The organism is Streptomyces sp. NBC_01260, assembly GCF_036226405.1.
Taxonomy (GTDB): domain Bacteria; phylum Actinomycetota; class Actinomycetes; order Streptomycetales; family Streptomycetaceae; genus Streptomyces; species Streptomyces laculatispora.
Genome location: NZ_CP108464.1, coordinates 4,685,833 through 4,741,110 on the forward strand (window position 1 = coordinate 4,685,833; position 55,278 = coordinate 4,741,110).

A 55,278-nucleotide genomic window follows, 5' to 3' on the forward strand; every position below is an offset into this window, starting at 1 on the left:
GGGATGGAGGCGGCCGGGGTCCAGGTGGCGTGGTTCCGTAAACCCCTGCACCTCTCACCGCTGAAGCAGAACCACCGGTGCCACCGCAAGGTCCTCGTGGTCGACGAGGAGACAGCGTTCACCGGGGGCGTCGGGATAGCCGAGGAGTGGTGCGGGGACGCCCGCAACGAGAACGAGTGGCGCGACACCCACGTACAGGTGCGCGGACCCGCTGTGGACGGACTGGCGGCGGCGTTCGCGCAGAACTGGGCCGAGTGCCACGAGGAACTGTTCGACGCCCGCGACCGGTTCCTGCGGACGCAGCCGCGCGGGGAGGCGGTCGTCCAGGTCGTGCGCGGTTCGGCCAGTGTCGGCTGGCAGGACATGCAGACGTTGCTCCGCGTCGTACTGGAGTCCGCCGAGGAGCGCGTACGGCTCACCACGGCCTACTTCGCGCCCGACACGTACTTCGTGGAACTGCTCTGTGCCGCCGCGCGGCGCGGGGTCGATGTGGAGATCCTGCTGCCGGGACCGCACACCGACAAGCGGGTCTGCCAACTGGCCGGACAACTGCACTACGAGGACCTCACCGCCTGCGGCGTGAAGATCTTCCAGTACCAGCCGACGATGATGCACACCAAGGCCATCACGGTCGACCGCGTCGCGTCGCTGATCGGCTCGACCAACTTCAACCGGCGCTCGCTGGACCACGACGAGGAAGTGATGCTCGCGGTGATGGACCGTACGTTCACCGCGACGCTGGACGGCCATTTCGATCAGGACATGAAGGCGAGTGTCCTGATCGAGGGCGGGCGCTGGAAGCGGCGGTCGGTCGTGCAGCGCATCCGGGAGGCGTCGGTCGTGCCGTTCCGCCGCTTTCTGTGACGGCGGTCGCTGAACTCATCGGCCGGTGAACCGTTCAGCGCGCCAGTGTGGCGAGAATGGTCTTTCCCCGGCTGCCGTGACGGTGGATGGTGACGTGGCTGGCCAGCCGGAGGACCATCGGCCAGCCGAAGCCGCCCGTCCGGCCGGTCAGGTCCGGGACGCGGCACTGCGGATGGGTGGGGCTGGGGTCGACGACCCGCACGTGCAGCGCACCCTGATCGGCCCCGAACGACAGGGCGGTGACTCCTCCGGCGTACCGGATCGCATTCGTCACCAGCTCCGAGGAGAGCAGCACCAGATTCTGGACCGCGCGGGTGGACGGTGCCGGACTCAGTTTCGCGACGAAGACGGCGGCGGCCTCGCGGGCATCCGAGGCCCGGAGCGGCGGGGGTGCGGCCTCCGAGGACATTTCCACGGTGGAGAAGTCGGGTGCGGCGCATTGGTCGTTCATGTGGATTCACCCCAGAGGAAAAGGCTCGGTGGCCGGTCTTGGCTGCGTGTACCCGAGCCATTGCCGTGTATCCGAAATTCGTCCGTACGGGTGGCCGTTCCATTCGAGGCGTGCGGTGGCCCCTTCGGGGCAGGTGAGCGGCACCAGACAATGCGGTTCGCCCGGATACGGTTCCGGGACGACCGCCGCGGCGAAGGGAACATCCCATGAACGAGTCCGTCGACCGCTCACCGGACTCGACCGCGGTGATCACCGAGGCGGTGCCCGATCTCCAGCTCCAGCTGCTGATCCAGCTCCTCGACCGGGAGATGCGCTCCGGTCTGCCGCTCACGCTGGCCATCCCGGCCGGTGTGCTGCACGGTGACGTGATCGGGCACGAGGCCTGGAAGGCGGACTGGTCCAGGAGTCTGCGACAGGTCGAGGGCGAGGGCGCCAACCTCATCGCCGAGTTCCCCGAGACGGTGGATCAGGGCATCAAGGAGCTCCGCGCCGACGAGGACGCGCAGCAGCTCCCCCGCTGGATTCATCTGCGCGACGCCACGCTCGTGTTCGGCGGTGCGGCTCCGCTGCGGCTGCCGCTGTGGCGTGGGCGGCTGTCCGACGTCTCCGGGTGGGCGCTGGGACGGCCCGAGTAGTTCCCGCAGCCAAGCCCCGTGGCTCCCGTCCGGGAGCCGGGAGTGTCAACTACGCATCGCGTTCGTCGAATAACTGTCCGTGATCGATTTTCGGCTAACCCTCCGCCACTCATTTCGTGCATCGCGCGCTTCGGCGTCTGCCCGTCCGGCCGTCCCCACCGGCGCCGGTCGATGGCAGACGCTCGTTTCATCCCACCTGGGGCGGTATGACGCTTTCGGCCAGTTGGTCCGGGCGGTCTAGTGGATCAGTCCGGGGTGGATCAGGCTGAATCGGACCGATCACTTCGGTCCGACCCTCAGAGGAGACGAACGTGCGTAGTCACCACCGCGTCGCAGCTGTCGCCGCATCCCTCGCACTGGCCGGCGGGGGGCTGCTGGGAGTGGCCTCGCCGGCCGCGGCATCCGCGTCAGGGCTTTCCTGCGGAAACCCCAAACCTCTGGTCGGGAGCGCAGGACATCACGGCGCCTCCATCAGCTGTACGGGCGGAGCGTTCACCGAGTTCATCGACTGCTTCAAGCCCGGATACGGCACCTACCGGCACTTCGGTAACCGCGCGGTGTCCGGTGGCACTTCCACCACCTGGTGCGACATCGGCGCGGACGTCACAACCGTGGGCGTCACAGCCTCCTGAGAGCCATCCACCGCGCGCAGTCGTGCCCGGCCGGACGCGTGAAGGGCCGCTGACAGCACTCCGGGTAGGCCAGGAGAGTGTCAGCGGCCCCTCGCGTCAGGAACGCACGGCGTGTCGGGAACGCGTGGCGGTCAGAGCCGTTCGGGCGTCCGGATGCCGAGCAGCGCCATGCCCTGGTGGAGCGTGCGGGCGGTGACGTCGCAGAAGAACAGCCGGTTCTCGACGACCTCGGGCGAGTTGTCGTCGCTGAGGACGTGGCACTGGTCGTAGAACGTCGTGTAGTGCGAAGCCAGCTGGTAGAGGTACGCGGCCAGCTTGTGCGGCTCGTAGCCCGCCGCCACCTCGGACAGCACCTCGGCGAACCGGTCCAGGTGCAGACCCAGCGCCCGCTCGGCCGGGGCCAGCTCCAGCTCCGGGTGCGCGACCGGCTTCGCGTCGCCGGCCTTGCGCAGGATCGACCGGATACGCGCGTACGCGTACTGGAGGTAGACGGACGTGTCGCCGTGCAGCGACACCATCTGGTCCAGGTCGAACTTGTAGTCCCGCACGGCGGAGGTCGACAGGTCCGCGTACTTCACGGCGCCGATGCCGACGTACCGGCCGTTCTCGACGATCTCCTCCTCGGTCAGACCGACCTTCTCGGCCTTCTCCCGGACCACGGCCGTCGCCCGCTCGACCGCCTCGTCGAGCAGGTCCTCCAGCTTGACCGTGACGCCCTCACGGGTCTTGAACGGCTTGCCGTCCTTGCCGAGGACGGTGCCGAACGCCAGCTGGTGCGCCTTGACGTCCTCGGTCAGCCAGCCGGCCCGCCGGGCCGTCTCGAAGACCATCTTGAAGTGCAGGGACTGCCGCACGTCCACCACGTACAGCAGGGTGTCCGCCTTGAGGTTCCGCACCCGGTCGCGGATCGCGGAGAGGTCGGTCGCCGCGTAGCCGTAACCGCCGTTCGTCTTCTTGACGATGAGCGGGACCTTGTTGCCGTCCGGGCCCAGCACATCGTCGAAGAAGACGCAGAGCGCACCCTCGGAGCGGACGGCGACGCCCGTCTCCTCCAGGATGCGGCAGGTCTCCTCCAGCATGTCGTTGTAGCCGGACTCGCCGACGATGTCGGGGTCGCTGATCTCCATGTCGAGCTTGTCGAAGACCGAGTAGAAGTAGATCTTCGACTCGTCGACGAACCGCTGCCACATGGCGAGCGTCTCCGCCTCACCGGCCTGGAGGGCCACCACCCGGTCCCGCGAGCGGGCCTTGAACTCCTCGTCGGAGTCGAAGAGCACCCGCGAGGCCTTGTAGAGCCGGTTGAGCGAGGACATGGCGGCTTCGCCGTCGGCCTTGCCGCCCTCGTGGTCCAGCTCGTCGGGGTGCTCGACCAGGTACTGGATGAGCATGCCGAACTGGGTGCCCCAGTCGCCGATGTGGTGGCGCCGGACCACGGACTCGCCGGTGAACTCCAGGATCTGCACCATCGCGTCACCGATCACGGCGGACCGCAGGTGACCGACGTGCATCTCCTTGGCCACGTTCGGCTGGGCGTAGTCGATGACGGTGGTGCCCACGGCGCTGCTGTACGGGACGCCGAGCCGGCCCTCGCCGTCCGCGGCGCGGGCGGCGAGCGTCTCGATGATCGACCTGTCGGAGAGCGTGATGTTCAGGAAGCCGGGGCCGGAGACCTCGATGTCCTTGATCAGATCGCTCGCCGGGAGGGCGGCCGTGACCTGGGCGGCCAGCTCGCGCGGGTTGCCCTTGAGCTTCTTGGCGAGGGCCAGGATTCCGTTGGCCTGGAAGTCGGCCCGGTCACTTCGGCGCAGCAGCGGGTCCGCGGTACCGGCATCCGGCAGAGCTGCCGTCAGGGCGTCCGCCAGCTGCTGCTGGAGCGTGGAAGCGAGGGAATTGACCGAGGCCATCAGCTGGCTGCCGTTTCCGTAGGAGTACAAGGGATGGACCCAAGTATTCCACGGTGTGTAAAGCCGTTTTCGCGCTGTGGGCCGTACCTGGGAGAATGGCGAGCGCCCCTATGAGTCCTACAAGAGAGAAGGACGTGCCGACCGTGGCTCAGAGTCAGAGCAGCACCGAGACCGACTGGGTCTCCCGCTTCGCGGACGATGTCATCGCCGAATCGGAGCGTCGTGCGCCTGGCAAACCGGTCGTCGTCGCCTCCGGTCTCTCCCCGTCAGGCCCGATCCACCTGGGCAACCTGCGCGAGGTCATGACCCCGCACCTGGTCGCCGACGAGATCCGCCGCCGCGGCCACACCGTCCGGCACCTGATCTCCTGGGACGACTACGACCGCTACCGCAAGGTGCCCAGCGGCGTCCCGGGTGTCGACGAGTCGTGGGCCGAGCACATCGGCAAGCCGCTGACCTCGGTGCCCGCCCCGGCCGGCTCCGCGTACCCGAACTGGTCCGAGCACTTCAAGGCCGCGATGACGGACGCGCTGGACGAGATGGGTGTCGAGTACGACGGAATCAGCCAGACGGAGCAGTACCTGGCGGGCACGTACCGCGAGCAGGTCCTGCACGCGATGCGGCACCGCGCCGACATCGACGCCGTCCTGGACCGCTACCGGACCAAGAAGGACCCGGCGGCGGGCGGTGCGCCGGGCAAGGGCAGGAAGCCGCAGCAGAAGAAGGCCGACGAGGCCGAGCTGGAGGCCGAGGCCGGCTCCGGCGCGGCGAGCGAGGACGACGGCAGCGGCGGTTCGGCCGGCTACTTCCCGTACAAGCCCTACTGCGGCAACTGCGAGAAGGACCTGACCACGGTCACGTCGTACGACGACGAGAGCACCGAGCTGAACTACACCTGCGCGGCCTGCGGCTTCGCCGAAACGGTTCGGCTGAAGGAGTTCAACCGCGGCAAGCTGGTCTGGAAGGTCGACTGGCCGATGCGCTGGGCGTTCGAGGGCGTGATCTTCGAGCCGAGCGGGGTGGACCACTCCTCGCCCGGTTCCTCGTTCGTCGTCGGCGGCCAGATCGTCCGCGAGATCTTCGACGGCGTGCAGCCGATCGGGCCGATGTACGCCTTCGTCGGCATCTCCGGCATGGCGAAGATGTCCTCCTCCAAGGGCGGTGTGCCGACCCCGGCCGACGCGCTGAAGATCATGGAGGCCCCGCTGCTGCGCTGGCTGTACGCGCGCCGCAGGCCCAACCAGTCCTTCAAGATCGCCTTCGACCAGGAGATCCAGCGGCTCTACGACGAGTGGGACTCGCTGGAGCGCAAGGTCGCCGACGGCTCCGTGCTGCCGGCCGACGCCGCCGCGTACGCCCGCGCGATCGGGACGGCCGCCGGTGAGCTGCCGCGTACCCCGCGCCCGCTGCCGTACCGCACCCTCGCCTCGGTCGCCGACATCACCGCAGGGGCCGAGGACCAGACGCTGCGCATCCTCAGCGAGCTGGACCCTTCGAGCCCGCTGACCTCGCTGGACGAGGTCAGGCCGCGGCTGGACCGGGCCGAGAGCTGGATCACCACCCAGGTCCCGGCCGAGGCCCGCACCATCGTGCGCGACGAGCCGGACAAGGAGCTCCTCGGCTCGCTCGACGACGAGGGCCGCGCATCGCTGCGGCTGCTGCTGGAGGGCCTCGACTCGCACTGGTCGCTGGACGGGCTGACCACGCTCGTCTACGGCGTGCCGAAGACGCTGGCCGGGCTTGAGGCGGACGCCAAGCCGACGCCCGAGCTGAAGTCCGCGCAGCGGTCGTTCTTCGCGCTGCTGTACCGGCTGCTCGTCAGCCGGGACACCGGGCCGCGACTGCCCACGCTGCTGCTCGCGGTCGGGGCGGACCGGGTGCGCAGGCTGCTCGGCGCGTAACGACGACCGGCGAAGGGCCGCCACCCCGTTTCGCGGGTGGCGGCCCTTCGGCGTTGCCGCTGTTCTCGACGGTGTTGTTCGCCAGGTGCCTTCGCTCCGTGCGGCCTACGCGATGTGGTCCGCTTCGAGTTCGGCGTGGTAGCGGTTCTTGAAGCCCTGGATCAGCTGGCGGAGCAGGGCCGCGCTGCGCGGGTGCCGCACGTTGTGACCGTCCGACAGGTGTATGTCCAGGACCTCGATGCTGGGGTACGTGCTGTGCTGGGTCACGAACGCGGCGAAGACCTCATAGGCGATCTCGCTGAACTCCGCGTCCTCCTGCGCCCATTCCTCGGCCCATTCCTCGGCCGCCTCGGCGACGGGCTTCGGCTCCTGAGGGACCTCGTCGGCCGCGAGGGCCTCGGGCGCCTCGTGCTCCGGCAGCGGCTGCTGCTCGCCGCGGGGGGCCGGCATGGCGCCGATCGTGCCCACGTTGCCCAGCGGGCGGGTGCGGCCGGGGCCGGTCGGGATCATGACCGGGCCGGGTTCATGGACGTCGACGTACGTCGGGTTGTACGAGCCCTCGTACGCGCCGTCCGGCGCCTGTGCCGCGAACCACGGGCTCTCGTGCGAGGCGGGGACGGGGGCCTGGGCCTGCGTCCGGGCCTGCGTCTGCTCCTGGGCCTGGGAGTGCGGCTGGAAGGCGCTCTGCGGCTGGGGCTGCTGGTTCCGGGGCTCCGGCTCGGCGTACTGCTCCTGCTGCGGGGCGCCGACGAGTTCGGGCTGCTGGGGCTGGGCCGTCTCGACGGCGGCGACAGCTGCCGCGGGGGCGGGGGCGGGGGCGGGGGCCGGGGGCAGCAGGGCCGGTTCGATGCCCGCGGCGGCGAGTCCGGCCGGGCCGGTATCGGCCAGCGGGACGCCGTACTTCGCGAGGCGGAGCGGCATCAGGGACTCGACGGGCGCCTTGCGGCGCCAGTTGCGGCCGAAGCGGGCCTGGAGGCGGGCCTGGTAGATCAGCCGGTCCTGTTCGAGCTTGATGACCTGCTCGTAGGACCGCAGCTCCCACAGCTTCATCCGCCGCCACAGCCGGAACGTCGGGATGGGGGAGAGCAGCCAGCGGGTGAGGCGGACACCCTCCATGTGCTTGTCGGCCGTGATGTCGGCGATCCGGCCCACGGCGTGCCGGGCGGCCTCGACGGCGACCACGAACAGCACCGGGATCACGGCGTGCATGCCGACGCCGAGCGGGTCCGGCCACGCGGCCGCGCCGTTGAACGCGATTGTCGCGGCGGTCAGCATCCAGGCCGTCTGGCGCAGCAGCGGGAACGGGATGCGCAGCCAGGTCAGCAGCAGGTCCAGCGAGAGCAGGACGCAGATGCCTGCGTCGATGCCGATCGGGAAGACCAGCGAGAAGTTCCCGAAGCCCTTCTCCAGGGCGAGTTCGCGCACGGCGGCGTACGAGCCCGCGAAGCCGATCGCTGCGATGAGCACCGCACCGGCGACCACGAGCCCGATGAGTATGCGGTGCGTGCGTGTGAGCTGCATCGCGGCCACCCGCGATCCCCTTCCCGTTTCTTCGTCCCCGGCCTCCGGTCCGGAGGCGCGCTTTCGAGTTCTGGCGGGCACAGCCTGGCACACGCGGGTGCGATGCGTTGCGCGGGGAGGGGCGAAGCCCGGTTCTCGGAGAGGACCGGGCTTCGTGAATCCGCTTCTGCGCTGGGGTGTTGGGGCCTCGGGGCCGGAGAGCTACTGCGTCGTCCTGTGGATCGCCTTGCCCGAGGACTTGCTCGACGCCGCCTTGTCCGAGGACTTGTGGGTCACCTTGTGGGTCGCCTTGTCGGTTGCCTTGCCCGAGGACTCGGGGGAGTCCGGCGAGGCGCTCGCCTGCGGGCTCCCGTTGGCGTCGGCGACGGCGGCGACCGCCTCCTTGGCGGCCTTCTCGGCGCCCTTCAGGATGTCGTCGGCGGACGGGGTCTTCGCGCCCGCGTAGCCCGCGCCGTTGTAGGTCAGGGTGACGACGACGTTCCCCGTACGGGCGACGACCGTCGCGTACTTGAAGTCCTCGCCCGTCTTGTCGAGGTCGTACGTGACCCTGGTCGCCTGGTCGCCGATGCCGCTGACGGGAGTCGTGACGAGCTTCTTCGCGCCCTCGGCCGCCTTGGCCTTGGTGAGCTGCTTCGTGAGGTCGTCCCCGGCCCGGTCCGCGCCGCTGCCCAGGGCCTGGTCGGAGGCGAAGCGGGTGAAGCCGACGTCGAGCCAGCGGTACTGGGAGCCCTTGACGCCGTTGTCGTCCAGACCGTTCCAGGAGCAGCTGCCGCGGGCGGCGGTATCGCTGGACCTGCCCGGTGTGCCCTTCTTGTCCTTGGCCGCGGGGACCAGGGACTTGACCGTCTTCGCGGTGATCGACTTGCACGGGTCGGGCAGCTCGGCGAACTTCGCGGCGGCGACCGTGGGTTCCGACTTCGTCGCATCCGGCGCGGGGGACGAGGCCGAGGCCTTGTCCTTGTCGCTGTCGGAGTCCGACGAGCAGCCGGCGACGACGAGCATCACCGGAACGGCGGCGCAGGCGAGTATGCGGGTGAGTCGCGGGGCTGATCGGTGCATGGTTCCTTCACTCGGGTGGCGCGGCGTTCGGGCGGCCGGACGGTCGGTGGGCGTGGGCGCCGGCATGGTGCGGGCGGTCGGCGGGCGGTGGTTCCGGAGGGCCACGGTACGACGGACGGCAGCCGGATGCCGCCTCGGCCGGATGGGTCGCGGGGCGGCCGGCGGTGGGGCCGGACCGGCCGGGGACGGGGTTACTCGCTGAACCTTTCGACCAGTTTCCGGCCCAGTGCCTGGGCCTTCTCCTGCAGTTCCCTGCTGTCGGGGACCTCGGTGGAGAGGGCCGGCTGCGCGGTGTACTGGATGGTCACGATGACGTTCGATGTGCGGAATACCACGCTCACCGTGCGGTGCTGTGCGGTGGAACCTGCCCGGGTGAGCAGATCGTCCAGAAATGCGCCGTCACCGAGTGAATCGAGGACGCGGGGCTGGAGGCTCTCGACGGTGCTGCCGTCCGTGCTGCCGTCCGTGGTGTCCCCGCCGGTCTTCCCGTCCGCGGCGGTGCTCTTGCCCGCGTCCTTGCCGGGCTTTCCGCTCGCGGTCCCGGACGGGGAGTCCGGGGTGCTGTTTCCCGTTCCGCCGGGCAGGGTGGAGGCCGAGGGCAGGTCGGCGGCCTCCTCCTTCTTCGCGTACACCGCGCGGGCGCGGTCGTCGTCGCTCACGGCCGGGTCGTACGAGACGACGCGCTCGAAGTCGACGAAGAGGCTGCGGGCGCCGTCGGGTGCCTCGGTCTTCCAGCGGCAGCCGGCCCGGCGGTCGGTGTCGTAGGTGACGGCGGGCGAACCGTCGAACACCTTCTCCTGCTGGGCCTCGGGCAGTTCGGCGGCGCCGGGCAGCAGGTCCTTCAGGGTGGCGGGTGCGATGGAGCGGCAGGCCTCCGGAAGGGTGCGGTACCTGCCCGGGGGTGCGGTGGAAGAGGCCACGGCGCCGGGCTTGCTGTCGGTGGCGGAATCATCGATTCCGGTGCCGCTGCTGCAGCCGGCCGCGAGCGCTGCGATGAGCACGGCGCCGGAGGCGTACGCCATTCGTCGCACGGTCCTGGGCTCCCTTCGTGCGAAAAACGGTTGCCGCTCGTCGGCGGCGGGTGGACACAATGTGTATCGCACGCGCCGCTGTGGATGCCGGTCGACCGATACTTTTGCCGACCTTGGCCCCGGTTTTGCGCTTTCAGGCTTATCGGGGGAATCGAGGAACTATGTCGTACGTAGAGGTGCCGGGCGCGAAGGTCCCCATCCGCATGTGGACCGACCCGGCCAAGGTCGAGGACGTCGCGATGCAGCAGCTGCGCAACGTCGCCACGCTGCCCTGGATCAAGGGCCTGGCCGTCATGCCGGACGTCCACTTCGGCAAGGGCGCCACGGTCGGCTCGGTCATCGCGATGCACGGTGCGGTCTGCCCGGCCGCGGTGGGCGTGGACATCGGCTGCGGCATGTCCGCGGTGAAGACCTCGCTGACCGCCAACGACCTTCCCGGGGACCTGACCAGGCTTCGGTCGAAGATCGAGCAGGCCATTCCGGTGGGCCGCGGGATGCACGACGAGCCGGTGGACCCGGGCCGGCTGCACGGGCTCGCTCCGACCGACTGGGACGACTTCTGGCAGCGGTTCGACGGGGTGGCCGATGCGGTCAAATTCCGTCAGGAACGTGCTACGAAGCAGATGGGAACGCTTGGGGCGGGAAACCACTTCGTCGAATTCTGTCTCGACGAGGCGGGCTCGGTCTGGCTGATGCTGCACTCCGGCTCCCGGAACATCGGCAACGAACTGGCCGCCTTCCACATCGGCGAGGCGCAGAAGCTGCCGCACAACCAGGACCTGATCGACCGCGACCTCGCGGTCTTCGTCACGGACACCCCGCAGATGGCGGCCTACCGCAACGACCTGTTCTGGGCGCAGGAGTACGCGAAGCACAACCGCGCGATCATGATGGCGCTCTTCCAGGACGTGGTCCGCAAGGAGTTCAAGAAGGCCGGGGTGACCTTCGAGCCGGTCATCTCCTGCCACCACAACTACGTGGCGGAGGAGCGGTACGACGGCATGGACCTGCTGGTCACCCGCAAGGGTGCCATCCGGGCCGGCTCGGGTGACTTCGGGATCATTCCGGGCTCGATGGGTACCGGCTCGTACATCGTGAAGGGCCTCGGCAACGAGAAGTCCTTCAACTCCGCCTCGCATGGCGCGGGCCGCAAGATGAGCCGGAACGCCGCCAGGCAGCGCTTCTCCACCAAGGATCTGGAGGAGCAGACGCGGGGTGTGGAGTGCCGCAAGGACTCCGGTGTCGTGGACGAGATCCCGGGTGCGTACAAGCCGATCGAGAAGGTCATCGATCAGCAGCGGGACCTGGTGGAGGTCGTGGCGAAGCTGAAGCAGGTCATCTGCGTGAAGGGCTGAGCGCGCCGGACGGGGCGAGGGCCGGGCGGGGGTGGGCCGGGGTGAGGTCCACGGGGGTGGTCTCACTCCGGCCTTCCTGCCGGGCGGGGCCGGTCAGGCGGTGCGGTGGACCTTGGAGTTGGAGGCCTGGGCGCGGGGGCGGACCACCAGGAGGTCGATGTTGACGTGGCTGGGGCGGGTGACGGCCCAGGTGATCGTGTCGGCCACGTCGTCGGCGCTGAGGGGGGCGTCGACGCCCGCGTAGACCTTGGCGGCCTTCTCGGTGTCGCCGCGGAAGCGGGTGGTGGCGAACTCCTCCGTCTTGACCATGCCGGGGGCGACCTCGATGACGCGGACCGGGGTGCCGACGATCTCCAGGCGGAGGGTCTCGGCCAGGACGTGCTCGCCGTGCTTGGCGGCCACGTAGCCGCCGCCGCCCTCATAGGCGGAGAGGCCCGCGGTCGAGGAGAGGATGACCACCGTGCCGTCGCCGCTCGCGGTGAGGGCGGGGAGCAGGGCCTGGGTGACGTTGAGGGTGCCGATGACGTTGGTCTCGTACATCTGGCGCCAGTCGGCCGGGTCGCCGGTGGCGACCGGGTCCGCCCCGAGCGCGCCGCCGGCGTTGTTGACCAGCACGGCGAGGCCGCGGAACGCGGTCGCGAACTCGTCGACCGCGGCGCGGTCGGTGACGTCCAGGGCGTAGGCCGTGGCCTCGTGGCCCGCCGCGGTGATCTCGGCGGCGAGCGCCTCGATGCGGTCCTTGCGGCGTGCGGTGACCACGACGCGGTAACCGGCGGCCGCCAGCTGCCGGGCGGTCGCGGCACCGATGCCGCTGCTCGCTCCGGTGATGACGGCGATGGGGGATGCGGCCATGGCGGGCTCCTCGGAACAGCTGATCGATACGGGGCCAGGATAGGCAGGGGCGCGGTCAGTGGTTGCGGGGGGCGTACATGATGACGGCCATGCCGGCCAGGCAGACCAGTGCGCCGGTCACGTCCCAGCGGTCGGGCCGGTAGCCGTCGGCGACCATGCCCCAGACGATCGACCCCGCGACGAAGACCCCGCCGTACGCGGCGAGCACCCGCCCGAACTCGCCGTCCGGCTGGAGCGTGGCGACGAAGCCGTACGTGGCCAGCGCGACGACGCCCGCACCGATCCAGGCCCAGCCGCGGTGTTCCCGGACGCCTTGCCAGACGAGCCAGGCGCCACCGATCTCGAAGAGCGCGGCGACGACGAAAAGGGCGATGGAGCGGACCACGGACATGCGATCAGCGTGTCATGCGCGGCGAGGCGGGAGGCGCCGGGAGGCATGCGGAACCCGGAGACGCGCCGAACCAGTCGGGATATGTGGTTAATTCGTGCAGATCTGTATCTTCAGGACATGGTAGTGACGCGTAAGGCTCTGCTGAGGGTGTCCGCTGCGGCGGCAATGTCGTCGGCGCTGGCGCTGGGTGCGGGCGGGACGGCCGCGGCCGTCGGTGCGCCGGTGGTTTCGCCGATGGTGCGGGGCATCGCACCGGAGGCCGATGTGTCGCACCACGGTCATGTCTCGCTGTGGGGCACCGGGCTCGGTATCTGGCTGGTCAGCCAGAACAGCGGACCCTCGGACCTCGCGGGGGCGACCGTCCGGCTACGGGTGTCCGTACCCCTCTCCGGCCGGCAGGAGCTGCCCGGGCAATGCCTGCAGGCCGACCGGCAGACCGTGTTGTGCCGGACGGGCCCGCTGCGCGCCGACGGCTCGCAGCGGCAGCTCGCGCTCGAACTGCAGCTTCTGGGGCGCCCGGCGGAGGTGGTCGTCCGGATCGACACCGTGTGGAACGGCGATGCGACGGACCGGAATTCGAAGAACAGCGAACACGAGGTGCTGGCGCCGGCCACCGGGGACGAGTACGTCTTCTGACGTGCCGTCCAGGCCTCGCGGTCCTGGCTCGGACACCAGGGAGCGAGTGATCGCCACTCAGTGGGTGGCGATCTGCTGGTCGTGCTCGACGCGGGTGAGGAAGAAGTCCCTGACGTCCTGGGCGAGCAGCTCCGGCACCTCCATCGCGGCGAAGTGGCCGCCGCGCTCGAACTCCGACCAGTGCCTGATGTCGTACAGCCGCTCGGCCAGCGGTCGCACCGACTGGGTGATGTCGTGTGCGAACACCGCCACACCCAGTGGCACCGGGCACGGCTCGATCCGCCGCGGCGCATCGCGGTGCAGCCGCCCCGAGGAAGCCGCGGTGGCGGTCAGCCAGTACAGCGAGATGTCGGTGAGCATCCGCTCGTCGCTGATCGTCGAGCGCGGGTCGGTCCACTGCGCGAAGCGCTCGGCGATCCAGGCCAGCTGGCCGACCGGCGAGTCGGTCAGCGCGTAGCCGATGGTCTGCGGGGTGGTGGCCTGCAGGGCCTGGTACGGCGGGCGGTTCGCCATCAGCTGCCGGACCTTGTCCAGCCGTGCTTCATCCGTTTCGGACAGTTCGATGCCGGCATCCGGGTCCGGCCGGGTCGGCAGGTAGTTGACGTGGACCCCGGCGACCTGCCCGGGTGCCACCGCGCCGAGCGCCATGGAGATGCCCGAGCCGAAGTCGCCGCCCTGCGCGCCGTAGCGCTCGTATCCGAGACGGCGCATCAGCTCGGCCCAGGCCCTCGCGACGTGGACGATGTCCCAGCCGCGCTGGTGGGTCGGCCCCGAGAAGCCGTAACCCGGGATGGACGGAATCACCAGGTGGAAGTCGCGCGACAGCGGCTCGATCACATCGAGGAACTCCAGGAACGAACCGGGCCAGCCGTGGGTGAGGATCAGCGCGAGTGCGTCCGGCTTCGAGGACCGGACGTGGACGAAGTGGATGTTCTGGCCGTCGATCTCGGTGGTGAAGTGCGGAAGTTCGTTGAGCTCGGCCTCATGCGCACGCCAGTCGTAGCCGCTGCGCCAGTACTCGGCGAGCTCCTTGAGTCGCGCCAGCGGGAAGCCGTAGTCCCATCCGGCGCCGGCGACCTCGTTGGGCCAGCGGGTGCGGGAGAGGCGGTCGGTCAGGTCGTCCAGGTCGGCCTGGGGGATGTCGATGCGGAACGGCTTGATCACGGTCTTCACTCCCAGAGGATTCGTTCAGGACGTAAACGTTAGTGCCACTAACGAAGGTAGACTGTTAGTGGCACTAACACAAGAGGCGGAGGACCCCCATGAGCCCGACCCCGACCCCCGAACCCACCCCGGCCCGGCTGCGCACCATCCCCAGTCGCCTGCTCGCCGGGGCCGCGGCCGTCGCCGACCGGCTCGTCAGCGAGCGCCTGGCCGCCGAAGGCGCGCACAAGTGGCACTTCGCCGTGCTGATCGCGCTCGACGAGGCCGGTGCCGCCAGCCAGGCCGGACTCAGCCGCCGCACCGGCATCTACCGCAGCGACATGGTCGCCGTCCTCAACGAGCTCGCCGACGCCCAATGCGTCCGCCGCGAACCGGACCCCGCCGACCGCCGCCGCAACGTCATCACCCTCACTCCCGCAGGCCGCCGCCGCCTGGAGCGCCTCGACACGCTCATCGCCGACGCCCAGCGCGAACTCCTGGCCCCCCTCACCCCCGGCGGGCAGGACGAACTCATCCGCCTGCTGGCCGTCCTGACCGAGCATCACCAGCCCCCGCACCCCCGCCCGCATGACACGCGGTAGCCCATCCGCGAGCGCTTGGGGGAGCGGCGAGTGATCTCTGCTCCGTACACTTTCTGCATGCCGCAGAAGTCCTCCGCCCCCCGCCGCCGCGCCGCGATGCTCGCCGAGCTCTCCGCCGTGTCGCGCCGCTACATGGCCGCGTACGCCCTGTTCAACCAGGCCGTCGCCGACCGGCTGCGGCTCCACCCCACCGATCTCCAGTGCCTCAACCTGCTCAGCCTGGAGGCGGCTCCCGTCACCACGGGGCGGATCGCGGAGCTGACCGGGCTCACCACGGGGTCGGCGACCCGGCTGGTGGACCGGCTGGAGCGGGCCGGCTACGTCACGCGCGCACGGGACACGGTGGACCGGCGGCGGGTGCTCGTCGCGACGGTGCCCGGACGGATGGCGGAGTTCGGGGCGGTCTGGGAGCAGCTGAGCGGCGGCTGGGCGGCCATGTTCGAGGCCTACGACGACGATGAGGTCGCGCTGCTCATCGCCCATATGCGGCGGACGGTCGAGCTGAGCGCGGTGCAGATCGCGGGGCTGCGGGAGAGTGGCGGCGGGCCGGAGTGAGGCCGGGCTCCCGGGCGGGAGTGCCGCGTCGGGCTCAGACGCCGGACGGGTCCGGGGGGCCGGCGGGGGAGGTGCCGAAGTCGCGCACCGCCTCGGTGACGATCGCCTCCAGCCGGGCGTGGTGGGCGCCGCGCCAGTACACCCGGTCGCACTCCGTGCACTGCGCGAAGACGTCGTACGAGCGCTGCGTGCCGTCCTCCAGCCGTCCGCCCACGGTGTCCTTGTCGGCCGCCGCCAGCTGTCCGTTGCAGGCCGTGCAGCGGCTCCACGGGGCGAGCGCGGGCGCGAACCGCTCCAGCACGTCGCGCAGCTGCGCCTCGGGGCGGTCGCTGTACACGTACGCCCCCGCCCAGATCTCCCGCCGGTGGAGCAGCCCCCGGTCCCGGGAGAGCAGGACGCGCTGTTCCTTCGCCGAACGCGTGGCCAGGGCGGGGTCGCCGATGTCCTCGTACTCGTAGGCGGCGTCGACGCCGAGCAGCCGCAGCCGCCGCGCGAGGGTGCCGAGGTGGACGTCGAGGAGGAAGCGCAGGGGCGCGCCCGGCACGTGCTGCGGGCGCCGCACGGCGTGTACGTCGACCACTTCGCCCGCGGCGGGGATGTGCGAGAACGGGACGGGGCGGCCGTCGACGAGGAGCTGTCCGGCCTCGGTGAGCGGGACTCCGAGCGATTCGACGACATGGCCGAGGGTGGACGAGCCGTCGGTGGTCACGGCCGTCCGCCCCCTGCGGCGGTCGTGCGCGACGAAGAGCCTCAGTTCAGGGGCGACTTCGAGGTGGATCTCCGGTCCGTTCACCTGATCAGGATGCCACTGGGCCGGGTGCGCGGGCCACGGATTTCGGGCGGGGCGGGCCGGGGTGCCGGTGTGCGGCGTGCGGGATCAGGCGCGGAAGGCGGCGGCGTGCTCGGCGGCCCAGGCGGCGAAGGTGCGGGCCGGTCGGCCGGTGAGCTTCTCGGTGTCGTCGGTGACCTCGGCCGGTGAGCCGTCGGTGGCGGCCCAGTAACCGAGCAGCGCCTCGGCGATCTCCGCCGGCATGAAGGGGGAGACGGACTCCTTCCAGGCGTCCCGGCTCACGGTGTTGACGGTCACGGGGGTGCCGGAGGAGGCGGCCAGCAGCTCGACCTGCTCGGTGGCGGTGAGCGATTCGGGGCCGGTCAGGTGATACGCCGCGCCCTGGAGCCGGGCGTCGCTGAGGACGGCCAGGGCCGCTTCGGCGATGTCGGTCTCGTCGATCGGGCTCGTCTGGCTGCGGGGGTAGGGCAGGTCCACCGGGTGCCCGCTCCGGAAGGCGCCCGACCACTGGTACGCGTTGCCCGCGAAGGCGCCGGGCCGCAGGAGCGTCGCGGTCAGCGGCGAGGCGGTCAGGGCCTGTTCCACCGCGTGGTGGGAGGCGGCGATCGGATTGGAGGCGGCGTCCGGGGCGAGCACCGAACTGGAGGAGAGCAGCACGATGTGCCCGACCCCGGCGGCCCGTGCTGCGGCGAGGAAGTCGTCGATGTGGGAGGGCTCGGCGTACAGGAAGACGGAGTCGACGCCTTCCAGCGCGGCCGCGAAGGTCGTGGGGTCGCCGAGATCGCAGGCCACGGCCGGGATGCCGGCCGGGAGCGAGAGCTCGGCGGGGTTGCGGGAGGCGGCGCGGACGGCGTGGCCGCCCCGGTGCAGGAGCGAGGCGAGCGTGGAGCCGACGCGGCCGCGGCATCCGGTGACGAGCGTGAGCATGGCGGTGAGTCTCCTGGGGGTGTCCGTGTCCGGCAGGGTCGGTCAATTGCTTGTTGCGCACATAAACTGCGTTGCGCAGCTAAATGTCCAGGAGGCGGGCTCGGTCGTCAAACGCTTAACGCGTGGGGGCGCGAGCGCAGCCCCGGGGGCGGCGGTCCGGGTGGTGAACGGGTCGGTGATCCGGCCAGTGCCCCGGCCGGTCCCGGTCATTGATCCGGGTGGAGGTCCAGTCGCCAGTCGTTCGTCAGCAGCGGATGGCCCGGCGGGTACTCGACCTCGCACTCGCCGAGCAGCGTGAACCCCGCCTTGCGGCACACCCCGTTCGACGCGCCGTTGGCCACGGACGGGTAGGCGTGCAGATAGCGGTGCCGGTGCTCGGCGCGCGCCTGCCCGGCCACGGCCACGGTCGCGGCCGACGCGATGCCCCGCCCCTGGAACCCCGCGAGAACGGCCCACCCCGTCTCGTACACCTCCTGGCCCTGCCAGGTGCGCTCCCAGAAGCCGATGGTGCCCACGGCCTCGTCCTCGCCGGTCAGCGCGATGCGGAACATCCTGCCCCGGCCCGTCCGGTCCGCACTCAGTGCCACGTAGCGGCCGTGCCGCCCTATGAGCTGCTCCTCCGACTCGGGGCCGCCCAGATGGCCCATCAGCTCCGGTGCGTTGGCCCGGCGGAGCAGCTCCAGGTCGTCGTCCGACCAGGGCTCGATCCGTACGGATGATGCTGCGGTGCGCTCCATGCCAGAACTGTAGGACGGGGCACTGACAGTCAGGGGGCGGTCAGGGGGAGGTCAGCGGGCGGTCAGCGCGGTCGGCGGCACGCCCACCGTCGCCGTGAAGTCCCTGACCAGGTGCGCCTGGTCGCTGTAGCCGAGATCCGCGGCGAGCTGCGCCCAGTCCACGGCCGGCTCCGATTCGGCTCGTTCCAGCGCCTCGTGGATGCGGTAGCGGAGGATGACCCACTTGGGGCCGACGCCGACGTACGTGGCGAAGAGCCGCTGGAGCGAGCGCACCGACACCCCCTCGGCGCGGGCGAGTCCGCCGACACGGCGGACCGTGCGGTCGGTGCGCACCAGCTCGGCCAGGGCCATCGCCCGGTCGGCCTGCGGGTCCGGTTCGGGGCCGAGCGCCAGCAGGTACGCGTCGAGCGCCGCGATCCGCTCGTCCTCCCGGGCGGGGTCCAGGACGGCCGACGGCGCGGCGGGCGGCGCGAACACCTCGGCCGCCGGGACCCGGCGTCCCGTCCACTCCGACACCGGCCGCTCCGGTGCGAACGGGTGGAAGCCGCCGGGCCGGAACTGCACCCCGCAGACCCGCCCCCGCCCCTCCAGCTTCTGAGTGAACAGCTCCAGGCCGATGCCCGAGACCTCCGCGAATCCGGCCTCGTCGTCGCCGCAGCCCGCGTACCGCTCGAAGACCAGGTTGACGCTGGGGTGGGGGACCAGGTGGGAGGTGTACGGCTCGGGCAGATCCCAGTCGATCAGCCAGTAGTGCTCCAGGTACGGGCGCAGTTCGGGGGCGGGTTCGCGACGCCGGAACCGTACGTGCGTGAACAGTTCGGGGGCGTCGACGATGCCGCGGGTGTCACGCCGGGGACCTCGGGGGCCAGCCATGACGGCCGATCCTAGTGCCGCGGCCGATCCGGTGTCCCGCCCGTCGCGTTTCTTCAAGACCCGCGCCGCCGTGGCGTGCATGGTCGAACCATGAAGAAGATCAGTGAATTGCTGGATGCGGCGGCCGATGGCGCGCTGCCCGTGGTCTGCGGGATCGACGACAGCCGGCTGAGCGACCCCACACCCTGTGCGGAGTACGACGTCCGCGCCCTGGTCAGCCACCTCACCCAGGTGGTCGACAACTTCACGGCCCTGGCGGCCCGGCAGGAGGTGGAGTTCGGCGAGACCCCGGACGCCGTCACCGGGGACTGGCGCAAGCGCTTCGGCGAGCAGACGGCCGCGCTGGTCGACGCGTGGGCCCGGCCCGGCGCGGAGGACGGGACCGCGGGTTCCCTGGGGTTCCCGGCCCGGACCGTCGGCCACATGGCGCTCAGCGATCTGACCGTCCATGGGTGGGACCTGGCCCGCGCCACCGGTCAGGAGTTCGTGCCGGACGCGGACGTGGTGAGCGAGCTCGCCACGGCCATGGTCGCGATGGCGCCGAAGGCCCGGGAGGCGAAGGTGTTCGGCGAGCCGTTCCCCGTACCGGAGGGGGCTAGCCCCTTCGCGCGGGTGCTGGCACTGACCGGTCGCGACCCTGGCTGGCAGCGGCCCCGGGGGTGACGCCCGTGGCCGGAAATCGTGTGCCCGGCGCACGCGGTCCGTCGAAGAGCGCGCCGACGGCCTCGTACGCGCCGTCCACGATCCTCTCGGCGTCCACCAGCGTCGCGCGCTCGGCGAGCCGGGCCGCCTGATGGGTGTACGGGGAGGGCGGCGCCGGGTGCCGGCGCCGCCACCAGCTCTCACCTGCGGCGTAGATGCCGCCGGCGAAGACCAGCACGGGGATGGACCGGACCGGCGATGACGCTGTGGCCTCGGGCCCGCCGCCGTCCTCAACGTGGACAAAGCCGTGGCCTCGCCGCGCCCGCGCTCCGAGCGGGTGATGGCCGGGTCATGCCGCCAGGAGGACTTCACAGGAGCAGTGGCGGAATTCCAGGCCGAGTTCGTGGTCCACGGCCGCGCTCGAACGCGTGGCGGCTTCGACGACCTGCTCCCGGGAGCCGTACTTCACGTAGAGCTGGTCCGCGTCGGACCGAGCGGATTCCCGGACGCGCACGCGCCGGGCGATCGACGATGCCTTCGGTGAAGCCGGGGCCGAAGTCGAGACCGACAGCGATGGTCGTGCGCCCGACGCGCCGGGCACATCAGTGCCTCCGTCGAAACCGGAGCGCCGTCGATGCGCCCTGGCCCCTTGACCGGCTCTCCGGCACTGGCATGGAGGAGGTCCGAAAACCCCGCCCGTCTCCCGAGGAATCCCAGCTCAGGGCCAGACCAGGCAGTACGCCTGATGCCCCGCATCGTGCAGGCGATGGCTGAAGTCCTGCCACTCGTGGAGCAGTTGGTAGACGTTGTACGCATCGCGAGGACCGCCGCGGTCCGGGACGGTGGACCAGATGAAGGCAGCGGCACCCACCGACTCCTCGCCGACGCCGCGCAGCGGGTCCACGACCGTCATCGGGAGCCTGACCACAGCGTAGTCGGGGTGCAGGACGACCAGTTCCAGCGGCGGGACCTTGTGCAGGGGTATGCCCTGTATGCCGGTGAGGACCATCGCGGCCACGGTCTCCGGCTTGATCTTGCTGAACATGCCGCCCATGCCCAGCTCGTCGCCGCCGAGCTCCTCCGGGCGCATGGAAATGGGCACGCGTGCGGCAGTGGCCCCGTCGGGGGCCCCGAAGTACTTGTAGGTCACCCCCACCCGGCCACCACTCCTGCTTCCGGCTCCGCCGCCCACCTGCGCACCACCGGCCTGTATGCCCTGTCTGCGCTCAGCCTCGCGCCGGTGCCGACCCCGCCGGGCAGGCTCGGGCCCCAGGTCGTCGGTCCCTTCGCCCACTCCGCCACCGCGATGCATATCTCATCCACCCGACTACTAACTGGGAGACACAGCCCCCGCCGCGCAACCCGATCATCGTGTCAGTGACCTCCCCCGCGAACGTCCGGTGAAACACCTGTCCGCAAGACCGTCCGTGGCTCTGACACCATGGCATGTGTGAGCTTTCCCTATGACGCCCCAGTTTCGCAGACGCTTTTCGACCGCGCGTCCCTCGTGACGCCCGGCGGCGTGAACTCTCCCGTACGTGCCTTCCGGGCCGTGGGCGGTACGCCCCGCTTCATGGTGTCCGGTACCGGTCCGTACCTCACCGATGCCGACGGCCGTGAGTACGTCGACCTCGTGTGCTCGTGGGGGCCGATGATTCTCGGCCATTCCCACCCCGAGGTCATCGCCGCAGTTCAGGAGGCTGTCGCCCGCGGCACCTCGTTCGGTACGCCCGGTGAGGGCGAGGTCGCGCTCGCCGAGGAGATCGTCGCCCGGGTCGAGCCGGTGGAGCAGGTACGGCTCGTGTCGTCCGGCACCGAGGCGACCATGTCCGCGATCCGCCTCGCCCGCGGTTTCACCGGCCGGGCGAAGATCGTGAAGTTCGCCGGTTGCTACCACGGCCACGTCGACGCGCTGCTCGCCGCCGCCGGGTCCGGGGTGGCGACCTTCGGGCTGCCGGACACGCCGGGGGTCACCGGCGCTCAGGCCGGCGACACGATCGTGGTGCCGTACAACGACCTGGCGGCCGTGCGGGCCGCGTTCGCCGCACAGCCCGGCGAGATCGCCTGTGTGATCACCGAGGCGTCGCCGGGCAACATGGGCGTCGTGCCGCCACTGGACGGTTTCAACGCAGGGCTCAAGGAGATCTGCGCCGCCAACGGCGCGCTGTACATCTCCGACGAGGTCATGACCGGGTTCCGTACGTCGAAGGCCGGCTGGTTCGGCATCGACGGGGTGCGGCCCGACCTGATGACCTTCGGCAAGGTGATGGGCGGCGGCTTCCCGGCCGCGGCCTTCGGCGGGCGCGCCGACGTGATGGCGCACCTGGCCCCGGCCGGCCCGGTCTACCAGGCCGGCACGCTCTCCGGTAACCCGGTGGCGACCGCCGCCGGTCTCGCCCAGTTGCGCCTGCTGGACGACGCCGCGTACGCGAAGGTCGACGCGGTGTCCGCGGAGATCCGGGGGCTGGTGAGCGAGGCCCTGTCCAAGGAGGGCGTCGCGCACACCGTGCAGGCGGCGAGCAACATGTTCTCGGTCTTCTTCACGGACCGGCCGGTCCGGAACTACGAGGACGCCAAGCAGCAGGAAGCCTTCCGCTTCACCCCGTTCTTCCACTCGATGCTGGCGCAGGGCGTCTATCTGCCGCCGTCGGCGTTCGAGTCGTGGTTCGTCTCCACCGCCCACGACACCCGGGCCGTCGAGCGGATCGCCGCCGCGCTGCCCGCCGCAGCCCGCGCCGCATCGGAGGCCACCGCATGAGCGAGAACAGCGACAGCAGCACCAGTGAGAACAGCGGCGGTACGGGCCGCAAGGACATCACCGTCGTCCACCTGATGCGCCACGGAGAGGTGCACAACCCGGACGGAGTGCTGTACGGGCGCCGCCCCGGCTACCACCTCTCCGAGCTCGGCCGGCAGATGGCCGACCGGGTCGCCGAGCACCTGGAGAAGCGCGACATCACGCATGTCGTCGCCTCCCCGCTGGAGCGCGCCCAGGAGACGGCGACGCCGATCGCCAAGGCGCACGGCCTGGACCTCGCCACCGACGGGCGGCTCATCGAGGCCGCCAACGTCTTCGAGGGCAAGACCTTCGGCGTCGGTGACGGGGCGCTGCGCAAGCCGGACAACTGGAAGCACCTGACGAACCCGTTCCGGCCGTCGTGGGGTGAGCCGTACGTCGAGCAGGTCGTACGGATGATGGGTGCCCTGGACGCGGCGCGTGACGCGGCCCGCGGGCACGAGGCGGTGTGCGTCAGCCACCAGCTGCCGATCTGGATCGTGCGGAGCTTCGTGGAGCGGCGGCGGCTGTGGCACGACCCGCGCAAGCGGCAGTGCACGCTCGCCTCGCTGACCAGCTTCACCTACCAGGGCGACAAGATCGTGTCGGTCGGGTACGCGGAGCCGGCGCGGGATCTGGTGCCGGCGCACCTGCTGGCGGGGGCGAAGCCGGTGAAGGGCGCGTCCAAGGGGTTCGGCGCGTAGCCGGCCCTCCGGCCGGGGGTCTTCGGTCCGGGTCCGCTCCGGTTTACGGCCGGTGGGCGGGCCCGGATTTTTCGTGATGGGTGTTTCGTCCTCAATCGCCGGACGGGCTTGATGTGCGCGGATGACGGGCTGGATGTGTGCGCGGACCGGGCGGATGTACCCGGGCAGGCTTGACTCGGCAGAAGAGACTCGCTCTTGCGTTCGGTCAAGGCTGGGGGCTGGTTACGTAAAGAATCGTGTGGTATTCGGGGAACCCTCGTGTTGCTTCGCCCATCTAAGCCTTTGGCAGTTTGTATGGACTTGAGGCAAAACGACCGCAGATGGGAACCGCATGCGTGACATCAGCCGAAGGGGTCTGCTCGGAGCCGGACTTGGGGCCGCGGCCGCCATCGGGATGGCGGGCTGCAGTTCGTCCGACTCCTCCGGCACAGGCCGGGCGGGTCCGGGCAAGGGCGAGAAGGGCGGCGGCGGGACCGCCAAGGGGACCGGGCCCGCGAAGAAGGACGTCAGGTCCATCGGGGACGGTTCCACCGCCGATACCGGAAAGCAGCCGCGCCAGCCGGTCGCGCCGGTCCCGCTCGAACCGGGCCAGACGCCCCCGCAGTTCGTGATCTTTTCCTGGGACGGAGCCGGCGAGGTCGGCAACGGGCTCTTCCCGCGTTTTCTGGAACTCGCCAAGGAACACAACGCGGCGATGACCTTCTTCCTCTCCGGGCTCTATCTGCTGCCCGAATCGAAGAAGTCGCTCTACCGCCCGCCCAACAACCCCGTCGGCGCCTCCGACATCGGCTATCTCACCGACGATCACATCAAGGCGACGCTGAAGAACGTACGCCAGGCCTGGTACGACGGCCACGAGATCGGCACCCACTTCAACGGGCATTTCTGCGGCGGCTCCGGATCGGTCGAGAACTGGTCCGCCTCCCAGTGGCAGAGCGAAATCGATCAGTCGGTCTCCTTCGTCACCGAATGGCGTACCAACACCGGCTGGAGGGACCTCGATCCGCTGCCCTTCGACTACCGCAAGGAACTCGTCGGCGGCCGCACCCCCTGTCTGCTCGGACAGGACAATCTGCTGCCCACGGCGAAGAAGCTCGGCTGGCGCTACGACGCCAGCTCGCCCGGCGGCACCCAGGTGTGGCCCTCGAAGCGCATGGACGTCTGGGACCTGCCGCTCCAGGGCATCCCGTTCCCCGGCCACAGCTTCGAGGTCCTCTCGATGGACTACAACATCCTGGCCAACCAGTCGCAGAATTCGACCAAGGGAATGCCCTCCCGGTATCCGGGCTGGCGCGAACAGGCCACCCAGGCGTACATCAGCGGCTTCAAGCGCGCGTACGAGACGAACCGCGCCCCGTTCTACATCGGAAACCACTTCGAGGAATGGAACGGCGGCATCTACATGGACGCGGTCGAGGCCGCGCTCAAGCACATCGCGGGGAAGCCGGATGTGCGCCTCGTCTCATTCCGGCAGTTCGTCGACTGGCTGGACGTCCAGGACCCGGCGGTGCTCGCGAAGCTCCGTACGCTTGGCGTCGGACAGGCGCCCGAGGGCGGCTGGAACGCCTTCTTTAAACAAGCCTGACAACGGGCTTTACGGGCACCGAGGGGGGTGCCCAAGATCCCCGAAACCGCCATGCGAAACTTTTCACATGAGCTATGGCCGCGCATCCCGACGCCGCTTCACCCTGCTCGCCGCCCCCGCGGCGGCCGCCGCGCTCGCACTGACGCTGAGCGCGTGCGGCACGGACAACAAGACCGGCGGCGGCGGCGATACGCACTTCGTCACCGGCACCGGCGGGATCTCCACGGTGGCCAGGGGCGACCGCGCCACCGCTCCGAAGCTCGACGGCGAGAGCCTGGACGGCAAGCAGCTCGACCTCGCCGACTACAAGGGCAAGGTCGTCGTCCTGAACGCGTGGGGCTCCTGGTGCGGCCCCTGCCGCCTGGAGGCGAAGTACTTCACCAAGGTGGCCAAGGCCACCGGCCAGGACGTCCAGTTCCTCGGGATCAACACCCGTGACCCGCAGCGCGGCCCGGCGATCAGCTTCGAGAAGGACTTCGGGGTCCCCTACCCGAGCTTCTACGACCCGACCGGGAAGCTCCTGCTCCGCTTCCCCAAGGGCATGCTGAACCTGCAGACCATTCCGTCGACCGTCGTCGTCGACCGGGACGGGAAGATCGCCGCCCGCTCCCTGGCGGCGCTGGACGACACCAAGCTGCACGAGATGATCGACCCGTTGATCGCGGAGAAGTGATCAGGTGATCACCCTCGCCGCCACCCAGAACGAGACGGTCCTGAGCGGGGCCCTGCTGGTCGCCCTGCCGATCGCCCTGCTCGGCGGGCTCGTCTCCTTCTTTTCGCCGTGCGTCCTGCCGCTCGTCCCCGGCTACCTCAGTTACGTCACCGGGGTCAGCGGCACGGATCTGGGCGATGCCCGACGGGGCAGGACCGTCGCGGGGGCCTCACTCTTCGTGGCCGGCTTCACCGCCGTGTTCGTCTCCGGCGGTGCGCTCTTCGGCTACTTCGGCCAGACGCTCCAGGAGTACAGCGGGACCCTCTCCAAGGTTCTCGGCGTGCTGATGATCCTGATGGGGATCTTCTTCATGGGCCTGATGCCCTGGATGACGCAGCGCGAGTTCCGTATCCACAAGAAGCCGGTGACCGGCCTGGTGGGAGCCCCGCTGCTCGGCGCGCTCTTCGGGATCGGCTGGACGCCCTGCCTCGGTCCGACGCTCGCCTCCGTCAACGCGCTGGCGTTCACCGAGGCGACCGCCGGGCGCGGTGCCATACTCTCCGTCGCCTACTGCCTCGGGCTCGGCGTGCCCTTCGTGCTCGCCGCCGTCGCCTTCCGCAAGGCGCTCGGCGCCTTCAGCTGGGTCAAGCGCCACTACGTCTGGGTCATGCGCATCGGCGGCGGCATGATGATCGTGACCGGGCTGCTCCTGCTGACCGGCGCGTGGGGCAGCATGATGCAGGAATTGCAGGGCTGGTCCAACGGCTTCACTGTGGGGATCTGAGTTCCAATGAGCAACACCAAGTCCAACCCGCCCCAGGAGCGCGAGCGCCCCGACGAGCGGGAGGTGCGCGCAGAGCAGGACCGGGAGACCGCCCGTGAACTCGGCGCGGCCGGTTCCCAGCTCTCCACCGCCCCGCGCGAGGAGTCCCTGGCCACCCTGCCGGCCATGGGAGTCATCGGCTGGGCCCGCTGGTTCTGGCGCCAGCTCACCTCCATGCGGATCGCGCTGATCCTGCTGTTCCTGCTGTCGCTCGGTGCCATCCCCGGCTCACTGATCCCGCAGAACAGCGTCGACGAGCTCAAGGTGCAGACCTTCAAGGGGCTCCACACCACCGTCACGCCGATCTACGAGAAGCTCCAGTTCTTCGACGTCTACAGCTCGGTGTGGTTCTCCGCGATCTACATCCTGCTGTTCATCTCGCTCATCGGCTGCATCGTGCCGCGCACCGGCACCTTCATCGGCCAGCTGCGCAGCCGCCCGCCGCTTGCGCCCAAGCGGCTGACCAGGCTGCCCGCGTACACCACCTGGCGCACCGAGGCCGAGCCCGAGCAGGTCCGCGAGGCCGCGCTCGGCCTGATGCGCAAGCGCCGCTACCGCGCCCATGTCGACGGGGACGCGGTCGCCGCCGAGAAGGGCTATCTGCGCGAGGCCGGGAACCTGATGTTCCACATCGCGCTCATCGTGATGCTGGTGGCCTTCGCCGTGGGGCAGCTCTTCAAGTCCGAGGGCGGCAAGCTGATCGTCGAGGGCGACGGCTTCTCCAACACGATCACCCAGTACGACGACTTCAAGTCCGGTTCGCTCTTCGACAACGACTCGCTCGTCCCCTTCAGCTTCACCCTCGACAAGTTCGTCGGCACGTACGAGCGCAGCGGCCCGCAGATCGGCACGCCGCGCACCTACGAGGCCCATGTGACGTACTCCAAGGGCGCCTACGGCAAGCCCGAGAAGTCCGTCATCAAGGTCAACGAACCCCTCGTCGTCGACGGCACCAAGGTCTATCTCAACGCCCACGGCTACGCGCCCGTCGTCTCCGTCAAGGACGGCAGGGGCAAGGAGGTCTACAAGGCCGCCGTGCCGTTGCTGCCCCTCGACAACAACGTCACGTCGAGCGGCGCGATCAAGGTCCTGGACGGCTACCGGGACAAGAACGGCAAGCGGGACCAGCTCGGTTTCCAGGCGTTCTTCGTGCCGACCTTCGCGGGCAAGGGCAAGGGCACGATGTACTCGCAGTTCCCGGCCGCCGACATGCCGGTGCTGGCCCTCAACGGCTTCCACGGCTCCCTCGGGCCGGACTCCGGGCTGGCGCAGAACGTGTACCAGCTGGACAAGACCAAGATGAAGGAGTTCAAGGACTCCAAGGGCGAGCAGGTCAAGAAGCGGCTGCTCGTCGGCGAGACGATGAAGCTGCCCGACGGGGCCGGCTCCATCACGTTCGAGGGCCTCCAGGAGTGGGCCAGCTTCCAGATCTCGGAGCAGCCCGCCAGCGGCTGGGCGCTCACCGGGGCCATCGGCGCGATCGCCGGTCTCGCCGGTTCCCTCTTCATCCAGCGGCGCCGGGTCTGGGTCCGGGCCGTACGCGGCAGCGACGGTGTCACCGTCGTCGAAATGGCGGGGCTCGGCCGCAGCGAGTCCGCGAAGCTTCCCGAGGAGCTGGCCGATCTCGCGGTCACGCTCAACGCCGTGGCGCCCACAGCGCCCGGTCCTGACACCGACCCTGATCCCGATCCGGACCCCGACGCCGTCGACGCGTCCTCCGCAGAACCTTCCGAAGGGGCTGAGAAGTGAATCTCGCCGCCGCAACCAACGAGAATCTGGCACACACCAGCAATGTGCTGATCTATTCGTCGATGGCCGTCTACACGCTGGCCTTCTTCGCGCACATCGCGGAGTGGGTGTTCGGCAGCCGCAGCAAGGTCGGGCGCACCGCCGCCGCGCTGACCACCGGGGAAGCCGCCGCGCCGACGGTGAAGGTCGAGGTCGCGCAGAAGGCCGGGGGCACCGCCGTACTGGACCGGCCGAAGATCATCACCCGTTCCGCGGCCGGTTCCCGTGACGTCCCGGACGGGCCCGGCGCGGCCGGCGGCACGTTCAAGGGCGACCTGTACGGGCGGATCGCGGTCTCCATGACCGTGCTCGCCTTCCTGGTCCAGGCGGGCGGCGTCATCGCCCGCGCCCTGTCCGTGCAGCGTGCCCCCTGGGGCAACATGTACGAGTTCTCCATCACCTTCTCCGTGGTGGCGGTCGGCGCGTACCTGACCCTGCTGACGCTGAAGAAGAACGTCCGCTGGATGGGGCTGCTCCTGGTCACCACCGTCCTGCTGGACCTCGGCATCGCGACCACGGTGCTGTACACCTCCAGCGACCAGCTGGTGCCCGCACTGCACTCGTACTGGCTGTGGATCCACGTCTCCACCGCGATCATCTGCGGCGCCGTGTTCTTCCTCGGCGGGGTCGGCACCCTGATGTACCTGTTCCGCGACAGTTACGAGAACAAGCTCGCCAACGGGGGCCGGCCGGGCGCGTTCGCCGAGTCCGTGCTCTCCCGGCTGCCCGCCGCGTCGAGCCTCGACAAGTTCTCGTACCGGATCAACGCCGCCGTCTTCCCGCTGTGGACGTTCACGATCATCGCGGGCGCGATCTGGGCGGGCGACGCCTGGGGCCGCTACTGGGGCTGGGACCCCAAGGAGGTCTGGTCCTTCATCACCTGGGTCGCGTACGCCTGCTACCTGCACGCCCGCGCCACCGCCGGCTGGAAGGGCCGCAAGGCCGCCTACCTGGCGCTGATCGCCTTCGGCTGCTGGATCTTCAACTACTACGGCGTGAACATCTTCGTCACCGGCAAGCACTCCTACGCCGGCGTCTGAGACCTCACACCACGGGTGCGGAACGGCACCCCCGGCCGCGGGTTCCGCGGCCCGCCCTCCGGCTGCCCCACCCCGTCCCGCGGGTGTGGGGCAGCCGTTGCCGGTTTTGGGCGGCTGCCGGACCGTGTCCGGGATCAGTCCTCGCCGATGTCCTCGCTCCACAGCGCGGGATTCCCGCGCACGAAGCCGCGCATCAGATCGAGGCAGTCGGCGTCGTCGAGCAGCACGATCTCCACCCCGTGCCGGGCCAGCCAGTCGTGCCCGCCGCGGAACGTCCCGGCCTCACCGATCACCACCCGCGAGATCCCGAACTGGCGCACCAGACCCGAGCAGTACCAGCAGGGGGACAGCGTCGTCACCATCGTGGTGCCCCGGTACGAGCGCTGCCGCCCGGCGGCCCGGAACGCGGCCGTCTCCGCGTGCATGGACGGATCGCCGTCCTGCACCCGGCGGTTGCGGCCCCGGCCGAGCAGCGCACCGTCCGCCCCGTACAGGGCGGCGCCGATCGGGATGCCGCCCTCGGCGAGACCGGCACGGGCCTCGTCGAGGGCGGTCGCCAGCCACGCCGCGTCCCGGCCGGGGGCGCCGGTGGTGCTCATGAGGCGAGAGGGGTGTCCAGGACCGCCTTGCGGTGGCTGAACGTCTCCAGCGAGTAGCGGCCGTGGTAGCTGCCCATACCGCTCTCGCCGACCCCGCCGAACGGCAGGTCCGACACGGTCAGATGGGCCAGCGGCAGCCCGATCCCGACGGCGCCCGACGACGTCTCGGCGACCAGCCGTTCGCGTACGGTGTCCGACTCGGTGAACGCGTACAGCGCGAGCGGCTTGTCCCGGTCGTTGATGAACGCGATGGCCTCGTCGAGGCCGTCCACCGAGATGATCGGCAGCACCGGGCCGAAGATCTCCTCCCGCATCACGGGCGCGTCCGGTGCCACGTCGGCCAGCACGGTCGGGGCGAGGTACTTGGCGTCGCGGTCGTACGTCCCGCCGGTCACCGTGCGGCCCGAGCCGAGCAGGCCCGTCAGCCGGTCGAAGTGGCGCCGGTTCACGATCCGTCCGTACTCCGGGTGCGTCGAGGCGTCCGCCCCGTACAGCTCCTCGACGGCGGTGGCGAGCGCGTCCGCGAGGGCGGCGCCGGTCCCCGGGTCGGTCAGTACGTAGTCGGGGGCGACGCAGGTCTGGCCGGCGTTCAGGAACTTGCCGGCCGCCAGCCGGCCCGCGACCGCCTTCAGGTCGGTGTCCCGGTCGACGAAGACCGGTGACTTGCCGCCCAGTTCGAGCGTCACCGGAGTGAGGTGCTTCGCCGCGGCGGCCATCACGATCCGGCCCACCGCACCGTTGCCGGTGTAGAAGATGTGGTCGAAGCGCTCGGCGAGCAGCGCGGTGGTCTCGGGGACCGCCCCCTCCACGACGGCGACCGCGTCCTCGTCCAGACAGCGCGGCAGCAGCCGGGCGACGGCGGCGGAGGTCGCGGGCGCCAGCTCGCTCGGCTTGGCCACCACGGCGTTGCCGGCGGCCAGCGCGCCGACGACCGGGGCGAGCAGCAGCTGCAGCGGGTAGTTCCAGGGCGCGATGACCAGGACGACACCGAGCGGGTCCTGCACGGTGTGGGCCTTCGCCCCGCCCAGCCGGGCCGGTACGGGGGCGGGCTCGGGCCGCAGCCAGTCGGCCAGGTGCTCCAGCGTGTGGTCGATCTCGCGGACGGTGAAGTCGATCTCGGTGCGGTACGCCTCCTTGCGGCTCTTGCCGAGGTCGGCGTGGAGCGCGTCGGCGAGTTCGTCACCGTGCTCGGTGAGCAGCGCGCGCAGCCGCCGGAGCTGGTCGGTGCGCCAGTCGAGGCTCTTGGTGCGGCCGGTGCGGAAGGTGGTGCGGAGACGGTCGACGGTCTCGGCCGGGGACTCGACGGGGGCGAGCGCGGCGACCATCTCACGGGCGAGCTGCTCGGAGGAGGCCGGGTTCTGGCCGGTGTGCAGGGTGCGGTCGGTGACGGTGTGCGGGGCGAAGGGGGCGGCGGCGGTGTAGTCGGCGCCCAGCGCGACGAGCCGGTCCTCCAGCAGCCAGGGCGCCTTGTCGGCGAGTCCGCCGATGGATTCCTCGGCGTTGCTGAACCCGGTCATGCGGTAGCCGGCGAACGGCCAGCCGCCGTCCTCGCGCCGGGCGGCGAGCAGTGCGGCCGGCGCGTGGCAGAGCACGCCGAGCCGGACGCCGGAGTCGAGCGCGCCGGTCAGCAGCCGCCCGGACAGGGCGCTGACGGCCAGGTCCTCCATGGGCCCGTGACCGCCGGGGTAGAAGAGGGCGTCGTACCGGTCCGGGTGGATGTCCTCCAGCCGGGCCGGGGCGCGGAGCTCGGGGCCGATCGCGTCGAGGTACGCGGCGACGGCGTCGGCCTGCTCCGGTCCGCCGTTGGCGGCGGCCGCCAGGCTGCCCGCGTCGACGGTGGGGGTGACGCCGCCGGGGGTGGCGAGCGTGACGGCGTATCCGGCCTCGGTGAAGACCCGGTGCGGCGCGGCCAGCTCCTCGGCCCAGAACCCGGTGGGGTGGGTGGTGCCGTCGTTGAGGGTCCAGTGGTCGGCGCCGGTGAGAACGAACAGTACGGAGGGCATGGGGGGTACTCCCTGCGGGCGGGCGAAGTGCGGGTTCACATGCGGGTTCAGCTGGGAAGCGGGACCCGCTCAGAACTTGATATGCTCAAGCAATCGATTTCATGTAACTGCCAAATATTGAGCATGTCAAATAAATGTCGGCGGATGCCGATCGAAGAATGGCCGACCATGACCACCGAACCGACGCCCCGCGCCGTCACTGCTCCGGACGATCGAGCCGCCCCCACCCCGGAAGACCTCCTGGAGCCGCTGGCCGTCGTCGTCCGCGGCCATCACGACGACCTCACCGCCGTCGCCGCCCGCCACGGCCTGTCGACCTCGCAGGCCCGTGCGCTGATCGCGCTCAACGAACCCATGCCGATGAGCGCGCTCGCGGCCCACCTCGTCTGCGACGCGTCCAACGCCACCGGCCTCATCAGCCGCATGGAGACCCGCGGACTGGTCGGCCGCGCCCCCGCCCCGGGCGACCGCCGCTCCAAGGTCGCGAGCCGCACCCCCGAGGGCACCCGGCTCGCCCGCACGATCCGCGCCGAGATGCACGCCGTGCACGGTGCGCTCGAAGCGCTCACACCGCAGGAGCGCACAGCACTGCTGCCCCTGCTCAACCGGCTGGGGCAACTGCTGTACGTCTGATCCCGCGTGCGTTACGAAGCGGGCGGCGCCGACTCCTCCGGACCCGCCCCGCTGTCGCGCCGCTTGAGCTCGTTCTCCCGGCGGCGCAGGTCCGCCTCCCAGTCCTTGAGGAGCGACTCGTCCTTCTTGTGCTCGTCCTTCAGGGAGTTGAGGAAGTCGGGATTGTCGTCCGGCGCCACCCACCGGGTGCGCCGGCCGCGGTGCCACTCGGAGGGCGTACGGCCGTCGGCGGGCACCTCCCGCACCTTGCCCGCGGCCAGCCACACGATCGGGCCGACGATCCAGAACAGCAGGATGATGAAGACCCAGGCGATCTTCGGCAGGTGCTTGGCCTCGTCCTCCGGGGTGTTCAGGCAGTCGATGAACGCGTAGATCGTCAGCGCCAGCGGCAGGAGGTAGATCAGGGCCCGGAGCATGGTGGAAGAGTCCCCCAGGGGAGAGTTGGCGGGGCAGAGCCCCGCCCCGGTGACGGGCCCAGGGTAGCCGGTGTCAGTTGCGCCCCACGGCGAGCAGATGGGAACTGGCGGCGAGCAGATCGGGGTAGGGCTCGGCCATGCGGGCCGCCGCGAGGGCGGAGGCGAACATGCGCGACTGGGTGAGGGATTCGCGGGTGTGCCGCTCGGTCGCCTTCAGCAGTGCCCAGGTGGGACCTTCGATCCCGTACACCCGGGTTCCGGTGAAACCGGCTTCGCTCATCTCCGCCTCCAGTTCCGCGCCCGTATGGAAGTGCGCCTCGGTGAAGCCCTTCTTCCCGTCGTGCGAACCGGTCGCGAGGATCTTGGCGATGCCTTGCTGGAGCGAGGCGCTGTCGAGGTGCGCGAGGGCGGTGTGCTCGAACAGCGAGGCGTAGCGGCTGATGCCGGCCGCGGCGACGAGCCCGCCGGGCCGGACCACACGACGGGCTTCGGCGAGGGCGGTCATACGGTCGGCGGCTTCGACGAGGTGGTAGAGCGGGCCGAGCAGCAGAACCACGTCGTACGAGTCGTCCGGCGCGCTCAGTTCCCGTGCGTCGCCCAGCTCGACGGTGCAGCCGCAGTCCCCGGCCTCGGTGAGATGGCGCTGCACCGGGTCCACGAGGTGGACGCGGTATCCGTCGTCCGAGAGCCATCGCGCATGAGTCCCCGGGCCGCCGCCGACATCGAGCACGGATGCCGGGGCGGGCGGGAGGTGGCGACGCAGCAGCTCCTGTGTCCGGACCATTTCCAGTACACCGTCGGCCGGGACGTTGAGCCGGTCCGCCTCGTTGATGGTGGAGGTGTAGAACTCGATGATTCCCGTGGGGACTTGGTGAGCCGTCATAAGTCCGTCCTGTTCCCGGCCGGGGGTTCCTGGCCGGAGCCGCAGCGGGTGAATCCCTGCGCTAACCTAGCCGGTTGACCTGTCCAGTCACCAGGAGGACGCTGTGCCGCTACTCAAGTACGAGCAGATCGCCGAGTCCCTGCGCATCAGGATTTCGGAGGGCGAGTTCGGGCCGGGTGATCTTCTTCCCTCCGGGCGCGACCTGTGCGAGCAGTGGGCGGTGTCGCGCGCCACCGTCATCAAGGCGATGGACGTCCTGCGTGGCGACGGGCTTGTCGCGGCCCGGCAGGGCACGGGGTTCACGGTCGTGGAGACCCCGGTGGCCCGCCCGGTGGGCCGGCGATTCGCCGGATCGTCCCGGGTGTCCGGCGGGAGCCCCTTCCGGCGTCTGGGGGCGCCGGGGAAGGAGGAGCCGCCCAGGCGGGTGGCCGAGGCGATGGGGCTCGGCACCGGGGCCCTCGCTCTTCGCCGTGACCGGCTGATGCTGCTCGACGACGGCTCGCCGTTGTCGCTGGTCACGGCCTGGTTCCCGGAGAGCGTGTCGGACCGCTGCCCGAGGCTCGCCCAGAAGGGGCCGATCGCGGAGGGCACCACGCACTACGTGGCGCGGACGCTCGGCAGGTCTCCGGTCCAGGGGGCCGATGTGACCTCGGTCCGGCTGGCCTCCGCCTCCGAGGCCGAGTCCCTGGGGCTCAGCGGACCGGTCGCCGTGGCGGTCGTCCTTCACACGGCGAGTGACGACGCGGGCGAGGTGCTGGTGTGCGAGGAGGGTGTGACGCCCGGGCACCTCTGGGAGCAGATCGAGAGCTACCCGATGGGCGGAAGAAGCGGCGAATAGCTTGACCGGACCGGTCCACCGATCCAGTCTCATGACCATGAGCGCCCCAGAGCAACTCGACGCCTCGCGTGCCCGGTTACTGCCATGGCCCCGGCCGGACGGTGGACCGTGCTACCTGCGTACGGACGGCCATGGATACGTGTCGCGGGTGGCGGACCAGATGGAGGCCGTACAACTGGGCATGGGCGCCGAGGTCCTCGGCTGCGCCCGGCCGATCATCGCCGCCCCCGGTGCGTCGGCGACGGAGCTCCGCTTTGCCGCAGCCCGCCTGGCCGAGTGCCTGGCCGATGCGCTGCGGATCGCCGAGAGCAGGGGCGGGCGGCCCCCGTACGGCAGTGGCGACGGGGGCCGCACGGAGCCGGGTGACGTACGCGGGACGTGAACACCGGGCGAGGGCGGCAGCCCAGCAGCTCTGCCCGGCCGCGTCCGCCCTGGCCGAGGCGTTGTCTCCGCCTGCGCCGCCGGGGGACCCGGACCCGGTGACGGGCCCGGGGCGACCGGTGGCCGATACTGGTCAGCATGGCTTACGACGATCTTCGATCCCTTCTCCGGGCTCTGGAGCGCGAGGGCGAGCTCAAGCGCATCAAGGCCGAGGTCGACCCCTACCTGGAGGTCGGTGAGATCGTCGACCGGGTGAACAAGGCCGGCGGGCCCGCGCTGCTCTTCGAGAACGTCAAGGGCTCCTCGATGCCCCTGGCCATGAACGTGTTCGGCACCGACAAGCGGCTCCTCAAGGCGCTCGGGCTGAAGTCCTACTCCGAGATCAGCGACAAGATCGGCGGGCTGCTCAAGCCCGAGCTTCCGCACGGCTTCGTCGGGGTCCGGGAGGCCTTCGGCAAGCTCGGGACGATGGTCCACGTACCGCCCAAGAAGGTGAAGGCCGAGAACGCCCCGGTGCAGGAGGTCGTCCTCACCGGCGACGACGTGGACCTGGACCGGCTGCCCGCGCTGTTCACCTGGCCCAAGGACGGCGGCTCGTTCTTCAACCTGGGTCTCACGCACACCAAGCACCCCGAGACCGGCGTACGGAACCTGGGGCTCTACCGGCTCCAGCGCCACGACCGGCGCACCATCGGGATGCACTGGCAGATCCACAAGGACAGCCGCAACCACTACCAGGTCGCCGCCAGGCGCGGTGAGCGGCTGCCGGTCGCCATCGCCTTCGGGGCGCCGCCCGCGGTGACGTACGCCTCCACCGCGCCGCTGCCCGGGGACATCGACGAGTACCTGTTCGCCGGGTTCATCCAGGGCAAGCGCATCGAGATGGTCGACTGCAAGACCGTCCCGCTCCAGGTCCCGGCCAACGCCGAGGTCGTCATCGAGGGCTGGCTGGAGCCCGGGAAGACGCTGCCCGAGGGGCCGTTCGGCGACCACACCGGCTTCTACACGCCGCAGGAGCCGTTCCCCGCGCTGACCATCGACTGCGTGACGATGCGCAGGCGTCCGCTGATCCAGTCGATCGTGGTGGGCCGGCCGCCGACCGAGGACGGGCCGCTGGGGCGGGCCACCGAGCGGTTCTTCCTGCCGCTGCTCAAGATCATCGTGCCGGACATCGTGGACTACCACCTGCCCGAGTCCGGCGGTTTCCACAACTGCGCCATCGTCTCGATCGACAAGAAGTACCCGAAGCACGCCCAGAAGGTGATGAGCGCCATCTGGGGCGCGCACATGATGTCGCTGACCAAGCTGATCGTCGTGGTGGACTCCGACTGCGACGTCCACGATCTGCACGAGGTGTCCTGGCGGGCGCTCGGCAATACGGACTACGCGCGGGACCTGACCGTCGCCGAGGGGCCCGTCGACCATCTCGACCACGCCTCCTACCAGCAGTTCTGGGGCGGCAAGGCCGGTATCGACGCGACGAAGAAGTGGCCCGAGGAGGGCTACACCCGGGACGGGGGCTGGCCGGACATGGTCGAGTCCGACCCGGACACGGCGGCGAAGGTCGACCGCCGGTGGAAGGAATACGGACTGTGAGCGCCGCCGAAGCGACTCTGGGCTCCGAGCCCGCGCAACCGAACAGCAAGGTCAAGGCGTTCCTGCGGCTCGTGATGATCGAGCACTCGGTCTTCGCGCTGCCCTTCGCGTTCATCGCCGCGCTGACCGCGATGTTCCAGGACGACGAGTCGATCCACTGGGCGACCCTGCTGCTCGTCACCATCGCCATGGTCGGGCTGCGCACCTTCGCGATGGCCGCGAACCGGATCATCGACCGGGAGATCGACGCCCGCAACCCCCGTACCGCCGGCCGTGAACTGGTGACGGGCGCGGTGTCGGTGCGCTCCGCGTGGACGGGGGCGCTCGTCGCCGTCGTCGTCTTCCTCGGTGCGGCGGCGCTGCTGAACCCGCTCTGTCTGGCGCTCGCGCCGCTCGCGGTGATCCCGATGGTGGTCTATCCGTACGGGAAGCGGTTCACGAACTACCCGCACGCGATCCTGGGGATCGCCCAGGCCATGGGGCCGGTCGGTGCCTGGCTGGCGGTGACCGGGAGCTGGTCGTGGGACGCGGTGATCCTGGGGCTGGCCGTCGGCATCTGGATCGGCGGCTTCGACCTGATCTTCGCCTGCCAGGACGTGCAGGCCGACCGGGCCCACGGGGTGCTCTCGGTCCCGGCGCGGTTCGGCATTCCGGGCGCGCTCTGGGGCGCGCGGGTCTGCCACGCGGTGACGACCGGCCTGCTGGTCTGGTTCGGACTGGCCACCGAGGCGGGGCTCTTCTACTGGATCGGCATGGTGATCGTCGCCGTGGCCTTCGTGTACGAGCACCGGGTGGTGCGGCCGCACGATCTGTCGCGGCTGAACCGGGCGTTCTTCTCGGTCAACGGGTTCATCGGAATGGCCCTGTTCGCGTGTGCCCTGCTGGATCTGCTGGTGCGGGGCCTGACGGTCTGAGCGGCCGGGCGCCGCGGCGCAGGACGAACGCGGCCACCGCTCCGCCGATCAGGCCGAAGAGGTGGCCCTGCCAGCTGACACCCGGATCGGTCGGCAGGACGCCCTGGAGCAGCGAGCCGTACACCGCGGCGATGATCACGCCGACGACCACGTCCAGCGGGCGGCGGTCCACGAAGCCGCGGACCAGCAGATAGCCGAAGAGGCCGAAAACCACGCCCGACGCGCCGAGCGTGACGGTGTTCGCCGGAGCGGTGAGCCAGACGCCGAGGCCGCCGATCACGATCACGGTGAGCACCACGCCGGCGAAGCGGCGCAGGCCGCCCAGGGCGGCGATGAAGCCCAGGACCAGCAGCGGGACGCTGTTCGACGCGACGTGCGCCCAGCCGCTGTGCAGAAAGGCGGCGGGCACGATGTCGAGCAGCTCGCCCGGATCGCGCGGGCTGATGCCGTGGCTGTCCAGGCTGTGGCCGGTCGCGAGGTCGATGCCCTCCAGCACCCAGAGCAGCCCGACCCAGCCCAGCATGACCGCGCCCGCCACGAGGGCACGGGCTCCGGTCGTCGTGTGCGTGGCGTTCATGGAACGCACCCCCCTTCATCCGTCGGAACGTACGGAGCCCCTGGCTCGGTTCCGGGTCGCGCGTGCCGGATAGGCTCGGTCCTGTGGATTCCGGGATTTCAGTGAGTCAGCAGCAGCGACAGCCTTGGATTGTCGGGGTTTCAGGCGCTTCGGGCACACCATTCGCCGCTGCGGTGCTGCGCGGTCTGCTGGCCGCGGGGGAGAGCGTCGATCTGGTGGTGAGCCGGGCGTCGCGGCTGACCCTGCTGGACGAGACCGGGATCGCGTTCCGTGACGCGCACTGGCAGGAGGACCTGCGCGGCTGGCTGGCGCGGGGTGCGGACGGCAAGCCGCGCACCTTCGAGGTGGAGTTGTCCGGTGTACGGCACTGGGCCGCCGGTGATCTGGCCGCCGGGCCGTCCTCGGGGTCGTACCCGGCGAAGGGGATGCTGATCGTCCCGGCCTCGACGGCGTGTGTGGCCGGGGTGGCGCTCGGGCTCTCGAAGGACCTGTTGCAGCGGGCCGCGAGCGTGACGCTCAAGGAGCGGCGGAAGCTGGTCGTCGCGGTGCGCGAGACCCCGCTCAACGGGCAGACGCTGAAGCATCTGGTGGCCCTGGACGAGGCGGGCGCGGTCGTGCTGCCCGCCTCTCCGGCGTTCTACGCGGGTGCGACGCACATCCAGGACCTGGTGGATTTCGTCGCGGGGCGGGTGCTGGACGCGGCAGGGGTGCCGCACCAGCTGTACCGCCGCTGGGAGGGAGAGCTCGGTGGCGGCTCCCGTGGCTGATCCGGGTGGGGTCAGCGCTTCTTGGCTGCGCGCGGGTTGCGGGTCCGGTCGACCCGGTGGGCAGCGGCGGGCTGGTGGGCACGCGAGCGGTTGGCCAGGTCCTGCAGCTCGCGCATCCGGGCGTAGGCCATCTCGATCGTGTACACGGTGTTTTCACTCCTGAAGATTCGAAAGCATTTTTTGGATGCTCGGGAAGATTTGCAGGCTCTGACGCCTGCATGCCTTAGATTCTACACGTAGATTCGCGAAACTGCTGAATAATGGAAGGTTCCAGTCACATGGACGCGGTGGACAGGCAGCTCATCCAGGCCCTCAGGGAGAACGGCAGGGCCTCGTACGCCGAGCTGGGGCGGCTCGTGGGGCTCTCCGGGCCCAGCGTCACCGACCGCATCAACCGGCTGGAGACCGCCGGAGTCATCACCGGCTACCGCGCCACCGTCGACGCGGCCTCCCTCGGACTCGGGGTGACGGCCCTGATCGGCATCTCGCTCTCCGACGCCGCGGACCACGAGGACGTCGCGCACCGGCTGAAGGACCTCGCCGAGATCGAGGACGCCTGGTTCATCGCGGGCGACGACTCCTACATGCTCAAGGTGCGGGTCGGTGACGTGGACGGCCTGGAGAAGACCATCCGCCGGCTCAGCGGCACCAGGGGCGTCTCGCGGACCCGTACCACGATCGTGCTGTCCACCAAGTGGGAGAACCGGGTCGGCGACCTGCCCGAGGAGGACTGACGGGGAGAGCCGAGGGGGTCACCGGGCCGCGCCGGACGGGGGAGTACGGTGAGCGAAGTCTGTTACGCAGAGAAATGGGAGGCGCCCTAGTGGACGCGGGACTCAAGCGCGAGCTGGAGCAGAAGGTCCGGGCCGGCGAGCGGCTGACCCGCGAGGACGGGATCGCGCTCTACGAGTCCGACGACCTGGCGTGGCTGGGCGGTCTGGCCCATGAGGTGCGTACGCGCAAGAACGGCGACGTCGTCCACTTCAACGTCAACCGTCACCTCAACATGACGAACGTGTGCACCGCGTCGTGCGCGTACTGCTCTTTCCAGCGCAAGCCGGGCGAGAAGGACGCGTACACGATGCGCATCGAGGAGGCCGTCCGCCTCGCGAAGGCGATGGAGGGCGAGAGCCTCACCGAGCTGCACATCGTCAACGGGCTGCACCCCACCCTGCCGTGGCGCTACTACCCGCGTTCGCTGAGCGCGCTGAAGGAAGCGCTGCCCGAGGTCTCCCTCAAGGCGTTCACCGCCACCGAGATCCACCACTTCGAGACCATCTCCGGGCTCTCCGCCTCCGAGATCCTCGACGAGCTGATCGAGGCCGGTCTGGAGTCGCTGACCGGTGGTGGCGCGGAGATCTTCGACTGGGAGGTCCGTCAGCACATCGTCGACCACGCCACCCACTGGGAGGACTGGTCGCGGATCCACCGGCTCGCGCACGAGAAGGGTCTCAAGACCCCCGCGACGATGCTGTACGGGCACATCGAGGAGCCCCGTCACCGCGTCGACCACGTGCTGCGGCTGCGTGAGCTCCAGGACGAGACCGGCGGCTTCCAGGTCTTCATCCCGCTGCGCTACCAGCACGACTTCGTGGACATGAAGGACGGCAAGATCCGCAACAAGCTCCAGGCGCGGACGACGATGGCGACCGGCGCGGAGGCGCTCAAGACCTTCGCGGTCTCCCGGCTGCTCTTCGACAACGTCCCGCACGTCAAGGTCTTCTGGGTGATGCACGGTGTGCAGACCGCCCAGCTCGCGCTCCAGCACGGCGCGGACGACATGGACGGCTCGGTCGTCGAGTACAAGATCACGCACGACGCGGACAACTACGGCACGCCGAACAAGCTCGGCCGTGACGATCTGCTGGACCTGATCCGCGACGCGGGCTTCCGGCCCGTCGAGCGCAACACCCGGTACGAGATCATCCGCGAGTACCCCGGCCCGGACGCGGAGCGGCGCGAGTCGCCGCAGCCCATGCGGGTCTGAACCGGCGCGCGCCCTCGGTGCGCGCAGCGCTGTACGAAAGCTCCGGCCGCCGTCCCGGCCGGAGCTTTCTCGCGTTCCGGACGGGGTTTGAGGGCAGGGCTCGTAATGGTTAATCTGCCTTTATGGCACTTACTTTTGAGCTGGACCCCACCTTCGACAAGTCCCTGCGGGACGGTATCGCCGCGCTCTGGACCGATGTGTCCAACGCAGGCGGCGCGGTGGGTTTCGTACCGCCCGTCACGGTCGAGGACGTCCGGCCCGATCTGGTCAAGCACCTCACCGCCATGGCCGAGGAGCGCGCCCGGCTCCTCGTCGGCTACGACGAGGAGGGCGCCGTCGCGGCCACGGCCTTCCTCACCCGCAACACGCACCGGCTGATGGCCCACTGGGTCTGGCTCTACACGGTGATGGTCCACCCCCGCCACCAGGGCCGCGGATACGGGCGCGCCCTGCTGGCCGCGGCCGCCGACGCCGCGCGCACCATCGGGGGCGTCGAGGCCATCCGGCTCACCTGCCGGGGCGGTACGGGGGCCGACCGGTTCTACGCCTCCTGCGGCTACAAGGAGGTCGGGCGGGTGCCGGGGGCGATCCGGGTGGCCGAGGGGGACGACCGCGACGACATCAGCATGCTGCTGCCGCTCGGCTGAGAACGGCCGGCCGGGCCCTTCGGCGAGGAGCCCGGGGGTGCTTCACGGAGCCCTCCGAACCGGGCGATCGCGGGGCATGCTTCACTGGACGGGCAGGACTGTCACTGAGAGAGAAGGCGAGCTGTGTCCGCTGCCAAGCCGAGCGCAATGATCCGGTACACCGCGATGCGTCTCAGTATCTTCGTCGGCTGCTTCGCGCTCGCCGCCGTGGCCGTCAACTTCGGGCTGCTCCCCTCCGGGGCGGGAGGCTCGAACGTCATCTGGGTCATCCTGCTCGCCCTCGTGCTCTCCGCGCCGCTCAGCTACGTGCTGCTGCGCAAGCAGCGCGACGAGATGTCCGAGCAGATCGTCTCCAGGGTCGACCGGACCAAGGCGCGCCTTGAGGCGAACCGGACCCGCGAGGACAGCGTCACCCAGTGAGTGCCGGGTAAGGGAAATGTAAGCTCCCTCACACCCACCCCCTTTCTCTTCGAAACCCCAGCGCCGGAGCGACCGCTCCTGTACTGGGGTTTTCGCGTTCCTCCGCCCTTCGTGGGGTGGTCGCCCGCGGTCGCATCCCAAAGAAGACCTTTGAGGTTCTCAAAGTTTAAGTGTTAACGTGTTCGACATGAAGACAGCTGTGCGCCTCCGACCTGCCCCGAGCATCCCGCTCGTGGCGCGCCTGCATGTCGATCTCTGCCGCTGTATGTCCGCGGTCTGTTGCCGCAACGTCTGAACGGCATCATGCAGCGGCGCCGCCCCTGACGCGGGCGCCGCACCCCCCGTCCCCCCGCACATCGTCCCCGTGCGTCCCGATGCGTCACATCTGGAGTGTGTCCGTGTCCGCGAACCCCGCGTCCGCCACCACCGATGAGCCCTCCGGCTCCGGTTTCCGCATACCCAGGATCCCGTTCTGGGCGCAGATCGTCGCCGGTCTCGTCCTCGGCGTCCTGCTCGGCTGGCTCGCCCGCAGCCAGGACATCGACTGGCTCTACACCACGCTCGACAAGGTCGGCCACATCTTCATCCAGCTGCTGAAGCTGGCTGTCGCGCCCCTCGTCTTCTTCGCGATCCTGGTGTCGATCACCAACCTGCGCAAGGTCAACAACGCCGCCCGGCTGGCCGGCCGCACCGTCCTCTGGTTCATGATCACCTCGCTGATCGCGGTCGCGATCGGCCTCGCGATCGGCCTGATCACCAACCCGGGCTCGGGCACCGGCCTCACCCCGAAGGACGGCAAGCTGCCGGAGCACGCCGGCTCCTGGCTCGACTTCCTGACCGGCATCATCCCGGACAACGTCATCACGCCGTTCACCGAGCTGAACGTCCTTCAGATCGTCTTCATGGCCGCCGTCGCGGGCATCGCCGCGCTTCAGCTCGGCGAGAAGGCCAAGCCGATCCTCACCCTCAGCGAGTCGGTCCTGGAGCTCCTCCAGAAGGCGCTGTGGTGGGTCATCCGGCTCGCCCCCATCGGCACCATCGGCCTCATCGGCTACGCGATCGCCGACTACGGCTGGGACCTGATCGGCAAGTACGCGACGTTCACCGCCGACGTCTACATCGGCTGCGCCCTGGTGATGTTCGGCGTCTACCCGCTGCTGCTCGCCACCGTCGCCAAGGTCAGCCCGCTCCAGTTCTTCAAGGGCGCCTGGCCCGCGATCCAGCTGGCCTTCGTCTCGCGCTCCTCGGTCGGCACCATGCCGGTCACCCAGCAGGTCACCGAGCGCCTCGGCGTCCCGAAGGAGTACGCCTCCTTCGCGGTCCCGTTCGGTGCGACGACCAAGATGGACGGCTGCGCCGCGATCTACCCGGCGCTGGCCGCGATCTTCATCGCGCAGATCTTCGACGTCCAGCTGGGTGTCGGTGACTACATCCTGATCGCGTTCGTCTCGGTGATCGGCTCGGCGGCCACCGCCGGTCTCACCGGCGCCACGGTCATGCTGACCCTGACGCTGTCGACGCTGGGCCTCCCGCTGGAGGGCGTCGGCCTGCTGATGGCCATCGACCCGATCCTGGACATGATGCGGACGGCGACCAACGTCGCAGGCCAGGCGCTGGTCCCGGTGCTCGTCTCGGCCCGCGAGAAGATCCTCGACCACGACGCGTACAACTCGGCCTCGGCCTCCCCGGTCGACGACGCCGAGGTGCGGGACAGCGAGCCGGCGAAGGTGCCCGTCCCCGCCTGACCCCGCTGAACCCTTCTGACGCCTGCGACTGTGCCCCGTACCCTCACACCTGGGTACGGGGCACAGTCGTCGTTGCTCCTGCGTAGTTCACCGGCCACCGGGGGCGTCGCGGGACGCGGCCCGCACCACGGGGCCGAGCCCTGCGCCGTACTCTTACCGGGGAGTAGTGCAGCGGGGGCGGGAGGGAGCCGACGTGGGTGCTGTGAAGGGCAAACGGATGCCGCGCGCCGTGCGCGAGCAGCAGATGATGGACGCCGCGGTGCGGACCTTCGGGCAGCGCGGCTACCGGGCCGCCTCGATGGACGAGATCGCCGAGTTGGCCGGGGTGTCCAAGCCGCTGGTGTATTTGTACCTGAATTCCAAGGACGAGCTGTTCACCGCGTGCATCCGGCGCGAGGCGCAGGCGCTGCTCGCGGCGGTGCAGGCGGGGGCGGAGCCGGGACTGCCCGCCGATCGCCAGCTGTGGTCCGGGCTGCAAGCGTTCTTCACGCACACCGCGGAGAACCCGGACGGCTGGGCGGTGCTGTACCGGCAGGCGCGTACGCACGGGGAGCCGTTCGCCACCGAGGTGGGCGTGATGCGCGACGAGATCGTTGCGTTCGTGACGGGTCTGATCGGAGCCGCGGCGCGCGAGGCGCACCACGATCCGGCGCTTCCCGACCGCGATGTGGCCGGTCTCGCGCAGGCGTTGGTGGGTGCCGCGGAGTCGCTCGCCGGCTGGGCGAACGAGACTCCGGGCGTCTCGGCCAAGGAGGCCGCGGCCACCTTGATGAACTTCTCCTGGGCCGGTCTGGAGAACCTCATGCACGGCCGTTCCTGGCAGCCGCGGGGGCAGGCCGCGGGGCGCGCCCGGTGAACTGACCCGGTGTTCTGGTCCGGTCGAGCGGACCGCGGGCGGACGCGCCTCCACGTCCGTACGCACCTCTGGCCTGACCCTGCCATGCCCCCGGCGGGCGCCCCATTCGTTCGCTGAACCCCGCGGTCACGGGACGGCCCTCAGCCGCCGGTCCGGGGCGCCGCCGTTCCGGTGAGGTGGATGCGCTCGTTGTCGCCGCTGCCGTCGCGGAGCTGGAATCCGGTGCCGTCGGAGGCGTAGGTGACGGTGCCGGGCAGCAGGACGGGCGCCTTGAAGTCGGCCCGCACGGTATGGATCAGGTGCGGCCGCGGGGCCTCGGCGAGGCAGCGGGCCACGGTCCACATGCCGTGCGCGATGGCGCGCGGGAAGCCGAACAGCCGTGCCGTCAGCGGGTAGAGGTGGATGGGGTTGCGGTCGCCCGACGCGGCTCCGTAGCGTCGTCCCAGGTCGGCGGGGAGCCGCCACTCGGCGATGGCGGGCAGCGCCACTGCTGCGGCGGGCGGGGGCGCGGCGGTGGTTTCCGGCGTCGTCCCAGTGGCTTTTGCTGTCGTCCCGGTGCGCGTCGCGTGCCGGGACAGATAGCCGCTGCGGGACTCCCACACCAGCTCGCCCGACAGCCGCGCCTCGGTGACCACGGTGACCTCGGTGCCGCGTCGGTGCGGCGTCAACCCAGCTGCGTACACGGTCAGTTCGAGTTCGTCCGTGGGATGCAGCACCCGGTGTGCGGTGATCTCGATCCAGGTGTGGACGAGTCCGGTGACCGGCAGCGGGAAGCGCCGTCGGGTCATCAGGCGCATGGCGAGCGGGAAGGCCAGGACGTGGGGGTAGGTGACCGGCAGGGCGCCCGGATCGGCGAAGCCGCAGATCCTGCGGTACGCGGCCAGCGGCCTTGCGGCGACGGGTGCGGCCGGGCGGGTCGCCCGGTCGGCCGGCAGCGCGGCGTTTGGCCGGCCGGCCCGTTTGAAGGGGGAGGTGGCGGCTCCGCGCGCCAGCGACAGGATCAGGCTCGCCACCGGGTCACGCCCCCAGCAGGCTCTGGCCGCAGACCCGGACGATCTGGCCGTTGACGGCGCTCGACGCGGGCTGGGCGAACCAGGCGGTCGTCTCGGCGACATCGACCGGGAGGCCGCCCTGCGAGAGGGAGTTCATCCGGCGGCCCGCCTCGCGGATGAAGAGCGGGACGGCGGCGGTCATCTTCGTCTCGATGAAGCCGGGGGCGACCGCGTTGACCGTGACGCCGTGGTCGGCGGCGGCGCGCGGGGCGAGCGAGCGGACCAGGCCGATGATGCCGGCCTTGCTGGCCGCGTAGTTGGTCTGGCCGTTGTTGCCGGCGATGCCCGCGATGGAGGCGGTGGCGACGATCCGGCCGCCGCGGTTGACGGTGCCGGTCTTCAGCAGCGCGTCCGTGGTGCGCAGGACGCTGTCGAGGTTGACGTCGATGACGGAAGCCCAGCGGTCGGCGGCCATGTTGGCGAGCCGCCGGTCACGGGTGATGCCGGCGTTGTGGACGAGGATGTCGAGGCCGTCCGGGGCGGCGGCGGAGATCCGGGGGGCCGCGTCGTCCGCGGTGATGTCCAGCGCCAGGGCGGTGGCGCCGAGCCGGTCGGCGGTGCGCACCAGGTCCTCCCGGGCCTGCGGAACGTCCAGGCAGATGACGTGGGCGCCGTCCCGGGCCAGCACCGAGGCGACCGAGGCGCCGATGCCGCGGGCCGCGCCGGTGACCAGCGCGGTACGTCCGGCGAGCGGGGCGGCCCAGTCGGCGACCGGGCCGGGGGTGGCCGAGGACACCTCGATGACCTGGCCGCTGATGTAGGCGGACCGGGGCGACAGCAGGAAGCGCAGGGTGGATTCGGCGCCCTCGACCGCGCCGGGCGTGAGGCGCACCAGCTGCACGGTCGCGCCCTTGCCGATCTCCTTGCCGAGCGAGCGCACAAAGCCTTCGAGGGCCTGCTGGGCGGCGGCCTGGTGGTGGTCGTCCGGGGACGGGCGCACTCCGACGACGACGATGCGGCCGCCCGGTGCGAGCGAGCGGACGACGGGGTGCAGCGCGGCGTGCACGTCCCCGAGCCCGGCGGCGGTGTCGACGGCCGTGGCGTCCAGGACGACCGCGGCCGGCCGGTCGGCGCTCGCCCTCACCTCCAGGCCGGTCGCGGCGAGGATCGCGCCCAGCTCATCGGTGGCGGTGGAGTCCCCGGCGGTGAGGTGGAGGACCGGGCCGGTCAGCGACTGGGTCTCCAGCGACCAGCGGCGCAGTGGTGCGGGCTGCGGCAGGCCGATTCTCCGGGTCAGAAATCGGCCGGTTGCCGTGCCGGTGAAGTGCAGATAGCGGTCGGCCATTGTCCAGACTCCCTGCTCGGTCGTAGATTTACTCCAGAGTAAGGTTACTCAAGAGTCAGGAGCTGGTCGAGATGAGTTGGTCGAGTTGATCCCCCTCGCACTCCCGCAACCCCGCCGGGTCGCGGTCATCGGTGGCAGCCGTATCCCCTTCGCGCGCTCGGACGGGCCGTACGCTCAGGCCTCCAACCAGCAGATGCTCACCGCCGCGCTGGACGGTCTGGTCGAGCGGTTCGGGCTCCAGGGGCAGCAGCTCGGCGAGTTCGCCGCGGGCGCGGTCCTCAAGCACAGCCGGGACTTCAACCTGGCCCGGGAGACCGTGCTCGGCTCGCGGCTCGACCCGCGCACCCCCGCGTACGACGTCCAGCAGGCCTGCGGCACCGGCCTCCAGGCCGTCATCGCCGCCGCCAACAAGATCATGCTCGGTGCGATCGACTCCGCGGTCGCGGGCGGCGCGGACACCACGAGCGACGCGCCCCTCGGCGTCAACGACGAACTGCGCAGGCTGCTGCTGTCGGCCCGGCGGGCGAAGTCGGCGGGCGGCCGGGTCAAGGCGTTCGCGGGCGTACGTCCCCGGCATCTCGTCCCGGACATCCCGCGCAACGCCGAACCGCGCACCGGTCTCTCGATGGGCGACCACGCGGCGGTCACCGCACGCCAGTGGGACATCGGCCGCGCGGAGCAGGACCTGCTCGCCGCCACCAGCCACCGGCGCCTGGCCGCCGCGTACGACCGGGGGTTCCTGGACGACCTCGTCGTCCCGTACCTCGGCCTGGACCGCGACCAGAACCTGCGCCCGGGCTCCACGGTGGAGAAACTCGCCACGCTGAAGCCGGTGTTCGGCGCGGACCACCCGGACGCGACGATGACCGCGGGCAACTCCACCCCGCTCACCGACGGTGCCGCGACGGTGCTGCTGGCGAGCGAGGAGTGGGCCGAGCGGCACGGGCTGGAACCGCTGGCCTACCTCTCGCTGTACGAGACCGCGGCGGTCGACTACGTGGGCGGGGAGGACGGTCTGCTGATGGCGCCCGCGTACGCCGTGCCCCGGCTGCTGGAGCGCGCCGGGCTGACGGTCGAGGACTTCGACCTCTTCGAGGTCCACGAGGCCTTCGCCTCCCAGGTGCTCGCCACGCTGGCCGCCTGGGAGAAGGCGGGGCTCGCCCCGGTTGACCGGGAAAAGCTCAACGTGGCGGGTTCCTCACTCGCCACCGGGCACCCGTTCGCCGCGACGGGCGCGAGGATCGTCGCCACCCTCGCCAAGCTCCTCGCGGAGCGGGACACCCCGGGCCGCGGGCTGATCTCGATCTGCGCGGCGGGCGGCCAGGGCGTCACGGCGATCCTGGAACGCGCCTGACACGTCCAGGGCCTGTCCCGCCGGAACCGAACCCGCCCGACCCCGATTTCGAGGAGCCGCACGTGTCCACGCCACCCGCCACATCCACCGCGCCCGTCCTGGTCGAGCCGACCAAGGTCAGGGCGGCCGACGGAAGCGTCCAGCAGGTCTCCGTACCGGCGTTCGCCCCGCCCGTCCGCCGCGGCTCGCTCGCCGAGATCCCCTTCGACAACGCCCGCGAGGCCCCGGCCGACGCCGTCCTCAGCCGCAAGCAGCCGGACGGCAGCTGGCAGGACGTGACGGCGGCGGACTTCGCGGGCGAGGTGCTCGCCGTCGCCAAGGGCCTGATCGCGGAGGGGCTGCGGGGCGGCGACCGCATCGCGATCATGGCCCGTACGACGTACGAGTGGACGCTGCTCGACTTCGCGGCCTGGGCCGCCGGTCTGGTCACCGTCCCCATCTACCCGACCTCCTCCGCCTTCCAGGCCCGCTGGATACTCCAGGACTCGGGCGCCGTCGCCTGCGCCGTCGAGACGGCCGAACAGAGCCGCGTCATCAGCCAGGAGCGCAAGCAGCTCGGCGACCTCACCCACCTCTGGCAGTTCGACACGGGCGCGCTGGGCCGGCTGAAGAAGACCGGCAGGGACGTCCCCGACGACGCCGTCGCGGCCCGGCGCGCCACGCTGGAACCGGGGACCCCCGCCACCCTCATCTACACCTCGGGCACCACCGGCCGTCCCAAGGGCTGCGTGCTGACCCACGGCAACTTCTTCGCCGAGGTCGACAACGCCATCGAGCTGCTGCACCCGGTCTTCACATCGGTCAGCAAGTACCCCGCGTCCACCCTGCTGTTCCTGCCGCTGTCGCACGTCTTCGGGCGGATGGTCGCGATCGGCTGCCTGCGCGCCCGGGTCCGCCTCGGCCACGCCCCGTCCATCAAGACCGAGGACCTGCTCGCCGACCTGGCCGGGTTCAGACCGTCGTTCCTGCTGGCCATTCCGTACGTACTGGAGAAGGTCTACAACACCGGCCGGGCCACCGCCGAGAAGATGGGCCGCGCCTCGTCCTTCGACCGGGCCGCGCGGATCGCCCAGCGGTACGGCCAGGCCGTCGAGGCCGCCGAACACGGCACCGGCCCCGGCCCCGGCCTGGGGCTGCGGGCGGCCCGCGCGCTGTACGACCCGCTGGTCTACCGCCGCATCCGGGCCGCGCTCGGCGGCCAGGTCCGGTACGCGATCTGCGGCGGCTCCCCGCTGGGCAGCAGGCTCGCCGCCTTCTACGCGGGCGCCGGCATCGAGATCTTCGAGGGCTACGGCCTGACGGAGACCACCGCGGCCGCCACCGTGACCCCACCCCTCAGACCACGTCTGGGCACGGTCGGCTGGCCGATGCCCGGCACCGCCGTCCGCATCGCGCAGGACGGCGAGGTGCTGCTCAGCGGCGGCCAGGTGTTCCAGGGCTACTGGGACGCCGAACGCGGCGAGGCCGTTCCCGCGCTGGACGGCGGCTGGTTCGCCACCGGGGACCTGGGCGCGCTCGACGAGGACGGCTACCTCACGATCACCGGCCGCAAGAAGGACATCATCATCACCTCGGGCGGCAAGAACGTCACCCCGGCCCCGCTGGAGGACTGGCTGCGCGCCCACCCGCTGGTCAGCCAGTGCATGGTGGTCGGCGACAACCGCTCGTTCATCACCGCCCTGATCACCCTGGAGCCGGACGGGCTGTCCCACTGGCGCCGGATGATGAAGAAGGAGGACGTCCCGCTGCGCGAACTCGTCCACGACGAGGAGCTCCACATCGCGCTGCAACGCGCGGTCGACGAGGCCAACCGGCTCGTCTCGCGCGCCGAGTCGATCCGCAAGTTCACCGTCCTGACCGTGGACTTCACCGAGGAGGCCGGCCATCTGACGCCGTCGCTGAAGCTGAAGCGGGACGCGATCACGCGGGACTTCGAGGCGGAGATCGAGGAGCTGTACCGGAAGTAGGCGTCCACCACGTGGTGTTCGGCTGCCCGTCGGGCTCCGACTCGTCGGCCGGGACGCGTTGCCTGGCCCCTTCGGGGAGCCAATACGCCGTCCAGCACGCGAAATTGGTCACGACATACCCCGCGGCCGCCTGTATTCTGATCGGCTTCACCGATCTTCGTGTGCTCAGCAGGAGGCCGCCGCGTGTCCGACCCCGACGGTCAGCCCCGTCCCGTTCCGACGCCGCCGCCCGCTCCACCGGCCCGGCCCCCGGTACCGCCCCTGCCTCCGGGCCCCCCGGTACCGGTCCCTGGTCCGCCGGATCCGCGAGGCGGCGGGCACCGCGTGTCGATCATCGCGGCGACGATCACCGCAGCGGCGACAGTCGTCGCTGCGATCATCGCTCCGGCCGCGCTGTCCGGCGGGGGCTCCCGCTCGGACGCGCCGCCGTCGGCCGCCTCGACAGAGGATTCCGAGACGGCGTCCGCCTCGCCCGGAGCAGCCGGGCCGTCCGCGTCCCCGTCGGACCGGCCGGTCGACAAGCTGCCGAGCGGGGCGACGAACGCGTCCACGCCGGACGCGCGTCCGCGAGTCGTCGCCTCTCCCGACATGGCGGCCACCGGGGCCGTCGTGACGCTCACGATCAGCGGTTTCGCCCCCGGGGATCAGCTCCGCATCAGCTTCTCGGACACCAGCCCGAAGATGGAAGTCGACATGCGCGATGTCATCGCGGGTCCCGACGGGGGCTGCGTCGCGGAGGTGAAGGTGCCCGCGGACCAGGGCGATGGTTACGAGAAGCCCAGGTTCCGCGTGTGGAGCGTGAGCGACGTGGACACCGACAACTCGGCCGACACCCCGTTCACCTACCTCGACTGAGGCCCGGAGGAGTCCCGCCGCACGGCGGCCGGTCCGCGGGTGATGCCGTGACGGTGCAGACGTGCGATCCCACTGCCCTTCCTCTTGTCTGATGCACCGTCAGGTACGACGATGGCCCCGCCGGTTCGTATCTGACGTGGCATCAGTTCTGTCGTGACTCACCTCGGTGAATCCCGGTGGGCCTCGGCGGCCCCGACGTCGAACCGGCGGACTCGGCTGACCTAGAGGAAAGGAGGCCGACCGGTGCCGATACTGCCCGCCGGACCGCTGTCGTACGGGATGCAGCTCCCGATCCAGTCGCAGAGCGCCATCTACGCGGAGCCGTGGGAGGCCGGGGCCACCCCGGCCGACCTCGCCGAGATCGCCCGCACCGCCGACCGTGTCGGGTTCGCCTATCTGGCGAGCTGCGACCATGTCGCCATTCCGCGCCGGCTCGCGGAGGGGATGAGCACCGTCTGGTACGACCCGGTGGCCACGCTCTCGTTCCTCGCGGGGGTCACCGAGCGCGTGCTGCTGATGAGCCATGTCGCCGTCGTCGGGCTGCGGCATCCGCTGGCCACCGCCAAGCAGTACGCGACCCTCGACCACCTCAGCGGCGGCCGGCTGATCCTCGGGGTCGGGGCCGGACATGTGCGCGAGGAGTTCGACGCGCTCGGGGCGGACTTCGACGGGCGCGGTGCCGTGCTCGACGAGACCGTCGACGCGCTGAAGGCCGCGCTCGGGCCGGAGGAGTACCCGGAGTTCGCCGGGGAGCGGTTCTCCTTCAGCGGGCTCGGCCAGCTGCCCCGGCCCGCCCAGGAACGGGTGCCGGTCTGGGTGGGCGGCTCCTCGCCCGCCGCGGTGCGCAGGGCGGCCGTGCGGGGGGACGGCTGGCTTCCGCAGGGTGATCCGCGCGGGAAGCTGCCGGAGCAGATCGCCCGGCTGCACGCCCTGCGGGAGGCGGCCGGGGTGGAGGAGCCGATCGTCGTCGGGGCCATCACCGAGCCGCTGTACGTGGGCGAGCCGGACTGGTCCGTGGGGCGGCGCACCCTCAGCGGGAAGCCGGAGGCGCTCGCCGAGTCGCTGCGGGAGTACGCGGCGATGGGCGTGCACCAGATACAGGTGCGGTTCCGCAGCCGCAGCAGGGCCGAACTGACCGATCAGATGGCGGCGTTCGCCGCCGATGTCGCACCTCACCTCGACAGGTAGGAGTCAGGCCATGGGCAAGCTGGACGGGCGGACCGTGCTGATCAGCGGCGCGGCGCGCGGGCAGGGCGAGCAGGAGGCGCGGCTCTTCGCCGCCGAGGGTGCGCGGGTGGTGATCGCCGATGTGCTCGACGAGCAGGGCGAGGCGCTGGCGAAGGAGCTGGGGGAGGAGACCGCCCTGTTCGTGCACCTGGACGTGAGCCAGGAGGCGGACTGGCAGGCGGCGGTCGCCGCGGCGAAGGGCGCCTTCGGGCGGATCGACGGGCTGGTCAACAACGCGGGAATCCTGCGGTTCAACGAGCTGGTGACCACGCCGCTGGAGGAGTTCCAGCAGGTGGTGCAGGTCAATCAGGTGGGGGCGTTCCTGGGGATCAAGACCGTCGCGCCGGAGATCGAGGCCGCGGGGGGCGGCACCATCGTCAACACGGCCTCGTACACCGGGCTGACCGGCATGGCGTTCGTGGGCGCGTACGCCGCGACCAAGCACGCGGTGCTCGGTCTGACCAAGGTGGCGGCGGTGGAGCTGGCGGCGAAGGGCATCCGGGTCAACGCGGTCTGCCCCGGTGCCGTGGACACCGCGATGACCAATCCCGCGGCGCTGGACCCGTCCGCGGACCCGGAGGAGTCGAAGGCCGCGGTGGACCAGCTCTACCGCAAGCTCGTCCCGCTCGGGCGGATCGGCCGGCCCGAGGAGGTCGCCGCGCTCGCACTCTTCCTGACCTCGGACGACTCCTCGTACATCACCGGGCAGCCGTTCGTCATCGACGGCGGGTGGCTGGCCGGGGTCAGCCTCTTCTGACCGCACCACCCATCTGGCCTGACGAGGCGTCAGGTATTGACGGGTCGGGGTGTCGGTGGAACAGTCGGACGCATCGGAATCTGACGGAGTGTCAGAAACTATTGAGGACGGTGAACCCCCTTGGAATTCGGGCTCTTTGTACAGGGGTATGTGCCCGCCGCGCGGGCCAAGGCGGACCCCGGGGCAGAGCACAAGGCGCTGATCGAGGAGACCGAGTACGTCATCCAGGCGGACAAGTCCGGCTTCAAGTACGCCTGGGCCTCCGAGCACCACTTCCTGGAGGAGTACTCGCACATCTCGGCCAACGACGTGTACCTGGGCTACCTCGCCCACGCCACCGACCGCATCCACCTCGGGTCCGGGATCTTCAACCCGCTCGCACCGGTCAACCACCCGGTGAAGGTGGCCGAGAAGGTCGCCATGATGGACCACCTCTCGGAGGGGCGGTTCGAGTTCGGCTCCGGCCGCGGGGCGGGCAGCCACGAGATCCTCGGGTTCATGCCGGGCATCACCGACATGAACCACACCAAGGACCTCTGGGAGGAGACCATCGCGGAGTTCCCCAAGATGTGGCTCCAGGACGAGTACGTCGGCTTCCAGGGCAAGAGCTGGTCGCTGCCGCCGCGCAAGATCCTGCCCAAGCCGTACGGGAAGTCGCACCCGGCGATGTGGTACGCGGCCGGCTCGCCGTCCTCGTACGCCATGGCGGGCAAGAAGGGGCTCGGCGTGCTGGGCTTCAGCGTCCAGAAGGTCTCCGACATGGAGTGGGTCGTCGAGTCCTACAAGACGGCCGTCAAGGACGCCGAGCCGATCGGTGACTTCGTCAACGACAACGTGATGGTCACCTCGACGGCGATCTGCGCCGAGACCCACGCGAAGGCCGTCGAGATCGCGGTGGGCGGCGGGCTCAACTACCTCCAGTCGCTGCTGTTCCGCTACCACGACACGTTCCCCCGCCCCGAGGGCATCCCGGAGTGGCCGGAACTGCTGCCGGAGTACTCCGAGGAGATCATCGAACTCCTCATCGCCGAGGAGCTGATGATCTGCGGCGATCCGGACGAGGTGCTGGCGCAGTGCCGGCGGTGGGAGCGGGCGGGCGCGGACCAGCTGAGCTTCGGGCTGCCGATCGGGATCAGCCCCGAGGACACCATCAACTCGATCAAGCTGATCGGTGAGCACGTGATCCCGAAGATCGACACGGATCCGGTCCACCGGACCACGCGGTTCCGCGACGCGGCGTAGTCCTTCCCGGACCCGGGGCGGAGCCCCCGCTACGAACGAGCGGCGTCTTCCCGGACCGCCGCTCCGCGAGCCGGGGTGCGTACCGCGGCCGTACGCACCCCGGCGCACCAACCACCCCCACCACCACCTCACCCCCCCCGCCGAGCAGGCGCGACCACCACCGAGAAGGCGCTACACCACCACCGAGAAGGGGACCCCGTCATGCTCGACCACCTCATCCGCGGAGCGACCGTCGTGGACGGCACCGGCGGACCCTCCTACCTCGCGGACATCGGTATCCGCGACGGCCGCATCGCCGTCATCGCGGAACCCGGTACGGCCCCCGGTCCCGCCGCGACCACCGAGGACGCCACCGGCCTCGTGCTCGCACCCGGCTTCGTCGACCCGCACACCCACTACGACGCCCAGCTCTTCTGGGACCCGTACGCCACCCCGTCGATGAACCACGGCGTGACCACCGTCGCCGGGGGCAACTGCGGATTCACCCTCGCCCCGCTCCATCCGGACCGGCCCGAGGACGCCGACTACACCCGGCGCATGATGTCGCGGGTCGAGGGCATGGCCCTCAAGGCCCTGGAGGAGGGCGTCGACTGGAGCTGGTCCAGCTTCCGCGAGTACCTCGACGCCCTCGACGGGCGGATCGCCGTCAACGCCGGGTTCATGGTCGGGCACTGCGCCCTGCGCCGTCACGTGATGGGCCCCGCTGCCGTCGGCGGACAGCCCACCCCCGCTCAACTGGACGCCATGCTCGCCCTGTTCCATGACGCGATGGATGCCGGGGCGTGGGGCCTGTCCACCACTCAGTCCTCCACCCATGCCGACGGCGACGGACAGCCCGTCGCCTCCCGGCACGCGCTGCCCGAGGAACTCCTCGCACTCTCCCGGGCCGTCGGCGAGCACGAGGGCACCCAGATCGAGGCGATCGTCGCGGGCTGCCTCGACCAGTTCTCCGACGAGGAGATCGACCTGTTCGTCGACATGACGGCAGCCGCCGGGCGCCCGCTCAACTGGAACGTCCTGACCATCGACGCCGCCGTCCCGGAGCGGGTTCCGCGCCAGCTGGTCCCCAGCGAACGCGCCCGCCGCGCGGGCGGCCGGATCGTCGCGCTCACGATGCCGATCCTGACCCCGATGAACATGTCGTTCGGCACGTTCTGCGCCCTCAACCTGATCCCCGGCTGGGGCGACATCCTGTCCCTGCCCGTCCCCGAGCGCATCGAGCGGCTCCGCGACGCGGACACCCGGACCGAGATGCTGCGCCGGGCCAACAGCAAGGAGGCGGGCGTCTTCCGCCGCCTCGCGAACTTCGGCCGGTACGTCATCGGGGACACCTACAGCGCGGCCAACGAGGGCCTCGGCGGGCGGGTCGTCAACGACATCGCCGCCGAGCGCGGGCAGGACCCCTTCC

The 55,278-nt window shown here is 70.6% G+C and carries 58 protein-coding genes and 1 pseudogene (2 of these 59 cut by a window edge); 36 read left to right on the top strand and 23 right to left on the bottom strand.

Going from position 1 to position 55,278, the window contains the following annotated elements; translation table 11 throughout:
• Window positions 1–864 carry the 3' portion of a phospholipase D-like domain-containing protein gene (locus tag OG322_RS20985; RefSeq protein WP_124284279.1) on the top strand. It extends 405 nt beyond the left edge of the window, so only the last 864 of its 1,269 coding nucleotides appear in the window; the start codon falls outside the window, past its left edge; its stop codon occupies window positions 862–864.
• A 34-nt stretch (window positions 865–898) separates the two neighbouring features.
• Here the strand turns inward: OG322_RS20985 and OG322_RS20990 are convergent, their stop codons facing one another.
• Window positions 899–1,315: an ATP-binding protein gene (locus tag OG322_RS20990; RefSeq protein WP_123459985.1), complete on the bottom strand. Its 417-nt coding sequence runs from the start codon at window positions 1,313–1,315 to the stop codon at window positions 899–901.
• A gap of 206 nt (window positions 1,316–1,521) precedes the next feature.
• On the opposite strand from OG322_RS20990, the gene OG322_RS20995 reads away from it, so the two are divergent.
• On the top strand, window positions 1,522–1,950 hold the full coding sequence (locus OG322_RS20995; protein WP_123459984.1) for a hypothetical protein: 429 nt from the start codon (window positions 1,522–1,524) through the stop codon (window positions 1,948–1,950).
• A 311-nt stretch (window positions 1,951–2,261) separates the two neighbouring features.
• Window positions 2,262–2,582 carry a hypothetical protein gene (locus OG322_RS21000; protein WP_123459983.1) on the top strand — a complete coding sequence of 107 codons (321 nt, stop codon included), beginning with the start codon at window positions 2,262–2,264 and terminating at the stop codon, window positions 2,580–2,582.
• Between the two features lie 131 nt (window positions 2,583–2,713).
• Here the strand turns inward: OG322_RS21000 and argS are convergent, their stop codons facing one another.
• On the bottom strand, window positions 2,714–4,486 hold the full coding sequence (gene argS, locus OG322_RS21005; RefSeq protein ID WP_123462065.1) for an arginine--tRNA ligase: 1,773 nt from the start codon (window positions 4,484–4,486) through the stop codon (window positions 2,714–2,716).
• 134 nt (window positions 4,487–4,620) lie between these two features.
• Here argS and lysS point away from each other — a divergent pair, with 134 nt between their 5' ends.
• On the top strand, window positions 4,621–6,387 hold the full coding sequence (gene lysS, locus OG322_RS21010) for a lysine--tRNA ligase (protein ID WP_329307752.1): 1,767 nt from the start codon (window positions 4,621–4,623) through the stop codon (window positions 6,385–6,387).
• Window positions 6,388–6,492: 105 nt separating this feature from the next.
• Here the strand turns inward: lysS and OG322_RS21015 are convergent, their stop codons facing one another.
• The 3 genes from OG322_RS21015 to OG322_RS21025 all read right to left on the bottom strand — a co-directional run bounded on the left by OG322_RS21015 (window position 6,493) and on the right by OG322_RS21025 (window position 9,989).
• A complete protein-coding gene (locus OG322_RS21015; RefSeq protein ID WP_329306793.1) occupies window positions 6,493–7,908 on the bottom strand; it encodes a DUF2637 domain-containing protein in 1,416 nt (471 codons plus the stop codon).
• 201 nt (window positions 7,909–8,109) lie between these two features.
• Window positions 8,110–8,967, bottom strand: coding sequence for a DUF3558 family protein (locus OG322_RS21020; protein ID WP_124284277.1), 858 nt, complete (start codon window positions 8,965–8,967; stop codon window positions 8,110–8,112).
• A gap of 191 nt (window positions 8,968–9,158) precedes the next feature.
• Window positions 9,159–9,989: a DUF3558 domain-containing protein gene (locus OG322_RS21025; RefSeq protein WP_329307753.1), complete on the bottom strand. Its 831-nt coding sequence runs from the start codon at window positions 9,987–9,989 to the stop codon at window positions 9,159–9,161.
• A 170-nt stretch (window positions 9,990–10,159) separates the two neighbouring features.
• Here OG322_RS21025 and OG322_RS21030 point away from each other — a divergent pair, with 170 nt between their 5' ends.
• Complete coding sequence (locus OG322_RS21030; RefSeq protein WP_207319666.1) at window positions 10,160–11,353, top strand: RtcB family protein; 1,194 nt, start codon at window positions 10,160–10,162, stop codon at window positions 11,351–11,353.
• 93 nt (window positions 11,354–11,446) lie between these two features.
• On the opposite strand, the gene OG322_RS21035 is transcribed toward OG322_RS21030, so the two are convergent.
• The gene (locus OG322_RS21035; RefSeq protein WP_329306794.1) at window positions 11,447–12,205 is read right to left on the bottom strand and encodes an SDR family NAD(P)-dependent oxidoreductase; all 759 of its coding nucleotides are present in this window, start codon (window positions 12,203–12,205) and stop codon (window positions 11,447–11,449) included.
• A 55-nt stretch (window positions 12,206–12,260) separates the two neighbouring features.
• Window positions 12,261–12,596 (bottom strand): YnfA family protein, encoded by a 336-nt coding sequence (locus tag OG322_RS21040; RefSeq protein ID WP_124284276.1) that lies wholly within the window; start codon window positions 12,594–12,596, stop codon window positions 12,261–12,263.
• A 117-nt stretch (window positions 12,597–12,713) separates the two neighbouring features.
• Here OG322_RS21040 and OG322_RS21045 point away from each other — a divergent pair, with 117 nt between their 5' ends.
• Window positions 12,714–13,232: a hypothetical protein gene (locus tag OG322_RS21045; RefSeq protein WP_241200011.1), complete on the top strand. Its 519-nt coding sequence runs from the start codon at window positions 12,714–12,716 to the stop codon at window positions 13,230–13,232.
• Window positions 13,233–13,289: 57 nt separating this feature from the next.
• Here the strand turns inward: OG322_RS21045 and OG322_RS21050 are convergent, their stop codons facing one another.
• A complete protein-coding gene (locus OG322_RS21050) occupies window positions 13,290–14,396 on the bottom strand; it encodes an epoxide hydrolase family protein (protein ID WP_123462062.1) in 1,107 nt (368 codons plus the stop codon).
• 98 nt (window positions 14,397–14,494) lie between these two features.
• Here OG322_RS21050 and OG322_RS21055 point away from each other — a divergent pair, with 98 nt between their 5' ends.
• Window positions 14,495–14,977, top strand: coding sequence for a MarR family winged helix-turn-helix transcriptional regulator (locus OG322_RS21055; protein ID WP_329306795.1), 483 nt, complete (start codon window positions 14,495–14,497; stop codon window positions 14,975–14,977).
• A 57-nt stretch (window positions 14,978–15,034) separates the two neighbouring features.
• Complete coding sequence (locus OG322_RS21060; protein WP_123459974.1) at window positions 15,035–15,532, top strand: MarR family winged helix-turn-helix transcriptional regulator; 498 nt, start codon at window positions 15,035–15,037, stop codon at window positions 15,530–15,532.
• Between the two features lie 34 nt (window positions 15,533–15,566).
• Here the strand turns inward: OG322_RS21060 and OG322_RS21065 are convergent, their stop codons facing one another.
• The 4 genes from OG322_RS21065 to OG322_RS21080 all read right to left on the bottom strand — a co-directional run bounded on the left by OG322_RS21065 (window position 15,567) and on the right by OG322_RS21080 (window position 18,859).
• Window positions 15,567–16,325, bottom strand: coding sequence for a Mut7-C RNAse domain-containing protein (locus tag OG322_RS21065; RefSeq protein WP_329306796.1), 759 nt, complete (start codon window positions 16,323–16,325; stop codon window positions 15,567–15,569).
• A gap of 84 nt (window positions 16,326–16,409) precedes the next feature.
• Window positions 16,410–17,249, bottom strand: a complete 840-nt coding sequence (locus OG322_RS21070; protein WP_123459972.1) for an NAD(P)H-binding protein — start codon at window positions 17,247–17,249, stop codon at window positions 16,410–16,412.
• A 206-nt stretch (window positions 17,250–17,455) separates the two neighbouring features.
• Complete coding sequence (locus OG322_RS21075; RefSeq protein WP_123459971.1) at window positions 17,456–17,986, bottom strand: GNAT family N-acetyltransferase; 531 nt, start codon at window positions 17,984–17,986, stop codon at window positions 17,456–17,458.
• A 51-nt stretch (window positions 17,987–18,037) separates the two neighbouring features.
• A complete protein-coding gene (locus tag OG322_RS21080; protein ID WP_124284274.1) occupies window positions 18,038–18,859 on the bottom strand; it encodes a helix-turn-helix domain-containing protein in 822 nt (273 codons plus the stop codon).
• A 90-nt stretch (window positions 18,860–18,949) separates the two neighbouring features.
• On the opposite strand from OG322_RS21080, the gene OG322_RS21085 reads away from it, so the two are divergent.
• Window positions 18,950–19,522, top strand: coding sequence for a TIGR03086 family metal-binding protein (locus OG322_RS21085; RefSeq protein WP_123459969.1), 573 nt, complete (start codon window positions 18,950–18,952; stop codon window positions 19,520–19,522).
• Between the two features lie 5 nt (window positions 19,523–19,527).
• Window positions 19,528–19,653, top strand: coding sequence for a hypothetical protein (locus OG322_RS21090; RefSeq protein ID WP_260146691.1), 126 nt, complete (start codon window positions 19,528–19,530; stop codon window positions 19,651–19,653).
• A 197-nt stretch (window positions 19,654–19,850) separates the two neighbouring features.
• On the opposite strand, the gene OG322_RS21095 is transcribed toward OG322_RS21090, so the two are convergent.
• A complete protein-coding gene (locus tag OG322_RS21095) occupies window positions 19,851–20,015 on the bottom strand; it encodes a hypothetical protein (RefSeq protein ID WP_164494300.1) in 165 nt (54 codons plus the stop codon).
• 204 nt (window positions 20,016–20,219) lie between these two features.
• Entirely contained in the window at window positions 20,220–20,813 is a 594-nt protein-coding gene (locus tag OG322_RS21100; RefSeq protein ID WP_078617842.1) for a hypothetical protein, read from the bottom strand.
• 129 nt (window positions 20,814–20,942) lie between these two features.
• Between OG322_RS21100 and hemL the strand changes: the two genes are divergently transcribed.
• The 7 genes from hemL to ccsB all read left to right on the top strand — a co-directional run bounded on the left by hemL (window position 20,943) and on the right by ccsB (window position 28,869).
• Window positions 20,943–22,259, top strand: coding sequence for a glutamate-1-semialdehyde 2,1-aminomutase (gene hemL / locus OG322_RS21105; RefSeq protein WP_123459967.1), 1,317 nt, complete (start codon window positions 20,943–20,945; stop codon window positions 22,257–22,259).
• Window positions 22,256–22,981, top strand: a complete 726-nt coding sequence (locus OG322_RS21110) for a histidine phosphatase family protein (protein WP_124284272.1) — start codon at window positions 22,256–22,258, stop codon at window positions 22,979–22,981. Before hemL ends, OG322_RS21110 begins: the two co-directional genes overlap by 4 nt.
• A gap of 331 nt (window positions 22,982–23,312) precedes the next feature.
• On the top strand, window positions 23,313–24,566 hold the full coding sequence (locus OG322_RS21115; RefSeq protein WP_124284271.1) for a hypothetical protein: 1,254 nt from the start codon (window positions 23,313–23,315) through the stop codon (window positions 24,564–24,566).
• Window positions 24,567–24,633: 67 nt separating this feature from the next.
• Window positions 24,634–25,239, top strand: a complete 606-nt coding sequence (locus OG322_RS21120; protein ID WP_329306797.1) for a TlpA family protein disulfide reductase — start codon at window positions 24,634–24,636, stop codon at window positions 25,237–25,239.
• A 4-nt stretch (window positions 25,240–25,243) separates the two neighbouring features.
• Complete coding sequence (locus tag OG322_RS21125) at window positions 25,244–26,002, top strand: cytochrome c biogenesis CcdA family protein (RefSeq protein WP_123459963.1); 759 nt, start codon at window positions 25,244–25,246, stop codon at window positions 26,000–26,002.
• Window positions 26,003–26,008: 6 nt separating this feature from the next.
• Window positions 26,009–27,790: a cytochrome c biogenesis protein ResB gene (gene resB, locus OG322_RS21130; protein WP_124284269.1), complete on the top strand. Its 1,782-nt coding sequence runs from the start codon at window positions 26,009–26,011 to the stop codon at window positions 27,788–27,790.
• On the top strand, window positions 27,787–28,869 hold the full coding sequence (gene ccsB, locus OG322_RS21135; RefSeq protein WP_123459961.1) for a c-type cytochrome biogenesis protein CcsB: 1,083 nt from the start codon (window positions 27,787–27,789) through the stop codon (window positions 28,867–28,869). The genes resB and ccsB overlap by 4 nt, the downstream gene beginning before the upstream one ends.
• Window positions 28,870–29,003: 134 nt before the next feature.
• Here ccsB and OG322_RS21140 read toward each other — a convergent pair whose 3' ends face one another.
• From OG322_RS21140 to OG322_RS41605, 3 genes and pseudogenes are all read right to left on the bottom strand, one after another.
• The gene (locus OG322_RS21140) at window positions 29,004–29,468 is read right to left on the bottom strand and encodes a nucleoside deaminase (RefSeq protein ID WP_123459960.1); all 465 of its coding nucleotides are present in this window, start codon (window positions 29,466–29,468) and stop codon (window positions 29,004–29,006) included.
• Entirely contained in the window at window positions 29,465–30,793 is a 1,329-nt protein-coding gene (locus OG322_RS21145) for an aldehyde dehydrogenase family protein (protein ID WP_206432387.1), read from the bottom strand. The genes OG322_RS21140 and OG322_RS21145 overlap by 4 nt, the downstream gene beginning before the upstream one ends.
• Window positions 30,779–31,471, bottom strand: a pseudogene (locus OG322_RS41605) (type 1 glutamine amidotransferase domain-containing protein); the annotation flags it as partial. The gene OG322_RS21145 and the pseudogene OG322_RS41605, both read right to left, overlap by 15 nt.
• Window positions 31,472–31,639: 168 nt before the next feature.
• Here OG322_RS41605 and OG322_RS21150 point away from each other — a divergent pair.
• Window positions 31,640–32,104: a MarR family winged helix-turn-helix transcriptional regulator gene (locus OG322_RS21150; RefSeq protein ID WP_123462060.1), complete on the top strand. Its 465-nt coding sequence runs from the start codon at window positions 31,640–31,642 to the stop codon at window positions 32,102–32,104.
• A gap of 11 nt (window positions 32,105–32,115) precedes the next feature.
• Here OG322_RS21150 and OG322_RS21155 read toward each other — a convergent pair whose 3' ends face one another.
• Both OG322_RS21155 and OG322_RS21160 read right to left on the bottom strand, forming a co-directional pair.
• Window positions 32,116–32,520: a PLD nuclease N-terminal domain-containing protein gene (locus OG322_RS21155; RefSeq protein ID WP_123459958.1), complete on the bottom strand. Its 405-nt coding sequence runs from the start codon at window positions 32,518–32,520 to the stop codon at window positions 32,116–32,118.
• Window positions 32,521–32,593: 73 nt separating this feature from the next.
• Window positions 32,594–33,403: a class I SAM-dependent methyltransferase gene (locus OG322_RS21160; protein ID WP_123459957.1), complete on the bottom strand. Its 810-nt coding sequence runs from the start codon at window positions 33,401–33,403 to the stop codon at window positions 32,594–32,596.
• Window positions 33,404–33,506: 103 nt separating this feature from the next.
• On the opposite strand from OG322_RS21160, the gene OG322_RS21165 reads away from it, so the two are divergent.
• The 4 genes from OG322_RS21165 to mqnP all read left to right on the top strand — a co-directional run bounded on the left by OG322_RS21165 (window position 33,507) and on the right by mqnP (window position 37,132).
• Window positions 33,507–34,241: a GntR family transcriptional regulator gene (locus tag OG322_RS21165; RefSeq protein ID WP_123459956.1), complete on the top strand. Its 735-nt coding sequence runs from the start codon at window positions 33,507–33,509 to the stop codon at window positions 34,239–34,241.
• A gap of 37 nt (window positions 34,242–34,278) precedes the next feature.
• Window positions 34,279–34,623: a hypothetical protein gene (locus OG322_RS21170; RefSeq protein WP_123462058.1), complete on the top strand. Its 345-nt coding sequence runs from the start codon at window positions 34,279–34,281 to the stop codon at window positions 34,621–34,623.
• Between the two features lie 137 nt (window positions 34,624–34,760).
• Entirely contained in the window at window positions 34,761–36,218 is a 1,458-nt protein-coding gene (locus OG322_RS21175) for a menaquinone biosynthesis decarboxylase (RefSeq protein WP_123459955.1), read from the top strand.
• Window positions 36,215–37,132 carry a menaquinone biosynthesis prenyltransferase MqnP gene (gene mqnP, locus OG322_RS21180; protein WP_123459954.1) on the top strand — a complete coding sequence of 306 codons (918 nt, stop codon included), beginning with the start codon at window positions 36,215–36,217 and terminating at the stop codon, window positions 37,130–37,132. Before OG322_RS21175 ends, mqnP begins: the two co-directional genes overlap by 4 nt.
• Here the strand turns inward: mqnP and OG322_RS21185 are convergent.
• Window positions 37,068–37,709: a rhomboid family intramembrane serine protease gene (locus tag OG322_RS21185; RefSeq protein WP_123462056.1), complete on the bottom strand. Its 642-nt coding sequence runs from the start codon at window positions 37,707–37,709 to the stop codon at window positions 37,068–37,070. The two genes, mqnP and OG322_RS21185, sit on opposite strands and share 65 nt — an antisense overlap.
• A 101-nt stretch (window positions 37,710–37,810) precedes the next feature.
• Here OG322_RS21185 and OG322_RS21190 point away from each other — a divergent pair, with 101 nt between their 5' ends.
• Complete coding sequence (locus OG322_RS21190) at window positions 37,811–38,476, top strand: UbiX family flavin prenyltransferase (protein ID WP_329306798.1); 666 nt, start codon at window positions 37,811–37,813, stop codon at window positions 38,474–38,476.
• A gap of 11 nt (window positions 38,477–38,487) precedes the next feature.
• Here the strand turns inward: OG322_RS21190 and OG322_RS21195 are convergent, their stop codons facing one another.
• On the bottom strand, window positions 38,488–38,622 hold the full coding sequence (locus tag OG322_RS21195) for a hypothetical protein (protein ID WP_260146689.1): 135 nt from the start codon (window positions 38,620–38,622) through the stop codon (window positions 38,488–38,490).
• Window positions 38,623–38,754: 132 nt separating this feature from the next.
• On the opposite strand from OG322_RS21195, the gene OG322_RS21200 reads away from it, so the two are divergent.
• The 6 genes from OG322_RS21200 (at window position 38,755) to OG322_RS21225 (ending at window position 44,131) form a co-directional block, all read left to right on the top strand.
• A complete protein-coding gene (locus OG322_RS21200) occupies window positions 38,755–39,210 on the top strand; it encodes an Lrp/AsnC family transcriptional regulator (RefSeq protein WP_123459952.1) in 456 nt (151 codons plus the stop codon).
• A gap of 89 nt (window positions 39,211–39,299) precedes the next feature.
• Entirely contained in the window at window positions 39,300–40,463 is a 1,164-nt protein-coding gene (gene mqnE, locus OG322_RS21205; RefSeq protein ID WP_123459951.1) for an aminofutalosine synthase MqnE, read from the top strand.
• Between the two features lie 122 nt (window positions 40,464–40,585).
• Window positions 40,586–41,110, top strand: coding sequence for a GNAT family N-acetyltransferase (locus OG322_RS21210; RefSeq protein WP_329306799.1), 525 nt, complete (start codon window positions 40,586–40,588; stop codon window positions 41,108–41,110).
• Window positions 41,111–41,275: 165 nt separating this feature from the next.
• Window positions 41,276–41,530 (top strand): DUF4229 domain-containing protein, encoded by a 255-nt coding sequence (locus OG322_RS21215; RefSeq protein ID WP_123462052.1) that lies wholly within the window; start codon window positions 41,276–41,278, stop codon window positions 41,528–41,530.
• Between the two features lie 398 nt (window positions 41,531–41,928).
• On the top strand, window positions 41,929–43,275 hold the full coding sequence (locus OG322_RS21220) for a dicarboxylate/amino acid:cation symporter (RefSeq protein WP_123459950.1): 1,347 nt from the start codon (window positions 41,929–41,931) through the stop codon (window positions 43,273–43,275).
• Between the two features lie 217 nt (window positions 43,276–43,492).
• Complete coding sequence (locus tag OG322_RS21225) at window positions 43,493–44,131, top strand: TetR/AcrR family transcriptional regulator (protein ID WP_123462049.1); 639 nt, start codon at window positions 43,493–43,495, stop codon at window positions 44,129–44,131.
• A gap of 140 nt (window positions 44,132–44,271) precedes the next feature.
• Here OG322_RS21225 and OG322_RS21230 read toward each other — a convergent pair whose 3' ends face one another.
• The gene (locus OG322_RS21230) at window positions 44,272–45,144 is read right to left on the bottom strand and encodes a MaoC family dehydratase (protein ID WP_185095304.1); all 873 of its coding nucleotides are present in this window, start codon (window positions 45,142–45,144) and stop codon (window positions 44,272–44,274) included.
• Window positions 45,145–45,148: 4 nt separating this feature from the next.
• Entirely contained in the window at window positions 45,149–46,468 is a 1,320-nt protein-coding gene (locus OG322_RS21235; protein ID WP_329306800.1) for a 3-oxoacyl-ACP reductase, read from the bottom strand.
• 76 nt (window positions 46,469–46,544) lie between these two features.
• Here OG322_RS21235 and OG322_RS21240 point away from each other — a divergent pair, with 76 nt between their 5' ends.
• From OG322_RS21240 to OG322_RS21270, 7 genes are all read left to right on the top strand, one after another.
• Window positions 46,545–47,822 carry an acetyl-CoA C-acetyltransferase gene (locus OG322_RS21240; RefSeq protein ID WP_123459947.1) on the top strand — a complete coding sequence of 426 codons (1,278 nt, stop codon included), beginning with the start codon at window positions 46,545–46,547 and terminating at the stop codon, window positions 47,820–47,822.
• A gap of 62 nt (window positions 47,823–47,884) precedes the next feature.
• A complete protein-coding gene (locus OG322_RS21245) occupies window positions 47,885–49,789 on the top strand; it encodes an AMP-dependent synthetase/ligase (RefSeq protein ID WP_266411703.1) in 1,905 nt (634 codons plus the stop codon).
• Window positions 49,790–50,113: 324 nt separating this feature from the next.
• Window positions 50,114–50,644: a hypothetical protein gene (locus OG322_RS21250; protein WP_124284264.1), complete on the top strand. Its 531-nt coding sequence runs from the start codon at window positions 50,114–50,116 to the stop codon at window positions 50,642–50,644.
• Window positions 50,645–50,887: 243 nt separating this feature from the next.
• Complete coding sequence (locus tag OG322_RS21255; RefSeq protein WP_124284263.1) at window positions 50,888–51,832, top strand: LLM class F420-dependent oxidoreductase; 945 nt, start codon at window positions 50,888–50,890, stop codon at window positions 51,830–51,832.
• Window positions 51,833–51,842: 10 nt separating this feature from the next.
• On the top strand, window positions 51,843–52,628 hold the full coding sequence (locus OG322_RS21260; RefSeq protein ID WP_123459943.1) for an SDR family NAD(P)-dependent oxidoreductase: 786 nt from the start codon (window positions 51,843–51,845) through the stop codon (window positions 52,626–52,628).
• A 120-nt stretch (window positions 52,629–52,748) separates the two neighbouring features.
• Complete coding sequence (locus OG322_RS21265; protein WP_123459942.1) at window positions 52,749–53,870, top strand: LLM class flavin-dependent oxidoreductase; 1,122 nt, start codon at window positions 52,749–52,751, stop codon at window positions 53,868–53,870.
• Window positions 53,871–54,071: 201 nt separating this feature from the next.
• On the top strand, window positions 54,072–55,278 hold the 5' portion of the coding sequence (locus OG322_RS21270) for an N-acyl-D-amino-acid deacylase family protein (RefSeq protein ID WP_123459941.1). It continues 533 nt past the right edge of the window; only the first 1,207 of its 1,740 coding nucleotides appear in the window; the start codon lies at window positions 54,072–54,074; its stop codon lies off the right edge, out of view.

Bases quoted from the DNA above. Each gene is read 5' to 3' on its own strand.
- OG322_RS20990 (WP_123459985.1), bottom strand. From the start codon at position 1,315: ATGAACGACCAATGCGCCGCACCCGACTTCTCCACCGTGGAAATGTCC.
- OG322_RS20995 (WP_123459984.1), top strand. From the start codon at position 1,522: ATGAACGAGTCCGTCGACCGCTCACCGGACTCGACCGCGGTGATCACC.
- argS (WP_123462065.1), bottom strand. From the start codon at position 4,486: ATGGCCTCGGTCAATTCCCTCGCTTCCACGCTCCAGCAGCAGCTGGCG.
- OG322_RS21015 (WP_329306793.1), bottom strand. From the start codon at position 7,908: ATGCAGCTCACACGCACGCACCGCATACTCATCGGGCTCGTGGTCGCC.
- OG322_RS21020 (WP_124284277.1), bottom strand. From the start codon at position 8,967: ATGCACCGATCAGCCCCGCGACTCACCCGCATACTCGCCTGCGCCGCC.
- OG322_RS21025 (WP_329307753.1), bottom strand. From the start codon at position 9,989: ATGGCGTACGCCTCCGGCGCCGTGCTCATCGCAGCGCTCGCGGCCGGC.
- OG322_RS21030 (WP_207319666.1), top strand. From the start codon at position 10,160: ATGTCGTACGTAGAGGTGCCGGGCGCGAAGGTCCCCATCCGCATGTGG.
- OG322_RS21035 (WP_329306794.1), bottom strand. From the start codon at position 12,205: ATGGCCGCATCCCCCATCGCCGTCATCACCGGAGCGAGCAGCGGCATC.
- OG322_RS21040 (WP_124284276.1), bottom strand. From the start codon at position 12,596: ATGTCCGTGGTCCGCTCCATCGCCCTTTTCGTCGTCGCCGCGCTCTTC.
- OG322_RS21045 (WP_241200011.1), top strand. From the start codon at position 12,714: ATGGTAGTGACGCGTAAGGCTCTGCTGAGGGTGTCCGCTGCGGCGGCA.
- OG322_RS21055 (WP_329306795.1), top strand. From the start codon at position 14,495: ATGAGCCCGACCCCGACCCCCGAACCCACCCCGGCCCGGCTGCGCACC.
- OG322_RS21060 (WP_123459974.1), top strand. From the start codon at position 15,035: ATGCCGCAGAAGTCCTCCGCCCCCCGCCGCCGCGCCGCGATGCTCGCC.
- OG322_RS21070 (WP_123459972.1), bottom strand. From the start codon at position 17,249: ATGCTCACGCTCGTCACCGGATGCCGCGGCCGCGTCGGCTCCACGCTC.
- OG322_RS21075 (WP_123459971.1), bottom strand. From the start codon at position 17,986: ATGGAGCGCACCGCAGCATCATCCGTACGGATCGAGCCCTGGTCGGAC.
- OG322_RS21080 (WP_124284274.1), bottom strand. From the start codon at position 18,859: ATGGCTGGCCCCCGAGGTCCCCGGCGTGACACCCGCGGCATCGTCGAC.
- OG322_RS21085 (WP_123459969.1), top strand. From the start codon at position 18,950: ATGAAGAAGATCAGTGAATTGCTGGATGCGGCGGCCGATGGCGCGCTG.
- OG322_RS21100 (WP_078617842.1), bottom strand. From the start codon at position 20,813: ATGCATCGCGGTGGCGGAGTGGGCGAAGGGACCGACGACCTGGGGCCC.
- hemL (WP_123459967.1), top strand. From the start codon at position 20,943: ATGGCATGTGTGAGCTTTCCCTATGACGCCCCAGTTTCGCAGACGCTT.
- OG322_RS21110 (WP_124284272.1), top strand. From the start codon at position 22,256: ATGAGCGAGAACAGCGACAGCAGCACCAGTGAGAACAGCGGCGGTACG.
- OG322_RS21115 (WP_124284271.1), top strand. From the start codon at position 23,313: ATGCGTGACATCAGCCGAAGGGGTCTGCTCGGAGCCGGACTTGGGGCC.
- OG322_RS21120 (WP_329306797.1), top strand. From the start codon at position 24,634: ATGAGCTATGGCCGCGCATCCCGACGCCGCTTCACCCTGCTCGCCGCC.
- resB (WP_124284269.1), top strand. From the start codon at position 26,009: ATGAGCAACACCAAGTCCAACCCGCCCCAGGAGCGCGAGCGCCCCGAC.
- OG322_RS21140 (WP_123459960.1), bottom strand. From the start codon at position 29,468: ATGAGCACCACCGGCGCCCCCGGCCGGGACGCGGCGTGGCTGGCGACC.
- OG322_RS21145 (WP_206432387.1), bottom strand. From the start codon at position 30,793: ATGGTCGCCGCGCTCGCCCCCGTCGAGTCCCCGGCCGAGACCGTCGAC.
- OG322_RS21150 (WP_123462060.1), top strand. From the start codon at position 31,640: ATGACCACCGAACCGACGCCCCGCGCCGTCACTGCTCCGGACGATCGA.
- OG322_RS21155 (WP_123459958.1), bottom strand. From the start codon at position 32,520: ATGCTCCGGGCCCTGATCTACCTCCTGCCGCTGGCGCTGACGATCTAC.
- OG322_RS21160 (WP_123459957.1), bottom strand. From the start codon at position 33,403: ATGACGGCTCACCAAGTCCCCACGGGAATCATCGAGTTCTACACCTCC.
- OG322_RS21170 (WP_123462058.1), top strand. From the start codon at position 34,279: ATGAGCGCCCCAGAGCAACTCGACGCCTCGCGTGCCCGGTTACTGCCA.
- OG322_RS21175 (WP_123459955.1), top strand. From the start codon at position 34,761: ATGGCTTACGACGATCTTCGATCCCTTCTCCGGGCTCTGGAGCGCGAG.
- OG322_RS21185 (WP_123462056.1), bottom strand. From the start codon at position 37,709: ATGAACGCCACGCACACGACGACCGGAGCCCGTGCCCTCGTGGCGGGC.
- OG322_RS21200 (WP_123459952.1), top strand. From the start codon at position 38,755: ATGGACGCGGTGGACAGGCAGCTCATCCAGGCCCTCAGGGAGAACGGC.
- OG322_RS21210 (WP_329306799.1), top strand. From the start codon at position 40,586: ATGGCACTTACTTTTGAGCTGGACCCCACCTTCGACAAGTCCCTGCGG.
- OG322_RS21215 (WP_123462052.1), top strand. From the start codon at position 41,276: ATGCGTCTCAGTATCTTCGTCGGCTGCTTCGCGCTCGCCGCCGTGGCC.
- OG322_RS21225 (WP_123462049.1), top strand. From the start codon at position 43,493: ATGCCGCGCGCCGTGCGCGAGCAGCAGATGATGGACGCCGCGGTGCGG.
- OG322_RS21235 (WP_329306800.1), bottom strand. From the start codon at position 46,468: ATGGCCGACCGCTATCTGCACTTCACCGGCACGGCAACCGGCCGATTT.
- OG322_RS21260 (WP_123459943.1), top strand. From the start codon at position 51,843: ATGGGCAAGCTGGACGGGCGGACCGTGCTGATCAGCGGCGCGGCGCGC.